Source organism: Halococcus sp. PRR34, from assembly GCF_028617175.1.
Classification (GTDB): domain Archaea; phylum Halobacteriota; class Halobacteria; order Halobacteriales; family Halococcaceae; genus Halococcus; species Halococcus salifodinae.
Genome location: NZ_JAQJDA010000008.1, coordinates 1 through 57671, shown reverse-complemented (window position 1 = coordinate 57671; position 57671 = coordinate 1). Strand labels below are relative to the sequence as shown.

The 57671-nt window shown below is 57.4% G+C and carries 61 protein-coding genes and 1 pseudogene (1 of these 62 running past the window's edge); 53 read left to right on the top strand and 9 right to left on the bottom strand.

Annotation, left to right across the window (positions count from 1 at the left end; translation table 11 throughout):
* From PHA81_RS11455 to PHA81_RS11240, 44 genes are all read left to right on the top strand, one after another.
* Positions 1 to 2528, top strand: partial view of a DEAD/DEAH box helicase gene (locus PHA81_RS11455; RefSeq protein WP_273836950.1) — the 3' portion only. Its footprint begins 457 nt before the window's first position; only the last 2528 of its 2985 coding nucleotides appear in the window; the start codon falls outside the window, past its left edge; it ends in the stop codon at positions 2526 to 2528.
* Between the two features lie 58 nt (positions 2529 to 2586).
* Positions 2587 to 2931, top strand: a complete 345-nt coding sequence (locus PHA81_RS11450) for a hypothetical protein (RefSeq protein ID WP_005040478.1) — start codon at positions 2587 to 2589, stop codon at positions 2929 to 2931.
* Positions 2931 to 3197 (top strand): hypothetical protein, encoded by a 267-nt coding sequence (locus PHA81_RS11445; RefSeq protein ID WP_005040482.1) that lies wholly within the window; start codon positions 2931 to 2933, stop codon positions 3195 to 3197. Before PHA81_RS11450 ends, PHA81_RS11445 begins: the two co-directional genes overlap by 1 nt.
* A gap of 103 nt (positions 3198 to 3300) precedes the next feature.
* Positions 3301 to 3609 carry a non-histone chromosomal MC1 family protein gene (locus PHA81_RS11440; protein ID WP_005040484.1) on the top strand — a complete coding sequence of 103 codons (309 nt, stop codon included), beginning with the start codon at positions 3301 to 3303 and terminating at the stop codon, positions 3607 to 3609.
* A gap of 107 nt (positions 3610 to 3716) precedes the next feature.
* The gene (locus PHA81_RS11435; RefSeq protein ID WP_005040487.1) at positions 3717 to 4160 is read left to right on the top strand and encodes a hypothetical protein; all 444 of its coding nucleotides are present in this window, start codon (positions 3717 to 3719) and stop codon (positions 4158 to 4160) included.
* On the top strand, positions 4157 to 4525 hold the full coding sequence (locus tag PHA81_RS11430) for a hypothetical protein (RefSeq protein WP_273836865.1): 369 nt from the start codon (positions 4157 to 4159) through the stop codon (positions 4523 to 4525). Before PHA81_RS11435 ends, PHA81_RS11430 begins: the two co-directional genes overlap by 4 nt.
* Positions 4522 to 6225 (top strand): DNA cytosine methyltransferase, encoded by a 1704-nt coding sequence (locus tag PHA81_RS11425; protein WP_273836863.1) that lies wholly within the window; start codon positions 4522 to 4524, stop codon positions 6223 to 6225. Before PHA81_RS11430 ends, PHA81_RS11425 begins: the two co-directional genes overlap by 4 nt.
* An 830-nt stretch (positions 6226 to 7055) precedes the next feature.
* On the top strand, positions 7056 to 7787 hold the full coding sequence (locus PHA81_RS11420; RefSeq protein ID WP_273836949.1) for a DNA polymerase sliding clamp: 732 nt from the start codon (positions 7056 to 7058) through the stop codon (positions 7785 to 7787).
* Between the two features lie 9 nt (positions 7788 to 7796).
* Complete coding sequence (locus tag PHA81_RS11415) at positions 7797 to 8006, top strand: hypothetical protein (protein ID WP_005041254.1); 210 nt, start codon at positions 7797 to 7799, stop codon at positions 8004 to 8006.
* 50 nt (positions 8007 to 8056) lie between these two features.
* Positions 8057 to 8920, top strand: coding sequence for a hypothetical protein (locus PHA81_RS11410; RefSeq protein WP_273836861.1), 864 nt, complete (start codon positions 8057 to 8059; stop codon positions 8918 to 8920).
* Between the two features lie 40 nt (positions 8921 to 8960).
* Positions 8961 to 9299: a hypothetical protein gene (locus tag PHA81_RS11405; protein WP_005040502.1), complete on the top strand. Its 339-nt coding sequence runs from the start codon at positions 8961 to 8963 to the stop codon at positions 9297 to 9299.
* 122 nt (positions 9300 to 9421) lie between these two features.
* On the top strand, positions 9422 to 9892 hold the full coding sequence (locus PHA81_RS11400) for a hypothetical protein (RefSeq protein ID WP_005040500.1): 471 nt from the start codon (positions 9422 to 9424) through the stop codon (positions 9890 to 9892).
* 283 nt (positions 9893 to 10175) lie between these two features.
* The gene (locus PHA81_RS11395) at positions 10176 to 10895 is read left to right on the top strand and encodes a hypothetical protein (protein WP_273836859.1); all 720 of its coding nucleotides are present in this window, start codon (positions 10176 to 10178) and stop codon (positions 10893 to 10895) included.
* A 68-nt stretch (positions 10896 to 10963) separates the two neighbouring features.
* Positions 10964 to 11413: a hypothetical protein gene (locus tag PHA81_RS11390; protein ID WP_273836858.1), complete on the top strand. Its 450-nt coding sequence runs from the start codon at positions 10964 to 10966 to the stop codon at positions 11411 to 11413.
* Positions 11414 to 11477: 64 nt separating this feature from the next.
* Complete coding sequence (locus PHA81_RS11385) at positions 11478 to 11747, top strand: hypothetical protein (RefSeq protein WP_273836857.1); 270 nt, start codon at positions 11478 to 11480, stop codon at positions 11745 to 11747.
* Between the two features lie 18 nt (positions 11748 to 11765).
* The gene (locus PHA81_RS11380; RefSeq protein WP_273836856.1) at positions 11766 to 12626 is read left to right on the top strand and encodes a phage Gp37/Gp68 family protein; all 861 of its coding nucleotides are present in this window, start codon (positions 11766 to 11768) and stop codon (positions 12624 to 12626) included.
* A 184-nt stretch (positions 12627 to 12810) separates the two neighbouring features.
* A complete protein-coding gene (locus PHA81_RS11375; RefSeq protein ID WP_005046919.1) occupies positions 12811 to 13281 on the top strand; it encodes a hypothetical protein in 471 nt (156 codons plus the stop codon).
* Positions 13278 to 13667 carry a hypothetical protein gene (locus PHA81_RS11370; RefSeq protein ID WP_005046921.1) on the top strand — a complete coding sequence of 130 codons (390 nt, stop codon included), beginning with the start codon at positions 13278 to 13280 and terminating at the stop codon, positions 13665 to 13667. The genes PHA81_RS11375 and PHA81_RS11370 overlap by 4 nt, the downstream gene beginning before the upstream one ends.
* Positions 13668 to 13882: 215 nt before the next feature.
* Positions 13883 to 14386 carry a hypothetical protein gene (locus tag PHA81_RS11365; protein WP_273836855.1) on the top strand — a complete coding sequence of 168 codons (504 nt, stop codon included), beginning with the start codon at positions 13883 to 13885 and terminating at the stop codon, positions 14384 to 14386.
* 95 nt (positions 14387 to 14481) lie between these two features.
* Complete coding sequence (locus PHA81_RS11360; RefSeq protein WP_005046925.1) at positions 14482 to 14712, top strand: hypothetical protein; 231 nt, start codon at positions 14482 to 14484, stop codon at positions 14710 to 14712.
* A 90-nt stretch (positions 14713 to 14802) separates the two neighbouring features.
* Positions 14803 to 15231: a hypothetical protein gene (locus PHA81_RS11355; protein WP_005046927.1), complete on the top strand. Its 429-nt coding sequence runs from the start codon at positions 14803 to 14805 to the stop codon at positions 15229 to 15231.
* Positions 15232 to 15400: 169 nt separating this feature from the next.
* Positions 15401 to 16051 carry a response regulator receiver protein gene (locus tag PHA81_RS11350; protein ID WP_273836854.1) on the top strand — a complete coding sequence of 217 codons (651 nt, stop codon included), beginning with the start codon at positions 15401 to 15403 and terminating at the stop codon, positions 16049 to 16051.
* A gap of 313 nt (positions 16052 to 16364) precedes the next feature.
* Positions 16365 to 17330, top strand: coding sequence for a hypothetical protein (locus PHA81_RS11345; protein ID WP_049910557.1), 966 nt, complete (start codon positions 16365 to 16367; stop codon positions 17328 to 17330).
* A 12-nt stretch (positions 17331 to 17342) separates the two neighbouring features.
* A complete protein-coding gene (locus PHA81_RS11340; RefSeq protein ID WP_080510353.1) occupies positions 17343 to 17903 on the top strand; it encodes an NUDIX domain-containing protein in 561 nt (186 codons plus the stop codon).
* Between the two features lie 52 nt (positions 17904 to 17955).
* Positions 17956 to 18318, top strand: coding sequence for a hypothetical protein (locus PHA81_RS11335; RefSeq protein ID WP_005046936.1), 363 nt, complete (start codon positions 17956 to 17958; stop codon positions 18316 to 18318).
* Positions 18318 to 18737: a hypothetical protein gene (locus tag PHA81_RS11330; protein ID WP_273836853.1), complete on the top strand. Its 420-nt coding sequence runs from the start codon at positions 18318 to 18320 to the stop codon at positions 18735 to 18737. The genes PHA81_RS11335 and PHA81_RS11330 overlap by 1 nt, the downstream gene beginning before the upstream one ends.
* 83 nt (positions 18738 to 18820) lie before the next feature.
* Positions 18821 to 19168: a DUF6788 family protein gene (locus PHA81_RS11325; protein WP_005046941.1), complete on the top strand. Its 348-nt coding sequence runs from the start codon at positions 18821 to 18823 to the stop codon at positions 19166 to 19168.
* A gap of 419 nt (positions 19169 to 19587) precedes the next feature.
* Entirely contained in the window at positions 19588 to 19797 is a 210-nt protein-coding gene (locus tag PHA81_RS11320) for a hypothetical protein (RefSeq protein WP_049910552.1), read from the top strand.
* 13 nt (positions 19798 to 19810) lie between these two features.
* The gene (locus tag PHA81_RS11315; RefSeq protein WP_005046904.1) at positions 19811 to 20098 is read left to right on the top strand and encodes a hypothetical protein; all 288 of its coding nucleotides are present in this window, start codon (positions 19811 to 19813) and stop codon (positions 20096 to 20098) included.
* Between the two features lie 209 nt (positions 20099 to 20307).
* Positions 20308 to 20718, top strand: coding sequence for a hypothetical protein (locus PHA81_RS11310; RefSeq protein WP_005046899.1), 411 nt, complete (start codon positions 20308 to 20310; stop codon positions 20716 to 20718).
* A complete protein-coding gene (locus tag PHA81_RS11305) occupies positions 20718 to 21146 on the top strand; it encodes a hypothetical protein (RefSeq protein ID WP_005046898.1) in 429 nt (142 codons plus the stop codon). Before PHA81_RS11310 ends, PHA81_RS11305 begins: the two co-directional genes overlap by 1 nt.
* On the top strand, positions 21143 to 21349 hold the full coding sequence (locus PHA81_RS11300; RefSeq protein ID WP_005046897.1) for a hypothetical protein: 207 nt from the start codon (positions 21143 to 21145) through the stop codon (positions 21347 to 21349). Before PHA81_RS11305 ends, PHA81_RS11300 begins: the two co-directional genes overlap by 4 nt.
* Positions 21346 to 21603, top strand: a complete 258-nt coding sequence (locus PHA81_RS11295) for a hypothetical protein (protein WP_005046896.1) — start codon at positions 21346 to 21348, stop codon at positions 21601 to 21603. The genes PHA81_RS11300 and PHA81_RS11295 overlap by 4 nt, the downstream gene beginning before the upstream one ends.
* Entirely contained in the window at positions 21600 to 21935 is a 336-nt protein-coding gene (locus PHA81_RS11290; protein ID WP_005046895.1) for a hypothetical protein, read from the top strand. Before PHA81_RS11295 ends, PHA81_RS11290 begins: the two co-directional genes overlap by 4 nt.
* 69 nt (positions 21936 to 22004) lie before the next feature.
* On the top strand, positions 22005 to 22334 hold the full coding sequence (locus tag PHA81_RS11285; RefSeq protein WP_005046894.1) for a hypothetical protein: 330 nt from the start codon (positions 22005 to 22007) through the stop codon (positions 22332 to 22334).
* Between the two features lie 154 nt (positions 22335 to 22488).
* A complete protein-coding gene (locus tag PHA81_RS11280) occupies positions 22489 to 22785 on the top strand; it encodes a hypothetical protein (protein WP_005046893.1) in 297 nt (98 codons plus the stop codon).
* A complete protein-coding gene (locus PHA81_RS11275; RefSeq protein WP_005046890.1) occupies positions 22782 to 23501 on the top strand; it encodes a hypothetical protein in 720 nt (239 codons plus the stop codon). Before PHA81_RS11280 ends, PHA81_RS11275 begins: the two co-directional genes overlap by 4 nt.
* A 565-nt stretch (positions 23502 to 24066) precedes the next feature.
* Positions 24067 to 26103 (top strand): PGF-CTERM sorting domain-containing protein, encoded by a 2037-nt coding sequence (locus PHA81_RS11270; RefSeq protein WP_273836852.1) that lies wholly within the window; start codon positions 24067 to 24069, stop codon positions 26101 to 26103.
* Between the two features lie 108 nt (positions 26104 to 26211).
* Positions 26212 to 26874, top strand: coding sequence for a hypothetical protein (locus PHA81_RS11265; protein ID WP_152424557.1), 663 nt, complete (start codon positions 26212 to 26214; stop codon positions 26872 to 26874).
* Between the two features lie 30 nt (positions 26875 to 26904).
* On the top strand, positions 26905 to 27366 hold the full coding sequence (locus PHA81_RS11260; protein ID WP_152424556.1) for a hypothetical protein: 462 nt from the start codon (positions 26905 to 26907) through the stop codon (positions 27364 to 27366).
* Positions 27367 to 27456: 90 nt separating this feature from the next.
* A complete protein-coding gene (locus PHA81_RS11255; RefSeq protein WP_005046887.1) occupies positions 27457 to 28005 on the top strand; it encodes a PH domain-containing protein in 549 nt (182 codons plus the stop codon).
* 209 nt (positions 28006 to 28214) lie between these two features.
* A complete protein-coding gene (locus PHA81_RS11250; RefSeq protein ID WP_005046884.1) occupies positions 28215 to 28505 on the top strand; it encodes a hypothetical protein in 291 nt (96 codons plus the stop codon).
* Complete coding sequence (locus PHA81_RS11245; protein ID WP_005046882.1) at positions 28502 to 28981, top strand: PIN domain-containing protein; 480 nt, start codon at positions 28502 to 28504, stop codon at positions 28979 to 28981. Before PHA81_RS11250 ends, PHA81_RS11245 begins: the two co-directional genes overlap by 4 nt.
* A 268-nt stretch (positions 28982 to 29249) precedes the next feature.
* Complete coding sequence (locus tag PHA81_RS11240; RefSeq protein WP_005046875.1) at positions 29250 to 30560, top strand: IS200/IS605 family transposon protein TnpB; 1311 nt, start codon at positions 29250 to 29252, stop codon at positions 30558 to 30560.
* 210 nt (positions 30561 to 30770) lie between these two features.
* Here the strand turns inward: PHA81_RS11240 and PHA81_RS11235 are convergent, their stop codons facing one another.
* Both PHA81_RS11235 and PHA81_RS11230 read right to left on the bottom strand, forming a co-directional pair.
* The gene (locus PHA81_RS11235; RefSeq protein WP_273836848.1) at positions 30771 to 32561 is read right to left on the bottom strand and encodes an SWIM zinc finger family protein; all 1791 of its coding nucleotides are present in this window, start codon (positions 32559 to 32561) and stop codon (positions 30771 to 30773) included.
* A 44-nt stretch (positions 32562 to 32605) separates the two neighbouring features.
* Positions 32606 to 33169 carry a hypothetical protein gene (locus PHA81_RS11230; RefSeq protein WP_273836847.1) on the bottom strand — a complete coding sequence of 188 codons (564 nt, stop codon included), beginning with the start codon at positions 33167 to 33169 and terminating at the stop codon, positions 32606 to 32608.
* A 75-nt stretch (positions 33170 to 33244) separates the two neighbouring features.
* On the opposite strand from PHA81_RS11230, the gene PHA81_RS11225 reads away from it, so the two are divergent.
* Positions 33245 to 33709, top strand: coding sequence for a hypothetical protein (locus PHA81_RS11225; protein WP_273836846.1), 465 nt, complete (start codon positions 33245 to 33247; stop codon positions 33707 to 33709).
* Positions 33710 to 33716: 7 nt separating this feature from the next.
* Positions 33717 to 34070, top strand: coding sequence for a calcium-binding protein (locus PHA81_RS11220; RefSeq protein WP_273836845.1), 354 nt, complete (start codon positions 33717 to 33719; stop codon positions 34068 to 34070).
* Positions 34071 to 35487: 1417 nt separating this feature from the next.
* Here the strand turns inward: PHA81_RS11220 and PHA81_RS11215 are convergent.
* Both PHA81_RS11215 and PHA81_RS11210 read right to left on the bottom strand, forming a co-directional pair.
* Positions 35488 to 37899, bottom strand: a complete 2412-nt coding sequence (locus tag PHA81_RS11215) for an amino acid permease (RefSeq protein WP_273836844.1) — start codon at positions 37897 to 37899, stop codon at positions 35488 to 35490.
* Between the two features lie 47 nt (positions 37900 to 37946).
* Positions 37947 to 38528 carry a hypothetical protein gene (locus PHA81_RS11210; RefSeq protein ID WP_273836843.1) on the bottom strand — a complete coding sequence of 194 codons (582 nt, stop codon included), beginning with the start codon at positions 38526 to 38528 and terminating at the stop codon, positions 37947 to 37949.
* A 361-nt stretch (positions 38529 to 38889) separates the two neighbouring features.
* Between PHA81_RS11210 and PHA81_RS11205 the strand changes: the two genes are divergently transcribed.
* The 4 genes from PHA81_RS11205 to PHA81_RS11190 all read left to right on the top strand — a co-directional run bounded on the left by PHA81_RS11205 (position 38890) and on the right by PHA81_RS11190 (position 45811).
* Entirely contained in the window at positions 38890 to 39411 is a 522-nt protein-coding gene (locus PHA81_RS11205) for an integrase core domain-containing protein (protein WP_273836842.1), read from the top strand.
* A gap of 1418 nt (positions 39412 to 40829) precedes the next feature.
* The gene (locus PHA81_RS11200; protein ID WP_273836841.1) at positions 40830 to 42638 is read left to right on the top strand and encodes an ABC transporter ATP-binding protein; all 1809 of its coding nucleotides are present in this window, start codon (positions 40830 to 40832) and stop codon (positions 42636 to 42638) included.
* A gap of 496 nt (positions 42639 to 43134) precedes the next feature.
* Positions 43135 to 44193, top strand: coding sequence for a lysylphosphatidylglycerol synthase transmembrane domain-containing protein (locus PHA81_RS11195; protein ID WP_273836840.1), 1059 nt, complete (start codon positions 43135 to 43137; stop codon positions 44191 to 44193).
* A 73-nt stretch (positions 44194 to 44266) separates the two neighbouring features.
* Positions 44267 to 45811: an alkaline phosphatase family protein gene (locus PHA81_RS11190; RefSeq protein WP_273836838.1), complete on the top strand. Its 1545-nt coding sequence runs from the start codon at positions 44267 to 44269 to the stop codon at positions 45809 to 45811.
* A 435-nt stretch (positions 45812 to 46246) separates the two neighbouring features.
* On the opposite strand, the gene PHA81_RS11185 is transcribed toward PHA81_RS11190, so the two are convergent.
* Positions 46247 to 47734: a TrkH family potassium uptake protein gene (locus tag PHA81_RS11185; RefSeq protein WP_273836948.1), complete on the bottom strand. Its 1488-nt coding sequence runs from the start codon at positions 47732 to 47734 to the stop codon at positions 46247 to 46249.
* Between the two features lie 2 nt (positions 47735 to 47736).
* Positions 47737 to 49071, bottom strand: coding sequence for a Trk system potassium transporter TrkA (trkA, locus tag PHA81_RS11180; RefSeq protein ID WP_273836837.1), 1335 nt, complete (start codon positions 49069 to 49071; stop codon positions 47737 to 47739).
* A 301-nt stretch (positions 49072 to 49372) separates the two neighbouring features.
* On the opposite strand from trkA, the gene PHA81_RS11175 reads away from it, so the two are divergent.
* Positions 49373 to 50197 (top strand): CPBP family intramembrane glutamic endopeptidase, encoded by an 825-nt coding sequence (locus PHA81_RS11175; protein WP_273836834.1) that lies wholly within the window; start codon positions 49373 to 49375, stop codon positions 50195 to 50197.
* A 219-nt stretch (positions 50198 to 50416) separates the two neighbouring features.
* Here the strand turns inward: PHA81_RS11175 and PHA81_RS11170 are convergent.
* Positions 50417 to 51136, bottom strand: a pseudogene (locus PHA81_RS11170) (TrkA family potassium uptake protein); the annotation flags it as partial.
* A 102-nt stretch (positions 51137 to 51238) separates the two neighbouring features.
* Between PHA81_RS11170 and PHA81_RS11165 the strand changes: the two are divergent.
* The gene (locus PHA81_RS11165; protein ID WP_273836833.1) at positions 51239 to 52234 is read left to right on the top strand and encodes a transposase; all 996 of its coding nucleotides are present in this window, start codon (positions 51239 to 51241) and stop codon (positions 52232 to 52234) included.
* Positions 52235 to 52314: 80 nt separating this feature from the next.
* Here the strand turns inward: PHA81_RS11165 and PHA81_RS11160 are convergent, their stop codons facing one another.
* Positions 52315 to 52926 (bottom strand): cyclodeaminase/cyclohydrolase family protein, encoded by a 612-nt coding sequence (locus PHA81_RS11160; protein WP_273836832.1) that lies wholly within the window; start codon positions 52924 to 52926, stop codon positions 52315 to 52317.
* 1089 nt (positions 52927 to 54015) lie between these two features.
* Between PHA81_RS11160 and PHA81_RS11155 the strand changes: the two genes are divergently transcribed.
* Positions 54016 to 55323 (top strand): IS4 family transposase, encoded by a 1308-nt coding sequence (locus tag PHA81_RS11155; protein WP_273836831.1) that lies wholly within the window; start codon positions 54016 to 54018, stop codon positions 55321 to 55323.
* Between the two features lie 384 nt (positions 55324 to 55707).
* On the opposite strand, the gene PHA81_RS11150 is transcribed toward PHA81_RS11155, so the two are convergent.
* Positions 55708 to 57519: a formate/nitrite transporter family protein gene (locus PHA81_RS11150; RefSeq protein WP_273836830.1), complete on the bottom strand. Its 1812-nt coding sequence runs from the start codon at positions 57517 to 57519 to the stop codon at positions 55708 to 55710.
* Between the last annotated feature and the right edge of the window lie 152 nt (positions 57520 to 57671).

The window sequence follows — 57671 nt, the reverse complement described above, 5'->3', positions numbered from 1 at the left end:
GTCAACTCGATACCATCGTCATCGACGAGGTCCACGAGTATCGGGGTATCTTCGGCAGCCAGATCGCGCTGGTCATGCGCCGGCTCACCCGGATGTGCGAGCGGTACAACAGCAACCCACAGTTCATCTGCTGTTCGGCCACCATCGGCAATCCCGCCGAACACGCTGGAAACGTTACCGGCCAGTCCGCCGAGTCGTTTTCCGTCATCGACGAGGATACCAGCACCACCGGCGCGACTCACTGGCTGTTCTGGAACCCACCACCAGTCAAAGACGAGTCTCAATCGGGCACAGATACATCACACCCAGCACCGAGTGAGCGTGAACCCGAGCCACAGCCACCGACAATGACGTCGGACGGTGGCGAAGTGCTTCCAGCACCAGCGCCTCCTTCAACAGACATCGATACTTCATCTGACGCACAGTCGGCTCCAACTACCGACGACAGCGGCGAAGGCGAGACTGAGGCGTCAGTAGAGCCTGAATCTGGTGGAGAGCGCAAATCGAACCACGCCGAAGCCGTCCGGCTGTTCTGTGACCTCGTGACGCGGGGATATCAGACGCTCGTGTTCACACGGACGCGCCAGGGGGCCGAACGATGTGCCGAGTGGTCGGCAGCCGAACTCCACAAGCGCGGCAACCACGAGCCCGCCAACGCGATCACCGCCTATCAAGCCGCACTCAAACAGGACCGTCGCGAGGAGATCGAAGACGGCCTCCACGATGGGTCAATCCCGGGCGTCTGGTCGACGAGTGCGCTCGAACTTGGCGTCGACGTGGGTGGGCTCGATGTGGTGATCCTCGACAGGTATCCGGGCACGCGAATGCAGACCCACCAGCGTGCGGGACGAGCAGGTCGGGGTCGGGATGCGAGTCTCGTAACGCTCGTCGGCGGTCGCGACCAGCTCGACCAGTATCTGATGGGTCATCCCGACGTGTTCTTCGAGGGCAACCCCGAAGAGGCGGCGGTCAACCCCGCCAACGACCAGCTCATGCCCGACCACGTGCTCAGTGCCGCCCGAGAATCGTGGCTCTCGCCCGCTGATGAACAACACTTCGGCGAAAGGTTCCCAGAGTTCGTTACCCAACTCGAAAGCGAGGGGCTTCTCGAACGCCGGAACACGAACAAGGGCGTACGGTGGACCTACGCGGGTGACGGTAGTCCCCAACACGAGATGAGCATTCGGGCTATCGACGATCGCGAGATACAGATCCGTGATCGGCTTAATGAGACAGATCTCGCCAGCCTCTCGTATGACGACGCACTCCGGGATGTCCACCCCAATGCGATTTATCACCATCAGGGAGAGAAATACGAGGTGGTCGATCTCGATCTCGAGCGTGACATCGCGTTTCTCGAATCCACAGAGCTGTCCTACTACACGCAAGCACTCACCGACAAGGCAATCTCGGTCAACGAGATCCTCGATGAAACGACGCTCGCCACCCATTCCGGCGTCACGGTGGGGTTTGCGGATATCGAGTTCCGCGAGCAGGTCACAAAGTATCTCCGATGTACGCAGGGCAATGACGACGATGGTGAGTCCATTCCGTTGCCTGAACCACTGCCGCCGACCGAGCTCCGGACGCGAGCGCTGTATTTCACGATTCCGCCGGCCATTAAGCAGAACCTCAGAGCTGAGAGCGACGTCGACGACGGGTTCGAGGGAGCAATCCACGCGGTCGAGCACGCGATGATCTCACTGTTTCCGCTCGAATTCCTGTGTGATCGGCGCGATATTGGTGGGCTCTCGACACCGCTGCATCCTCAGACGGCCAAGAGTACGATCTTCATCTACGACGGGTATCCCGGTGGTGTCGGCCTTGCGCGTGGGGGTTTCGAGCGCGTCGAGGACCTCCTGCGAGAGACGCGGAGACTACTCGCTGACTGTCCCTGCGAAAGTGGGTGTCCGGCGTGTATCCAATCGCCGCACTGTGGCAACGCGAACGATCCGCTCGACAAGGGACTCGCACTCTCGCTGCTCGATTACTTGCTCGGTGACGCGACCATTGAACCGAACCACCACGAGACGGATGGAGTCGACAACGCGAGACAACAGGACCCCATTGAGAACAAACCCGAAGTCGAAGTCGAAACCGCCATCGATTCGGTAGCAACAAACGAGAATAGTGGCGGAACAGACGATATCGACCACTATCCAGCGACACCGGAAACGCCGGAAACGGACAAGAGAACTGTCGTCGCTGAACAAATCGCGACTCACTCACAAACCAATGTCGACACTGAGATAGTCGCTGAAACGCTTGCTAAGTTGGAAGGCTACGATATCGAGCCCGAAACAGCGAAACCACCACTCTTGGAGCTGTACGGTGTAGCCGGCCCATCAATCTACGATATCCCCGGCATCGGACCAGTTCGAGGTCATCACCTCTTCCGGGCTGGGTATCATACGCCCGAGGCGATTGCAGCGGCGTCATCTGGCGATCTGACTGACAATGTCCCCTACCTTACCGAGTGGGTCGCTTCCAAGATACAACCATCGGCCGAAGAATTCATTGACGATTAACAATAGATTGGTGCGGTGATGGTTTGTCTTCCCCATGGAGGCGTGGAGGAACGTACACATGCCATCCGCGACTTCCGCCGATAACGCTGGGACCGAGACCACAAGCAGTCAACGGACTGTTATTGGTGACCTCGCACGTGGAGCACTAGCCGAGACAGAGGCTGACGGCGAAACCGTGAAAATGACCGTGCTTCACGAACTCTATCGCCACCAGCCTGCCGTATCGCTCGAAGATGTCCTCGAACTCAACGTGCTGATTGCCGCTCCGGAACCAGGACCGCTCGAAGAGCGCGTTGCTGCAGTCCTCACGGAGGCGGTCGCACAGCACGACAGCTGGACGGACACCCCGCAAGCACCATCGGCCAGCGAGAGTACTTCTGTCCCGACTACGGAGGGTCACTGATGGACGCGCAGGCGAGAATCGGAACCGATGGCGGGACTGACGAGGACAGCGAGGATGCGGCCAGCGGGGAGCGCATTCTTGACGGTCTCCCACCAGAGAAATTGCTCGACACGAACGACGTGAGCCGAATTCGCGCCGGCATCCACTGTATGGGCTCCGTTGAGACGGTCAAGCAGTACGTTGCCTACGAAAACAGCAACGAACAACGCGACCACATTCTTCGACTGCTCCAACAGCGCGCGACAGAACTCCGCGAACAAACGTAGTCGCCTTTTGTCCATCACTGATGACCATCCCGGAGCTTCCTCCCTATTTCGTCGGTGCATTTATACACTTCCTGTCAGTACAACTGAGTGGAGTAGATATTCGATGGTTCGCCAAGACGGCAAACGGAACTTCGGTTTGCGTGAATCGGATGGCAGCGAATCCAGCGTGTTCTCAGGGAACTACCCACGGCAGGCAGCCATGAAAGCCGCTCGGCGGCTTACTCCTGCCTCGTCAGAGGCAGACGCCGACCAGCAGGAACTCCGCCTCCGTGAACGCGGCACCGACAAACTCCATGTGTACGAGGCGTGGGCGTGGGAGGAGGATGCGCCCGAGGACGGCCCCGAATGGCTCTCTGGGACCATCATCGAAGCCAACGTCGCAAAGCAGAGCATCGAACACCTCGACGAATAGTACTGGTTTCTGACCGCCGCACCAGAAGGAATTGCGGACAGAGTGGGGTGTCGGAGTTATCGCCAACTGTAATTTTTCATCCCTCAGGAGGGGTGGAGGCACAATCGATGAGTCACGACACGCGTCGCAAACCACCAGTTGAGGAACCTAGCCGACATCAGCATCCCGCCGCCGAAACCGTTGCACACCTCTCGAAAACTACCTACCAACAGCGGGTCGAGACGCTTGCCGAGCGGATACTGCCACGACTCGCGGACGATAGTGGGACGCTCCAGACGGTCAACTACGACAGAGTTCTCGGCCAGCTAAGAGTGATCGAGCGGATGAGTTTCGACAATCCGTTCTCGGTCCTGGAACACAGTGAGTACGAACTCGATGGGTTCGACTGGGAGCGGGTCAACAGCAAGCATCCGGTGCAGGGGCTTGCCGAGCAGGCACGTCGACTCGTCGCCGGTGACGTTCAAGCGCGACTGCTCGAACTGGTCGCCGCTGAAAACGAGACACATCGACCCAGCAGGTCGCGCTCCAACGGGGGCCAAGGCCAACGATGACGAAATACGAAATCTCCGACGATCACGTGTGGGCGGACGAACGGGAGCCAGAAACCGAAGATCGACCACCTGTGGCGGAGGTGGAAAGCCACGCGGTCGAGATCTTGCATCGCGGGCACGACCGGCCGGACGGCGAGCGGGACATCCGGTACCGGTACGTGGTCGAAAATGGTGAAGCCATCGGCATCCTCCGGTCGCACCGCCTCGCCGAGAGCAACCAGTTCGACCCGATGGGAGCAGCGACGCCGCAGGAAGTCCCCACTGTCGTGAAGGACATGCTCGCTCACGAGATGCGAGCCGACCACTGGACTGAGGTCGTCGACGTCGAACGAGCAAAGCGATTCACGGAGGCAGGCGATCAATGACCGACCGACGCCGTCGCGACGATACCGTTCGTGCAGTCGATCTGTTCTGTGGCGCTGGTGGTCTCTCGTGGGGGCTCGCACAAGCCTGCGAACACCTCGATCGCGACGTGGAACTCGCGGCAGTCAACCACTGGGAGCGCGCTATCGAAACCCACGAGCGCAACCACAGCTGGGCCGACCACTACCACGCGAAAGTCGAGGAACTCGACCCACGCTCCGTATTCGAGACCGAGCGCGTTGATATCCTGGTTGGTGGTCCCCAGTGTACCCACCACAGCAACGCCAGAGGTGGGCGGCCAGTCAACGAGCAGAAACGGGCGTCACCGTGGCATGTCCTTGATTGGCTGCAGAAGCTCTATGTCGACCATTTCATCATCGAGAACGTTCAGGAGTTCGAAAATAGGTCGCCGGTCGGGGCTGACGGCACACCGATGAAATCGAAGAAGGGCGAAACCTTCGACGCGTGGATCAATGCCCTCCACTCGCTCGGCTATAACGTCGATTGGCAGGTGTTGAACGCCGCTGACTACGGTGATGCGACGAGTCGGAAGCGACTGTTCGTCGTCGGTTCTCGACAAGGCAGCCCGAAGTGGCCCGACCCGACCCACAGCGAGAACGGGGAGACACCCGGAACAGAACCGTGGCGGCCAGCAGCGGAGATCATCGACTGGTCCGAGCGAGGCGAGAGCATCTGGGGCCGTGATCGCCCGCTCGTCCAGAATACGATGCAGCGAATCGCGGAGGGTATCCGCCGGCATAGCGACGATGCTATCGAGCCGTTCGCGAACGCCGTCGCAGAACTGGGGAAAGCCGACGTCGAGGCACTACAGGAAAACGCTGTCGAGATTACCGAGCCCGGTACGCTAGAGACTGCCGTTGGGCGGCATACTGACCCGTTCCTCGTGAAATACTCCGGAATCCCAACGGGAGAGGAAGGAACTACGTCAGTCGATACAACCACGGTCGACAGCCAGCAGTTCGGCCTCTGTAGTCCGTACCTGCTCGGTCAGCAGTCCCATGCACGGCCGAAGAACGTCAGCGAGGCACCCGTCCCAACCATCGCAACGCGAGGAGCGATCAGCATGGTCGAGCCCCGCGCACGCTCGTTCATACTGCCACGCAACGGTGCGTACCGTGGCCTCCACAGCAACGCTACCTACGAACCGGATGAGCGACCGCTGCACACGGTGACGGCGAAAAATCATGACGGACACTTGGTAACCCCATATCTCGTCCCGTACTACAGCGAGCGTGAAGGGCAGACACCACGAACGCACGACATCGCAGAGCCACTACCAACGGTGACGGCAACCGGTTCGGATCCATATCTCGCCCAGCCGTTCCTCGTTGAGTATTACGGGAATGGTGGCGCGCAGCCAGTCGGAGACCCAATACCGACTATCACCACGAAAGACAGATTCGCGTTGATCTGTCCTGAAGCCTTCCCGTGGGGGTTGGATATTCGCTTTCGGATGCTCCAACCACGTGAACTCGCGGCGGCGATGGGCTTCTCCAAGAACTACGAGATCGCCGGCAACAAGACCGAGACCACCAAGCAAATCGGGAACGCAGTCCCCGTGAACCTTGCCACAGCGCTGTGTGAACAGCTCCTCTCCAAGCGAGATCCAACGCTGTTCAGCTACACATCCGGTTCTGAGCAAGCACCTGCTGATGGAGGGGTCGGATCAGCCGATGACTAGCGATTCGATGAGCGGTGACTGCCGGACTGTCGAGAACTGGGGGCAGTGTGGCTGACTCTGCAACGACTGCGGCGAGGGACAAGCGCTCAACGGATTCCATTGAGTGAGCGCAATCGACACATGGTATGAAACGAGAGTAGAGAGCTTCACCAGCGTTTTTCTTCCCCAAGAGGGGTGCGCGGACGGATGAACACGCCCGCACGAGGATAATCATGACTGAAGGAGACACCAGCAGCTCGAACCCAGACGCACCAACTAACACTAACGACACGGCAACCGAGTCCGCTGGGGATACCAGTAACCACGGAGCCAGTAGCGCGCGCTCCAGTGCTGATAGCGACACCGACACGTCGGCGATGGCCCGTGCGCTCAAACACGAGCTCGAACAGAAGGGCATGACCGCCGAGGTCGAAGACGACGGTGAAACCGTCTCCGCCGAGAAGCTCGATCAGTCCTACCGCATCCAGCCCGATGGCACTGTCGAGGGCAACGGCGTTCTCAAAGACGGCATCGAAAACATCGTCGCCGATCTCGATCCCGTGCAGGATACGGAGACCGGGAATCCCGAGATCAACACAGACCCAGATACGGGAGATGATTCTGACGACAGCACTCCCAGTACCGACGAGAGCGAGGACGAGGACGAAAGCGAAGACGGGACCACTGCTTCGGAAAGCGACACGCCGACCACCCCTGCCGAAACCGATGACGCAACTGCTCCGGTCGAAGACGACACCGCGACCGAGCAGAACGAAGCAGCAAAAGAGGAGGTGAAAGATGAAGAAGCAGAGTCACTCCCCACGGGCAATGTTGGCCTATTCGAGGCATCGATCGAGGCCGGCTACATGCAGGAGGTCATCGACACGGCTCACGCAGTCGTCGACGAGTGTCGCGTCCACCTCGATACGGATGGGCTGGTCATTCGCGCGGTCGATCCGGCCAACGTGGCGATGGTCAACGAGCAGGTATCGGCTGATGCGTTCGAAGCCTACGAGACGGATTGTGGCGAAATCGGTATCAATCTCGAACGGCTGGACGAGGTGGTCGGTATCGCCGACAACGACGACGACCTCGTGCAGTTCGATCTCGATCCCAAAACCCGGAAGCTGGATGTGCAGGTCAACGCCGTCGAGTACACGCTCGCGTTGATCGATCCCGCGGCGATCCGAGCAGAACCCGACATTCCGGATCTCGACTTGCCCGCTGCAGTCTCCGTCGACGAAGCCGAGTTCAAGCGGGCGATTCGAGCCGCAGATATGGTCGCCGATCACATCACCCTCCAGGTCGACGAACACGAGGAGTGTTTCATCGCGAACGCCGAGGGTGACACCGACGATGTCGATCTCAAACTCGCTGGCGACGATCTCGAAGATGCCGACTGGGGGAGTGCGTATTCGCTGTTCAGTCTGGATTACCTGAAGGACCTACGTAAGCCGATTCCGACCGATACCGTCGTTCGGATGCGGCTCGGCGAAGAGTTCCCGGCCAAACTCACCTTCGAGTTGGCCGATGGTGCGGTGGATGTCGAGTTCATGCTCGCTCCACGAATCCAGAGCGACTGAACATAATCCATGTACGCCGCAATCGGCACACGCGACTCGAAATTCTCCTGTCCGACACTCGTCAACACCGAGATCGACACCTGCCACGACCTGTTTCGGACGGTGAGCGCCGCCGAGGAGTACATCGAAGAGCAGACTGGACTGAGCGCTGATGACGACGAGTGTCCACTCCGTGTGGTGGAAATCGTCGAGCCCGAAGACGAATCGACAATCGAGTGAGCGCACCGCTCGTCGATTTTTCTCCCCCATAGGGGTGGAGGGAACAACCAATGTCGACAGGAAGTCAGACCTACGACGACAGCAGCGCTCCCGCGTCGGTTCAGCCAGACGATGTGGATACAGATACGGCCGAAACGGAGTGTCCAACGCTCACGGCAGCGGTTTCAGTTGGGCGCGTGCAGCGCTTCCTCGATGCGATTCGGACGGTCAACGACGAGTTCCAGCTCGAAGTCACGCCAGACGGAATGATCGGTAACGTCGTCAACGACAGTCGAACGACGATGGGGAGCGTGCGTCTCGACGCGAGTGGGTGCGAGAGCTACCAAGCGACGGCCGGCAAGATCACTATCCAAACGAGTCGCCTGCGAGAGGTGACGCGCATGACCTCGAACCGCGACGTGATGCGCCTCACGCTCGATGGGGACAGCCAGACGCTCGATATCGAAGCGGACGGAGTGGAGTGTTCGCTCCAGATGAGCGACAGTGGCCAGATGCCTTCAGTCTCCGAGCTCGGTGAAGCGGACCATCCGTCGGTCTGTGTGCTCGAAGGTGGCGAGCTGAAGCGGATCATGAAAGCCGCCGGCCACGTCGCCACAGAAGTCGGCTTTCGTATCGAGCACACTTGCGAGCGCTTCGTCGCGGAAGCCGAGGGCGATAGCGACCGACTCGTTGCACCGCGCGAAGAAGACGATGTCGAAGAGTTGCTCGTCGGTGCCGTGCCAGTCGCGTCGACGTTCGATCTCGGCTATCTACGCCAGATCAGACGGCCGATCCACAAGCGGACCGAAGTCACGCTCGCGCTCGGGACGGACAGCCCCCTCCTGGTCGCGTTCGACATTGCCGATGGCGCAGGACACGTCGAGTACAGCATCGCGCCCGTCATCGCCACTGATGACGACGAGAGCGACGAGTGAATAGGCCGTCAAGATCCCCATATATCAATCTCTGAAAACTATGTCCGTCGATCAGAAACGCGAGAAAGTTGTCTCGCTGTTGCGAGCAATCGATCGCGAAGCCAAGGACGACTCGGCAGCCACGTTCCGTGCCGTCTCGCACAGCACGAAGTCAACCCGGCTCGGGATGCTCACGATCGAGCGCCTCTACGAGGTGCTGACCGACTACGACGACGCGAGTACGTGGGGCCAGACAGCCGACCAGCTCCGGGACCGGCTCCGGCTGGACGCACTCAATACCCACGATTATGGCGATCCATTTGACGGTCGGCCACTTCGGAGCGCGGAACTCACCGCGCTCATCGGTCAGCTCGAACAGTACCTGGAGGGCGAGTCGTAGCCCCAGATCAGACAGCCATCAGAACAGCCGTAGCAGGGGCATCTGGCGACCGGTATTGCTGAGCGCAGGTAGCATCGCCATCGAACCAATCGAAGTCATCATCAACCGAATCACGAGACATCATGGTACACAACGGAATCGCAGTCCCATCCACGAGCGAAATCGACGACCGAGAACAGTTCGCGACAATCATCGAGGCCGTCATCGAAACGGCGCAGAACATCGTCACGCACGAACGAGATCAACAGGACGGCCACAACCTCGGTGGAGAGGTCGACCTCTCACCGCTGTTCGATCTGGAAAACGACGATTCTCACACGCTTGCCGAACTGGCACGTATCCTCTCGTCGCTCGACCCCGAAGACGGGTGGCAACACGACGACTGGGAACCCGGCGATCCCTGTCCAGAGTGCGGTACCAACCGCATCAGCGTGATCGAACCTCGCGAGTACATCTACACCTACGACGAGCGGGGAGACGTCGTCCAGACCTCATACGGCGATGTCAGTGGTCCCGAGATGAACCACTACTGCAAGGAGTGCGATATTCTCCTTTCCGAACACCCCGCTACAGCGCTATTCTGGCTCGCGTAAGACAGTCAACGGCCCCGCTCAAGGCGCGGGGCTTGCCGGTGGACTCCTGCTCCGTCCGACACGAGGTCGGTAGGGGATGAACGCGAACGCTGGAAAGGTCTTGCAGTGCAATTGCTCCGCCGTTTTTCATCTCCATGAGGCACGAGAGGTCTGAAACCATGTCAAGCGAAGCGAACCAACTCCGCTGCCGGAGCTGCGGAGCCCAGACGAGCGAAGCAGATGGTGCAAAGATCGTGCGCGGCAAGCGTAGCCTCGGCGTCCGGGCGTACTGCCCAGAATGCCAATGAACGAGCACACTGATAGCGGACGAGACGAGTACCGGAGTACAGATTCGCCAAACGAGAACCCGGCAGTGGACGAACGCGCCCCCGGATGGGAGCTCCCGACAGACGATGAAGGAGGGCCGGACTACGAGGCTGCTATCGACCAGATCGGCCTCGAGTACGACCAGCTCTTCAACATAGACACCGACTACTATCGGTATCGCGGGCGTCGCGACGACTGCATCATGGTTGCTCCCCAGTCCGAGTATGCTGATCTCGTAGAGGATGCGCTCGCGATTCCATTCGTCTGGGCTGCCTACTGTGAGGGTCGTATCGGCCACGGAGCGCCGATAACAGGTTCCGGGATGGTCCGTGGTATCTCCAACGCATCTGGAGACTCCTTCATCAAGTTGCGGCCATCGGACTGGAACTCGGATAGTTCGTTCGTGCGGATCGGTCTCAATAGTGTGCCAGAACGCGGTGCGTTCTTCGTCGACTACAGCTACGGCGAGGACCTGCCGGCGCTCACACTTTATGACGCCACTGACCGCGAGCAGCCAGCCTACCAGTTCCTCTTGCCGACTCGTGAGCATCCCACGGTACAGATGGTCCGCGATCCCACGAGCCACCTGCTGGCAAAGCTTCCCACAGAACTCCGCAAGCGCATCGAGAGTGAACACGGCCATGAACACGAACATGAACGTGGAAGCCGAGACAAGGACGAGGGGCCAGACCAATGACGCTATCGTACAAACAAATAGGCCGCACCAGCCCCGCTGTGCGGCGCTCAAAGGGAGGACTGTGAAACATGGGACACCACTGCGACACATGCGGGCAGGAGTTCACCACTCTCACGAAAAAGCGGCTCCACGACTGTGCAGGAAGTCCCGCAGAGGTGCGTGATCTACCCGACGGTCTCGCGGATGGGTTGCCAGATCGGTTTCTCACGATGGACGAAGCCGCTGCGCTGGACGAGAGTGGAGTACAGCGGTTCTTCCCACTTCTCAGTCTCGGTGGCTTCAACACCTCTGGGAAGGTGATCGCTGGCTACGCAAAAACCACGGACGGACATCTCCTGCTTGCGTTCAACGGCGAGGACGACACCTGGTACGTAGTTGAGGAAAACAGCGATGCTGCCCTCTTTGAACGCGATGAGGACGATCTGATGTGGTACGTATGCAAACGGAGCGAAGCCGACGTAGGGGACGTGTACGGCTACGACTCAAGCGATCCTGACTATCCGCAGCTCGGCGCGTAACTCTCGTTTTTCTCCCCCGAGAGGGGTGCAAGCGGACGGATACCTGAAGCAACCAACGACAACCATGAGTTCGCATCAAATTAGAGCGGCGCACAACGGCCTCCACTGGACGATCGCTTTCGGCCCAGATGGAGCGGTCGTCGAAATCGACATCACGGTTGGAAACGACCTGTACACGCTATTCGAATGTACTTGCGGTGCCACATTCGAGGACAAAGACGAAGGGATCGCCCATCTGGAGGACATCGATAGCGACGAAAGCGGCGAAGAAGTCCGAGTATATCGCGAAGTCAAACCCCGTCCTGAAACGGCCGAGAGACGGGAGCAACGGTGAATCGGTGGAGGTCCAGCAATGCAGCCATCAGATATCGCGTGGACAGACTACACGTGGAATCCGACGCACGGGTGCTCGAAAGTCGAGCCACCTGATGGAGAGAGCGGCTGTACGAACTGCTACGCCGAACGACTCTCGCGACGGTACGACCACACAGAACACGAGTGGACGAACGAATATGCCGAAGAAAACGTCCAGACGAAACCCGAAAAACTCGACGAGCCAGCGTCGATCACGGCTTCCGCACCTGAAGACTGGTCAACTGCGGATCTTCCGGCAGGAAACCACCCATTGCGGGTGTTCGTGAACTCGATGAGTGATCTGTTCCACTCACAGGTTCCGGACGAGTTCGTCCAGAAAGTCTTCGCCTCGATGCGGAACTGTCCACACCACGTGTTCCAAATCCTGACGAAACGGCCGGGACGCGCTGCCCACATGCCGCTCGACTGGCCGCCGAACGTCTGGATCGGGACAAGTGTCGAGGACGACCGTGTGACCGAACGCATCGATCTGCTACGCGACTGTGACGCCGAGACGCTGTTCATCTCGTTCGAACCACTGATCGGACCGGTCGGAGAAGTCGATCTGGCGGGTATCGAGTGGGCGATCGTCGGTGGCGAGAGCGGTCCCGACGCAGATCGCCGAGAGATGAACCACGCGTGGGCACGAGCACTCCTCGAACAGTGCCGTCGCGACGATGTGCCCTTCTTCTTCAAGCAGTCGAGCGCTCGACGTCCAGAACAAGGAACTGCCCTGACAGTCTACGATCCCGAGTTCGACATATATGAACAGCGCGAGATACGAGAACTACCAGACATAGCCGAAGCAGTCGTCAACGCGCGGAAGCACACCCATGTCGATACAGAAACTGAGATGTGAATACTGTGGTGAATGGTTCGACGCCAACGAGACGGTGACCGTGGACATCCCGTCAGCGGGGCTGTTCCGGTGCCCCGAGTGCAGACGGTGGACCGAAGGAGTGGAGAAACGGTAGTCTCAGTATAGTTTTTCTTCCCCGAGAGCAGTGAGGGACAGCAACATCAGTTCTGTTCCGTGAACACCAATGGCAACACTACAAGCCGCCACCAGCTCGACGTGGAGTAGAGTCGATCCGGACGCCAAAAACCGAATCGAAGCAATCGCCGAGGAGTACGATTTCTGGGGCGCATTCGATGAACTCAACATCGACGTGAAGGAGAACTCCGATGGAGACACCATCATCAGTATCCACGGCTACGCATCGTTCGATCCGTCGAAACCCATTCATGATGAAGACGGGTCGGTCGTCGATCGCGAATACGGCCACGCCGAGGAGTTCCTCAAACGAATCGCGCCCCACCTCGAAGAGCAGCTCGTGATCGAGACAGTCGGCTACGAGAAGTGTCGCTTCCCGCTGCTTGCCGGCCAATGGAGCGTCTGGCCGGATGGCACCACTCAGTACGATTCGTTCGACCACAGCCCGGACAAGCCCGAGACGAGCGTGCAGGATGGCCAGTCGGACGACGCCGTCGAGTCCGGAGGCGTCGCCCAGTGAGCGAATCGACTGAGGCGGAGCGCCAGTTTTCGACCGGTATGGACGAGGCTCACGCGGCGGCCGCGGTAGCCAGCCATGAAGCGCCGGATCTCGATTTCCAGGGCGCTCTCGCTGCACTCCGCGAGGGCATCGATGGGTACGGCGACCGCATCCATGCAGGCGCGGCTGTCCTCCGAGCCACCGATGACCTCGACATCGAGACGGACCTGCTGACCCATCCGCGCGTCGAGCAGGCAGTGTGGCGATACGAGCATGATCCAGAGACGATCTGCCAGCAGATCGACCTCACCATCGAGCGCGAAGAGGCGACGGCCACCGTCGACGAGGTCGTTGCGGCGTTCCGCGTGGCTGCTGTCCGGCTCGACACTCCTATCGAAACCGATTGAGGGGAATGGTTAACAAACCTCCACTCCCCAAAGGATTCGACTACCCTACAGAGGTGAACGGGTGGATCCATGTACCGGAGTCAAACAAGAACGGCCACGTCTGGACTGGAGAGTCGGCACAGCGGTCGGTCGGTGTCTTCTCCGGCATCACCGACCGTGTCCGTGTCGCTGTCTTCGATGACCGTGTGAACGGATTCTGCAGCAAGATTCAGCCCGTGGAACGCTCGTTCGAAGTTGGCGAAACACAGGCTGAGGCGACGGCGTGGGGCGTCGAGCGCGCGGTCGCATGGATGGATCGTCACGCTCCAGATGAGTGGGACCACCCACACGTCGAAGAGGCGGTGTTCGATCCGCCGGTCGGATTCGTTCTCGATCGCTACTACCTGGAAGAGCGCGAGCACATCGTCTGCTACCGGCAGGAGAATGCCGAGAAAGCTGTCTGCATGGCGGGCGGACGAACCGCGGACAAAGAGCCGAGTCTGGAGACGCGAGCGTATCTCTACATCGAAGCGTGGCGCGGGAGCGGCAACGCGACGATCTCCCTCGCGCCGTGGCTGCGAGCGCACGACCACGAGAAGCACGAGGTCGTGGAACCGCCAGACGAGTGCGGGCTCGCCGTCGCCCTGAAACTGGCACGCGAGTGGGTCCGCGAGGAGGCCGGCCACACGCGGGACGCGCCCGAAGCTGGACAGAGCGGCCTCGAAACATGGTCAGAATGACCTGATTGGTGTACTCAGGTTCGATTTCTCCTGTTGAGAACCGACACTATCTCTATGGGGGTGAGCCAACGAATAACCACAACAGGAAGTGGCCTATGTCAGGAAATCCTCGCACGCCGCTGTCGGCCACAGCGAAGGAAGCTCTCGAAATCATCACGGATCCAATCCACGACCACGGGGGGAGGGGCTGTCCACAAGACGAAGTCCACCAGCTGTTGGCCAATCATGAAGCGTTCTCTCAGAAGCGGGCTGAGCGGGCGATCCACCAACTGCTGATGCGGGGTTACCTCTACGAAGTCGAGGGAAAGCTGTTCGTTACCCCCTGAACAGCCTCAAGCGGCACTCTTCTCCGAACAGCGAAGGCGATCATGATGCTCGATAGTTTGTCCTCCCCGGAGGGGTGGAGGATACTGACAATGGGCAACAACACAGTCAGCGACAGCACCGAAAAGACGACAACCGAAGAGCGAGTCACGATCACGCTCACCAATTATCCGATTCCAGTTGCCGAAGACGAGCGCGAAATCGGACTGGAGGCACTCGAAGACGCCATCAGCCAGCTCCTTGGCGTCAACATCGCATCGGCCGACATTACGGCGAGAGTCGGGCATCACTACGTCCAGATCGGCAACGACTGTCCGCGGTGTGGTGGCCTGCTCGAACTCCGCCAGTACACCTATTGCGACAATGGAGCCGTCGCAGAAGCTAACTGTGCCCACGCTCCCAAGTGTGAGTGGAGAGGCCGAGCCATCTATCGGATGATCGACCTTGAAAGCGGCCCCGTCGCGGATGTCGAGAGTGCCGTCGCCAACGGCGACATGACACCCTCGTATCACTCGTACTGACAAGGGTCGTTGACAGACTGGAATCACCGCATCACCCGAAATCATGCGGTTGAGACACGATCTTGCCCATGAACAACGGAAATGTGGTGTGTTCAGTCTGTTTCCGAATCGGGAATACAGGCCCACGACAGTGAACAAACATTCAAGTACCTGAGCAACAACTATCCAGTTGAAGACCAGACGATTCATGGACGGGACGACTACTGATAGCGAGAAAGTCGAACAGCTTACAGACATTTTCACCGATCTCACTGGTGCATCTTCCACCACCGAACGCCAACACGAAGATCGCTGGGCATCTGTCTCCGCGGACAACTCAGACGGTGACGAAACCATCCAGAGCATCATCCGCGAGATGATCGACGAGTACGGGATTCAGACCTCGCTCGACGAGGACGAACTCGTCACCCTCGTCCAGCAGTACCACGCTGGGAAGAGCGATACGCAGATCGCTCGTGCGCTCGGGTCGTCGAGCCGTGACAAGACGGTCGCTCGCGCCCGCATCAGTCTCCACCTCTTCCAGGAGACTGATTTCGACGCGCCGTTCGAGCTGTCGCGGCTACGCGAACTCCTCGATCAAGATACGCCGACCAGAGAGATCGCCGACACCCTCTCGGCGAGTAAGAGCACCGTTCGCGCCTACGCGCGTGTACTCACCGCTGAGACCGAAGCCGAACGAGCCGACCACGAGTACCAATCTCGGTTCGAGCAGATACTCACCGATACTGAGACGGACAGCGACGACACCGACCAGTTCAGCGAAACGGTGTCTCCGACCGCGTATGCGAGCGGTCTCGAAGATGCTGTTGGAAGCAGCTGATCAGCCAATAGCTTTATTAATATCTGGATATGTTTGTTGGATAGGGCAATAGCCCTACTGATGCCAAGCAGCGGATCGTTCCCTTCATCGAAACGGCACGGGAGTTGTTCCCCTTCGCCCTGCCGTATGTTTATTTGGCTGGTAGAGGAATGAGGTCACATCAATGGCAACTGAAGCGTTCAGAGCCCGCACGGACGACCGGCCTCCGCTCGCTCACCGAACCGACAGAATCGCCCTCCGGAACGAAACGAACACACCTGTCGTATACGTTGACGACGACCCACTGTTCTTCGCCGCGCCGGATGAAGAATCGATGAAACAATCGCCGCTGAAGCATGATATCGCCGATATTCGCCACCAGCACTACACCGTGGATGCAGACGATCTCGATGAGAGCGAGCGAATACTCCGAGAGATCGCCGATCAGTTCGATGCCGATACTGAGCAGAGATTCTACTACGGGATCGCGGGCGAACGAGCGCAGATTTGCGGGAATGGTCTTGAGGACTATTTTGAGGCGATAGCCAACTTCCGCACCACCTACAAAGACCTCGAAGAGCAGCTCGAACCTGCCGGAGAGTACCAACGAGACGGGTTTCCCCACCCACAGGAGTACATGAGCGTGAAGGCAGTCGGGCTCACGTATGTCGAGGGAGTGTGGCTGCGATTCACGACAAACCTCACTGAGAGTCCGGACGGGGAATACTACGGCTACACGACGCTATCGCTCACGATCGTCAAACAGCATGGCCCGCTCATGGCGAACTGGTTACAGGACCGACTTGACCATCCCGCGCTTGGCAGCCCCTCGTCAGTTGACCGGCAGAGCGTTCGGTCACAGGTGCATCTGCCGGTTGGCCCAGGACCACTCACCGATGTCAAACATCATCGTCTCATCGGCTTTCGCGGCCGTGACGAAACGGTTGAGTACATCTCCTGTGAGAATCCATACTACCGAGCAGAGCAGACAGCCCGCAGTGAGCAATACCACCGATTTAGAGACGCAGGTCTCCCTGACTGTGTGATTCCGCGACTCATTCAGATCGATCGCCTTCCACTCCGGCCGCGGGGCGGGTCCCACGGCATCGACGAAGACGTGTTCGTCGAGGGTGAGTTTAAAATCACGCAGTTCGGGTCAAACGCCAGGGGAGGAGGCGTCGCACTGTTTTCTGGCAAAACAAACCCGATACGAGAAGAGAAATACGCTAAGCGGGAAGCTGAACTGGCTGCGAGACGCGAGGAAGACAATCACGGGCTCCTCAACCGACTCACGCCCTGACACCGTCCTGGTATGTCAATACACACACCCAACTTCTGTCCCCGCTGCGGTACCGAACTGGAGCCAGACGAGTTCGATGGCGACACACGTGGCTACTGCTCGGTCTGCGAAACCCACGTATTTCACCTGCCGAGTCCAGCTGCGGGAGTAGTTGTTCTCGATGGCGACCGCGTGTTGTTGGTCCAACGAGATCGGCCACCGTTCGAGGGACAGTGGGAACTCCCCGCTGGCGTCATCGAGCACGGCGAGACGCCACGCGAGGCAGCAGCCAGAGAGCTCACCGAGGAGACCACACTCAATGTCACTTCGGATGCGCTCATACTCACCAAATCGGGAGGGCACGCTCTTGGAGCGACGAACGAGGAAGACGAAGAGGATGAGAATTCATCTGAGTCGGATGTGTTCGTCGTCGAGACCACCTTCGCAGTGAGTCGCAGCGAGACAACGGGCGAGCCGGCCGCTGGCGGGGGCGAACGCGCTGCGCGCTTTTGGCCGCTCGCAGAAATCCGCCCAGACCTTCGACCCGGCGAACACGAGCGAATTCGCCACTCGATACAGGCCCTCGACAGCTAAGACAGCCAGCAGACCCTGTTTTTCTGCGCCCGGAGCGGTGAGGCAGAAACAGATGAGCAAGCATTCAGATATCGGTATTCAGAGTCGATGGTTCACCATCGAGCTCACCATCTGCCAGTTCCGCGAGAGCTACTGGCCGGCAGCATACAGCGGTTCCAGCAGCGTGGATCTGTTCGTTCCACTTCCCGGAAACCGGACGTTGTGGGCCGCGGCGAGTTCACGGTGGCTCGCAGAACGACTTGGCATCGATCCGCTCGGCTCCGAAGCGCTCGCAAGCGTCGTGCCTGACCCGCCCCACAAATGCAAAGCAGAAGGGTGTGAATTCGAAACCGAGGACTACAGTGTCTTCCTCGCTCACGACGAACGCGAGCACGCTCCTGAAGCCAACCGTCACGCGGAACAGGAGGGTCGCTGATGGGAGTTCGTGGCCGATCGTCGGACGAGACAACCAAAACCTCATCTCGCATCAGAGAGGCGCTCGCAGACGCTCACGAAGAGTGGTCCATCGAGGTCGAAGAGGTTTCCGGGCGGGTGGTGATCGAAGCCGAGCGCAAGCAGTTTCATCCTAACGGCAGCAGTGCGGGAGCACTCGCGCTCGATCATCCGAAGAAAACCGGTTGGGAGGTCCTCGCACCGGGCAATCGGGATGTACGGTGGAAGGAGATGTACGACACCGGCGATGAAGCGGCTACCGCGCTTGCTGAGATCACGAACATCTTCGAAGCCCGCCGAACGATCAAGCACGAACGGCCTTCGGATTGGACGGTGCGCGCTTACTACAAAATCGAGACACTCCTGTTGGATAGTCTCAAGGACGACAACCAGACCATCTGATCGGAGCCAGGATGACTCGGCATCACTACCTTATGTAACAACAAGCATCCTTATGTAGGTCTAGATGTTACATAAGGTCAATCATGGCTTCAGAAGAGCCGCCGGCTGTCCCGGCTTCGCTACCGAAGTATCTCCGCAAGGGCCTCCCAAAGCAAGACCACGAATCGCTGCTGAAAATCCGCGAGTATATCGACGAACTCCTCGAATGGACCCAACAGCCGATCGACAACGACGAACTGCCGGACGCCGCCGATCCCGTCGACGAGGATGGGAGCAGTTCGAAGGGTGGGACCGTCGTGATGGAGAAAGTCACGTGTGGCGACGAAACCTGCAAGTGCATGAAGAAGGGCGAAAAGCACGGGCCGTACCAGTATCTCTACTACCGGAAGGCCGACGGGACGCTCACGTCCGAGTATATCGACAATCGGTGATTGCTCAGCGAACAATCCGTATCGGTCCCTCTACGAACCTTATGTAACAATACGGCAGGTGGAAGTGATGAAATGTTACACAAGGTGGCGAGAGACCACACCACTGCTTCCGGAGCAACTCGGGCTACACCCTCGTTTTTCTCTCCCGAGACAGGTGGAGGATTTCCACCATGGAAAGCCCGTCACAGCCCCCAACGAAGCAGGGCGTCGAGAACACAGACTTTCAGCAGCAGCCAGACACCCGGACGCTAGATCCAAGCGAACTCGCCACGAAATTCGGAGCAGTCTCCGAGCCGGAAAGCCCCGAAGAAGAATGTACAGCAGCACACCAAACGGGCGAGATGTTCGAAGGCGGCTACCGAGGGGATGGCCGATGAACGATCTCGTTTTTCTCGCCCAGAGGAGTGGAGGAATTCAACATGGGAAGCCTGTCCCGACACCGTGCGAAGCACCGTTTCAAGGAAGCTCTCGACCAGCGTCTCCCAGACAACCCCAGTCCGAGCGAGACGCATTCGGTCTACCGCGAGAGCATCAACGAACTCCTCGACATCGCCATCGACGTAGAAGAATTAGATGCCACCACCCGTCGTCTCGCAGCTGATCCCGACGCCATCGACTTCCCGAGCTGAGGAACTGATCACCATGCCCACAAAAGAAATCCTCGAATCCGAAACCGAAGCCGAACAGCACGATCTCTTCGCCCGTCTGACTCGACGGGAAGACGGCCGCTACGCCGTCGAGATCTCGCCGATGCTCCAGTCCGGTGGCCACGAAGACCAGTGGCACCTGGTCGGTGGGTCGGTCGGGTATGACGCGAGTGCTTTCGAGGCTGAGACCGACGCTCGCGACTACTTCGAAGACCTAACCAGCCTTTCTCACGAGGAGATGTGGGAGAAATACGGCGAGCGAAGGTTGTGGGCGAATCGGTAGCGATCCGACTTTCTGCTTTGCCTTATGTAACAGACGATGCTGCATAAGGGTACAAACGTTACATAAGGAACGAAACACCGCTGAACGCCACCGCAGCACTGGACATACCAGCACAACGACTCACTGTTTTTCTCCGTCGAGAGGAGTGAAGTGTCGACCGTATAGCACGCCAACAGACGACCGACTACCAACAGGAACCATCGACAGCCATGGGTACCAAACCGCAAGACTCCGTGTGGATCAGCCGCGAAACGGCCGAAACCACGCTCACTGAGTTGAACAACCTCCTCGACTACGCCGACGCCCAGATGGAAACCGGCGGTGTCAGAGCCGCCATGGACGACCTCTGGCACGCACTCGAAGACGACGATGATGAACCCCGAACGAGTGTGACGAGCAGCGGCGAATTCGACAAGCTCGCCATCGACGGCGTCGCGGATGGAGCGGTCGTCATCGACCACGGACGGTCGCCCCCACGAGCAATCATCACCACCGACGGCGGCGAGGTTCCGACGGACATCATTGAACTTCCAGCCGACAACGAGAGAAATACGGGAAAGAGCGAATCAGGCCCTGAAACAGTCGCTACCGACGGTCCGGCCAGTAGAGGTGGGAACTAATGCCGATCGTCGAAACCGAAGACCGCTACGACGGCGCGTTCGACGAACTCCAGTGTCCCGTGTGTGGCTCAGAGGACTGGACACATCTCGTTTTCCAAGGTGTGTTCTGTGCCGAGTGCAATACGCGCTGTCTCCTCCGCGACCCTGCCGGTGATCAAGGTTTCATCGTCAAGTTCGATAGCAAGTACACGTGGCTCACCGACGACGCCGAGATGATCCCTGAAACAGAGGAATACGGCGCTACCGCATCTGGCAAGTGGCTCGGAACTCCCAGTACTGGGTACGATCGCTACTGGTTCTCAGCCATGGCAGAACACCTCGACGACTACGACACCAACTGGAAGCCCGCGTGGGAACGAGAAGATGGCGGAAATGGCGAACCGAACTATCTCATCGAACTCCCGAGTAACGAGGTCGAAGCACGATGACAGACGCTTCTCAACGAGAGCACGGTCGCCGCCGGATCGAGCTGTCGCTCGTCCTCGAATTCGGCCCGGAGCAGTACCTTGGCACGGACGGTGAAGTGAACGAGGACATCATGCGCCGCGAAGCCCTCGATTACGCCGCCGAAGCAGCTCGAAACGGTGAATTCGACATCGAAATCTCGCTGATCGACGAGGTGGACGAATGACGTCAACCAACACGAAAGCGGCCCCAGACGCCGCCAAGCTCATCGAACAGCTCCTCGGTGGCGATCGGGATGTTCTCACGGACGCCGTCGGTGTCAGAGCGGTTGATGATCTCCAAGCAATCGAAGTGATCCACAGAGCAATCAACGGAGAGAATGTCATCATCCACTACAATCACTACACCGCCTACCAGTCGAATGGAGACGGATCAATGGATGAAATCGACATCTTCGCCACCGAAGCTACCGACCAATGAACGTCGAATACATCACTACAGACGGCGAGAGAGGCCGCTATACAGATGTGTCGTACTTCCATCAAGATCGCGACGGAGTCGGGTTCTTCAACGGTGCTGATCTCGGGTTCGTTCAGGAAGATACGTTCGTCACGTATGCTGGACCAGGCCACACCGGCGATGTTCCAGCGGCCGACGAAGAATCGATGGAAGACGTGATGGCCGAACTCCGAGCCAAAGAACACACCACCGACGGGATGCTGATCGTCGGCTCCGGTGCGCACTCTCCGGAGGAGTCATCAGAGAACGAGATGCAGGATGGTTCCTCCATCGAGAAACACCGAGACCAGTGACGGTCGGTCGGGCGGGACGAGACAATCGTCCTTGTTTTTCTTCCTCAAGAGGAGTGAGGAGATCCGACCATGGACGACACCATAGACAGCGACAGCACCGAGACGACTACCGATAACGAGAACGAACACGAACAAGAGCAAGACCATGACTGTCAGGAGCACCTCGAATACGTCGAGTACGAGCTAGTCGAAAACGGCTACGACGACATCTTCGTCTGTCCTATCTGCGAAGACGAGTACCGAATGGTGTACGTGCGGGCGTTCCTGCTCGACGGCGACGATTTCTCGCTCGTTGAAGAGTACACCGATAGTATCGAGAAGGAACTCAGACGGCTTCGCAACAACCAGGACGACGACACGGACGGAGACGGAGAAAGCACAGAACCAGCTGAAGCGTAGTTGATTCGCTTTGTCGGGTCCACAACCGCCACTTTCCAGTCCAATCATGAGCGAAACACAGACAGCAACAGCACCAGAGGCAGAGACAGAGGACCGAACAGAGTCAGAAGCCGATCCCGCTGCAGACACAGCCTCGATCCCACGAGAGCAGCAGATGGTATTCGGTGATGATGGCACGATCGAACCCGATGGTGATACCGTCGAAACCTCGCTCGAAGCCTTCGGCGCAGAGGTCGATCACAGCGAGGGGTCCGGGCGAGTCGCCAAACCGAGCGCGACCCAGTTCGGCGTTGACGACCGAGCGCAGGTTCCTCAGCGCCAGACCAACGAGGAGGGTGATCAGCGCTCGCTGTTCGCTGATGTCGAGAGCGATCAGCAGACACTCGGCGGGGAGGACGCCGCGAATCGATGTCTATTCGGAAACGGCGACGGCAGTGAGGACGACCAATGACCAGCGCGATCGATATCTTCGCACGAGCGTTCAATCGGATGCACAGGATCGACAATCCGCCAGTGGAGGGTGTTTGCGATTTCTGTTCTGGGCCGATCAGCGCTGGGGATCGTGTCGCAACCTACGTGAACGAGGCCGATCTCGGCGGATACGCTCAGCCGTATCCGGGAACGAAGCTGTACGCACACCGAACCTACTGCGAGGAGTGCAACCGCCACCACATCATCTATCCACACGAGGGAACGAGTGAGCTGTTGTTGGAAGCAACAGTACAAAAGGATGGAACCCACACGGACTGGGTGCTCCGGGAGTCCTCGCCAGACGATCACGGCGAACCGTGGGACGGTCACCGTGCGTTCGGGTTCGTTTTCGGTGCACTCTTCGACGGTCTGGCCGCCCGAGCGGCACTCCGCGAATGGACCGTCGGTCACGAGGATGTCGTCGATATGATTCGGCTTGGGGGTATCGACCTTCGCGAAGTGTTCGACGAGAACGGAGCGGTCATCGCGCCCGAGGAGAAACAACAGCGTATCCAACAGCAGGTTCTCGACCACCTCACAGGGGTGGGCCTCGAAAGTCACGACGACGCCTTCGACAGGCTACAAGACGAGGATCGGCCCGGCGCGTTCACCTGTCCGGAATGTGGCGCAGAAGCCGCGTACTGGGCAGGTGTCGAACACGACCCAGACTGTTCGTCGGGACCGGACGACGAGTAAACGTCTCCAAGACCATCGCCATGGCAGTCACCTGTAAGAACTGTGGCCAAGAGTGGGAACGCGATCCAGCGCTCGAAGTCGCGTGTCCAACCTGTACAGCCGATGTGGGCCAGAAATGTCAGCGTCCATCCGGACATCCCTGTCGTATCCATGCTGAACGCGACCGGCGTGTGCTCGAAGAGGTGTGTGACTACTCGATCTGTCCGGCCTCTGACGCCCCTGATCGTCCTGTTTGGAGTGCGGCCAACGAAGAAAACCACGGCGGAGAAACGCACCAAGCCACGCTTTTGTGATGCCCTATCGTCCGCTCTTCATCGATGATGGCGTGGATAGTGAGGATGTCGTTGAGGAATCTCGACCTGTCTTCCACTGAGCTGTAGCATTGTTTTGAGACCACTGGATAGTGACGTTTTGCGGTGTGATCGCCGCCACTGGTAGCGAAAGACGAATAGTTTATTAGACATTGGTTTGTGGATTATAACATGAACCAAGCTGCTACAACCATAGTTTCGATTCCATCAGATAGTACTCGACTAGGTGTCGTTATGCCCCTTGGGTGGAGTCGATGACAGCGCATTTCCGGTCGACAGCGATCTTCATTACCCTTCTGGTCGTACTGAGCACCGTCGTCGCCGGTGGGGGTGTGGTCGGCGCACAGACCTCAGAGGACGCGAACGGGACGAACGCCACGGCCGAGACGGGTGTCGATCTCCCACCGGCCGACGACGTCTACGTCGAAGACAACGGTGACGCCGTCCTCGCCTACGAGGAGGCGGCGAACGGCACGCAGGCGAACTACGGCCTGAACGTCAGCGAGGGGCTGTTCCACGCGCTCGTCGCGAGTGATGTCGAGGGCTCTGACGATCTCGCCGCCAACGTCACGGCGGTCATGACCGGCGAGAACGTCACCGGCAACGGGACGCTGGAGGCGGCCCGTCCCGAGACGCTCTCGAACCTCTCGGTGAACGCGACCGGCGTGCAGAATGACGAGAACGCGCGCTCGGACGTCTCCGCCGCGGCGACCGTCACCGGCGAGAACATCGCCCGTTCGGTGCCCATCGAGCGTGCGGGGATCACCGGCGACGTCACGACCACGGGCTCGACGTTCGACGCCGACCTCGCGGCGAACGCTCAGTTGACCCAACCGCTGGGGCAGCCCCAACATCAGTCCTACGAGATCACCGAGGGCAACGGCACGTACACGCTGAACGTCTCCCAGGAGCGGCCGGTTCTCGGGGCCTCCGCGTCACAGTGGGAAACCCGCGAGCAGGCCAAGCGGACGCTGGAGTCGCAGTACGTCGCGCTCGCCGAGTCGATGAACGGCTCGGCCGATCTCACGATCGACTCGTACTCGTTCACCCAGAGTGAGTCGGGTCGGTCGCAGCTCGACATCGAGTACTCGGTCACCTACCAGGGGATCGAACGTGCCGTTGCCGACCAGCTGGTGTCGTCGCTGACGTCGGCCGAAGACGTCGACCTCAACCGCTCGGAGGCGCGCAACGTCTCCCAGCGCCTCCGGAACCTCACAGTGAACGAGCTCTCGGTCCGGTACGACCAGCGTCAGGGTTCGATCGAGGCCGGGATGAGCGCCGACCTCGACAACTACGACGGAGCCGTGCTCGCGGCGCTCGACGTCGCGGAAGCGACCGACATGCAAGCGCTCAACGCGGGCACCATGGCGGGGATGAACACGGCCGGCGTCGGGTCGATGCCCGCAAACACGGAGACGACGCCGACCACGTCGAACGTGACGTCCTCGAACGCGACAGCCACGAACGCCGCAGCCACGAGCGCGGCGTCGTTCAACCAGAGCCTCGAACGCTTCCGCAAGCAGTTCGAGGCCCAGCAGGCCGCGAACCTCACGCGGACGAGTACGTTCACCGCGAACGTCACGAAGAACTCCCCGCAAGCGCTCAGCGTCGACCTCGACTCACAGTCCCGGACCGAGAACTGGGGAGCGTACGTCGGCGAGCTGGAAGACCGCGACATCGAGACCAGTGATCTCGAATACGAGCTCCACGCCGCCACTGAGGGCGAGCGTGTCAACGTAACCGCCGCAGTCTCGGTCTCGGGCGAGAACCTCCTCAAGCAGGCGACGAACCAGATGCTCAACAGCAGCACCGGCCCGCAAGCGGGCCAGACTCGCGAGTACGTCACGGCGTTCCGCGAGGCGGGCTTCCGGAAGGGCCAGATGGACGTCTCGGTCGAAGACGGCCGGATGCAGCTGGAGACCGGCGCGGCCTTCGAGAACATGACGGCGCTGCGCGACGCGCTCGTCACCCTGGAGGGCGGACAGAACGTCCAGAGCGTCGTCGGTCAGACCGAGAACGGGACGACGACCTCCTACGTCCGGGTCGAGGGAGCCGTCCCGGAGAACGCCTCGGAATCACAGGTCCGCGAACTCGGGTACGTGGGTGAGGACACGTCGGTTCACCTTCCGAATGCGTGGGATCGGACGATTCCCTCGACAAACACCAGCCAGGCCAACGAGTATCTCGGGCTGACGGGTGCGAGCTCCGGACTGACCGGTCCCGGCTTCGGGGTCGTCGTTGCGGTTATCGCGCTCCTCGCCGGCGCGCTGGTCGCAGTCAGACGGCGGTAACAGCGGAACCCCGACTTTCGCTGGTTCGTTCTCGCCACCGGACCGACCAACAGGCAGCAAATCCAGTCGGTTTTTCTGCCCTCGGAGGAACGAGGTGTTCTCAGAATCATGAGCACAGATGCATCTACTAACCACCGATCCAGTTTGCACTCCACGCTCGATCCGCGAACGCAACGCGCGATCGACGAAGCGATGACAGTCTTCGCTAGTGAACCGGGCACGTACCACATTGAATCCGCTTCCGGAGCGGTCTACATCGTACACCTTCCATCTGAAAGCGGCGATTCGGCTGGCAACGGCGTAGCAACATGCAGCTGTCCAGATCACGCGAATCAACCAGCGGAGAGGGGCTGCAAGCATCTGCGGCGTGTGAAACTCGATATTGCGTGCGGTGAACTCCCCCATCCAAATGACTGGCCGTCTGATGCGGCGCTCGCCGAGCGGGAGCCAGCACATCTAACCTACACATCGTCGGCGATAGCCCCGTCACTCGCGACTGACGGCGGACAAGCACTCGACACGAACCCGTCCAGCACTTCGATCAGTGCCAGTCCAGAAATCGCGGCTGAACAGCCGACAGTCACTGACAAAAGGCCAGATGAGATCGAACCCGATGCTCCTCACGATATCTGCCATCGAATCTCCGAGCGTATCAGAGAAATCGAATTCGAGATCGATCAGCGACGTGGCGAACTGAATGACTTGGAGACGGCGCTTTCTATCCTTGAGGACCTCGTGCCAGAGTTAGAGAGCAACGAGCAAAATAAATAGAATTAACAATCTTCGAACTAACTACATCATATGTCATCGATCGACCGAGGGCGGAAAGTTGATTTTGGCTACGGGGCGACCCCAGAGGATGCTCTTCTCGCTGTTCTTCAGCGCCAACCTGCATTTGACCCACATGACGCCGAGTATATCGGCGGTAGGCCTGACTTTATGGATGTTGACACAAAATATATCCATGAACATGATTGGTCAGAGTATGACTCTTCATCGAACTCCTCATTAGTACCCGATCAAGATGACGGGTCAATTGTCCAAATCAAACGACCCTACGACATAGGAGATCTCACTGATAAAATCCGCATAACTATCTCTAATATCTGGGCGGAAGTGAATTACCGTGAAGACGACCGAGCTAATGTAAAATTCCAATTTAGTGTTGACATTGATGAATCTCAATTGACAGGAGAACGACGTGTGACCGGGGAATTGGATAAAACTTGGAAATGTGAACGGATAAGTACAGAGCCGAAATAATTCTATCAGCCGAACTTCAAACTTGCACCGCCCTCGATCTATCTCACACAGAACATTTATTTATCATCGGAAAGCTACCGATACCATCCCATGGCTTCCGTCGAAACAGCTGACTGGCTCCACTTGACCAATGACGAAGAGGTGCTCTGGGATGGGCATCCCTCCCTCTATACAATCGGGTCGGATATCCTGTTCAGCCTCGTTCTCATCGTCGTTGGCATCGGACTCACCGCTGCGTTCCTGATCCCGCTGGACTGGGTACCCGAAGCGCTCGCTCAAGAGTGGGCATTGCTTCCGCTCATTTTCGTCGCGGCTGGCATCGTGTTCTTCGCTATCCAGTACGGAATGCTCAGACGAACCCACTACGTGATCACAACTGAAGAGGTGTATCGAAAAGAGGGGCTGATCAGTCAGGATGTTCTCAAAATTCGCCACGATCGGATTCAGAATACCACCTGCAGCCAGTCAGCACTCGAACGGCTCTTCTCGTTCGGCGATATCACGATCTACACAGCTGGCTCGGATGATCTCGAGATACTTCTTACGAATGTATCACAACCGCAGGTCGTGAGCGAGGTACTTACCGAGGCGTTTGACAACGCCAATAGTGATGAGCCAGCAGACCCACAGCCACTTTGAGGGGTGTGCTAGGACATAACAGTGGTTGCTAGTACGACCGATTTATTCACGATATCCCGTGGAAGAAACCCGTCAAGACAATCGTTACACGGCCAACCGTGAATAACAAAACCGTACTAGCAACTACTGATAAGAGAGGACTGTCGCCACGTTCTCAGTCTTCACGACACATTTTTGTATATACATGACTATACACCAAGTGAACGAGTATGAGCACTGATCGAAAAGAGGAGATGATCACCATCCGGCTCGATCAGGACCTCAAAGCAAAGATGGACGAACGCGAGGAGATCAACTGGAGCGGTGTTGCGCGAAAGGCCATCCGAACCACTATTGAGGACCTGGAGACGATGGATGAGATTGCATCACAAAATCAACTGACTGAGGAAGAAGCCCAGGAAATCGCCGAACAGATCACGGAAGCCGCAAACAAGCGAGCACAAACCGCCCACGAAAAAGACGAGAACGAGACGAGTACTCACCGAGTAACGGACGGATGAATGACGACTACGTCCCATACCCTGAAACGATCGTTATTGACGCCAATACGATCATTTCGGCGACGTTGACCCCAGGGATTACGCGCGAAATGCTCCTCACAACCGAGGATGAACTCTATTCGCCCGCATTTATTCGCGAGGAGATTGCGACCCATCGCTCAGTGCTCAGAGACAAATCTGGTCTCTCTGATGCAGCGCTCGACACGCTTCTCGACACGCTGTTCACGGCAATCGAGATTCTTTCGGAAGATCGCACAAACCGGTCTCGGGAGACAGCAGAACAGACAATGGAGGCCATCGATCCCAAGGATACGCTCTATGTCGCTGCCGCGCTCGAACTCAATGCAGCAATCTGGAGCGGAGACCCCGATCTCCACGATCAGACACTCACACCCGCTCTCACAACGGAGGCAATTGTTGCTCGAGTCCGTCAGGCACAACGAGAGACCGATAGCGAATGCACCCGAGACGAGTGACTCGTAATCGAGCGGAAGCCCATCCTCTTCAGGGATGGGTCCAAGCGGTAGGCTCTGCCGAAGGACTGCCGGCTATTGCTATGCTGGGGTCTCAACATTATCGAGACCGACACGCAAGAGCGTTTCATAGGCCTCGGTCAACGTCACATCGTTCGCTTCGGCGTAATCTTTCACAGCGCCATGCGTCTCGTATGAAAGGTCGATGTTCGGTCTCATACTCTGGACCACAGGACTTAACAGACGTAAGGACGTATAGTAGTTGTGGGCAATGAAGCGGACCAATACGTTCGAGGTAGTTCCGATGTCCGACGCGGACGAGGAGCTACTTCGCCGCGTAATGGACGCTTCGGCGTCGCTGTGGAACGAACTCACCTACGAGCGCCGCCAACAGTTCTTCGACGGCGACTCGGTATGGAACACCGAGGACTACCGCAAGCGGTACGTCGGTGTTCTCGGCTCCGCATCGGCCCAGCAGACGATTCGAAAGAACGACCAAGCGTGGAAGGGGTTCTTCGATTCAGACGAACCCGACGAGGGGCTTCCGGGCTACTGGGGCAACGAGGAAGACGGACGCAAGCTTCGCTGGTTCGGTCGGAACGACCAGTACACGATTCAGTGGGGAAAGCGTTCGCGCCTCGAAATTCCGGTCGGCAAGGACCTGAAAGACGAGTACAGTCTTTCAGGCCGACTTCGCTTGGAAGTACGCGGCGAGCCACGGTGGGACGGCAAGCAGTGCCAGTTAGAACTACAGTACGACGAACAACCCGACCAATTCAGGGCCTATCAGCCGGTTGAGGTGACGGACACAGATTCTCACCCTCGACTCGGAACACCAGTAGCCGACGGGTCGGCTGCTCTGGATATCGGTGCGAACAACATCGTCGCCTGTACGACCACGACTGGCGAACAATTCCTGTACGCCGGACGTGACCTCTTCGACCGCTTCCGCGACACAACGCAGGAGATCGCCCGGCTTCAGTCGTTACTCGAAGACGGCCGATACAGCAGTCATCGGATACGACGACTGTACCGACGCCGGACCCGGCGACGGGACCATGCGATGGATGCGCTCGCTAGAGACCTCATCGAACGATTGCACAAAGAGGGCGTCGCAACCGTGTACGTCGGAGCGCTCACCGACATACTCGAAACGCATTGGTCGGTCGAAGCGAACGCGAAGACGCACAACTTCTGGGCATTCCGCGCGTTCATCGACCGGCTTGCCACGACCGCCGAAGAATACGGTCTCTCGGTCGAGGCACGGTCGGAAGCATGGACTTCGCAGGAATGTCCGCAGTGTGGTTCGACGGAGCGAACCACACGACACAAGGACACGCTGACCTGCGAGTGCGGCTTCGAGGGGCACGCGGACCTCGTAGCCTCCGAGACGTTCCTGAAGCGATACACGACGGTAGCACGGCCGATGGCACGGCCTGTATGCCTCAAGTGGGACAACCACGATTGGTTGGAGATATCACACTCTCATCGTCCCAACGAGGAGCATACGAACCCGCAAGTTGCCTCCGTGGGGGTCGGTAGCGATGCCAGACCCCCAGCGCGAGGAATCCCACGGCTTTAGCCGTGCGGAGGATGTCAATGTAGTCATGGTAGCTGAAAGAACACATCGTGCTTGGGATCACGACCAACCCGTGCTCGCAGGGCATTCGCGTTCAGAAACCGACTGGGGTGAGCCGTCTCGGGACACTGGTTCCTAGCATCACTGATCAGCGGTGCAAGTTCTGACGCGTATTTGATCGTGATCATACAGGATCAACAGAGACCTCGCACTTCAGAACTCCTCTAACAGTTCATCCAGCATCGGGCGCAACTTGTACTTGGGATAGTGGTTGTCCCGCATCGTTTCGACGTACTCACGCCATTCGTCAAGTTCATCGGCCGCCTGGGCCGCTGTTCCTGCTCGTCTGAGCCAGCGGACAGCCGTCCCATAGCTGTCATGCTGACCGTTCTCGATGATCGGTTCGGCCTGAGATTTACAGGTACTGATCGCCCAGTGTGGTCGCTCTTCTACGACAGCCTCGACGACCGGCTCGATCACGCTGGTCTGGGGGGTGCTCTCCGCGAGGGCGATGGCCTCGTCGTACTCTCCCTCGTGGAGGAACACTTCCACGGACCGGGCAGTAGTGCGATCGCGCGGATTCTGCGTGCGGAGGAATTCGAGCAGGTCAGGCCGAACGCTCTCCCAGTCGTCAGCGTGTTCTTCGATTGCCTGGTAGGCTCGCAGCGACGGACTCGCCTCGAACGCAGCGACAGCTGCCTCCAGCACGAGGTCACGGTCGCCAGCACTGGCTGCTCGGTCGCGCAGCCACTCTGCGAGCGTATCCTTCCGGAACTCCTCAAGTGTCAGGCCGTGTTGGGCTACCCGCAAGGCTGCCTGTGTCTGGTCGTGTGCGCGAAGCGTCTTGGCCACTTCGAGCACTCCACCCGGTGTCGACAACCGCTCGATAGCGTAGTCGACGGCCGCCTCGTTGCGTCCTTGCTGTACCAGCATCGTCGCGTACGCTTGGGGTTGCGCTGCCGCCTCAGCGAGGTTGAGATACTCCTCGATGCGATCCTCTCGTTCGAGGACAGTGAGGCGTGCCGTGACGATATCTTCGCCATACCAGGGTGTCTCATCACCCCAGAACGCTCCCTCGTCGAGGGTCCCTTCCATCGCCTGCTGGACTCGTTCGTCGTTCCACCCCTGTTCCGCCGCGTCTACCGCAGCCATGAATGTGGATTCACCCATGAAATGCCGGAACTGGTCATCCCACTCGGTGAGACGCTCCCTCCACTCATCCCGCTCACGTTCGGTTAACTTGGCCGTGAGAATGGCTTCGATAAACGTCTCGTTGAGGTCACCGAGAACCTCGTACACGCTGGGGATATCATGGGGAAGAAGGCCAGCCCACCTGTTGTCCGCGAGCTCATCGGTGATCGCTGCGAGAACGTCAAGCGCGGTGTCGCCGTCCTCGGTCTCGAGAGCCATCCGTGCCTGCTCAATCAACGCGTCGAGTTCCTTGGCCATGCGCTCTGCTTCAGCGTAGGCATCACTATGACCTCTCTGTCCGGGTTTTGGGAGCGCGTGGTTTGCCTGCCGCCGAATCGAGTCCAGATTCACCGACACCGATAAGGTGGTGTCTGTCTCGTCGTCAACAGTGGTGAGACGGGTTTCGACCCAGTCAGCCACTTCCGGACGCCTGTCGACGAGTTCGACGAGCAGATTCTGCAGAGTCTCCGGATTCGTGTCGGCGATCAGTTCCGAAATCGGTTGCTGGGTACTCACGCGATCAGGCTCACGGATGGATGTCAACAGTACAGCAACGCGATGCTTGCAGATCCCGCCGTGGTCGTACGGGCAGGAACAGTCGGTCCGAGCGACGCCAGCATCGTCGAACTCGATGGTCACCGTATAGGGCTGGTACTGACTCCCTTCGACGTCTGCTCGGAGTGTCTCACCGCGCCGAACCACGTCGCTGACTGCACCCCGCTCGTAGTAGGACTGTCCTCGGTCGTACGATTTAGATCTGGCCAGTTCCCGAACAGTCGCTTCCGTTAGGGTGGGCCACTGCTCGCCACTCATGCTCTTGGGAGATCGCTACGACAGACCCAGTATTATACTCTGTGTCAGTCCATGTTTGCTCGTCGCCGGAATGCCTCTCCGAGGACGGCGAGCATCTCTTCTATGTGATCCTCGGGCACGTCGTCAAACGTGGCTCGATACTTCTGTTCGGTGAGGGACAGTTGCTCGTCAAGCACTTCTTCCGGGTCTTCGGCGTCTCTGGCACGAGCGAGTGCCTGCTCCCACATGTCTTTGTTCGGAAATTGCTCGAATTCCGCGTCGACGAGCAACATAGGACTAAAATCGAACTCCCGCATGCGTTCGGCAACGTCCCATTCGTCGATCGTGAGATGGTAGGTGTACCGCTTGCGAATGTGCCACCGCGCGGGCGTCGGCATCCCCTTGCCGGTCATCGATGTCGACGGGAACGGCCCAGACGGATGGCGCTCGACACGGAAGCTGAACGACTCGTCGTCGATGGCCCACCAACTACCCCGGGATTTGATCTTCTCGATCGTCAGTCCCTCGGGAAGCGCGACATCGTTCCGTTCGAGAAATCGGATGGCGGCGTCACGATCAGCGAGATCCGGCAGATCCGCCTCGTCGAAATCGGGATCGAACTCTGCCATGTCGGTACTTTGTGTGAATGGACAAGACGGTACCGACGAACTCACAACCGTCCGTCCCGAAAAGAATGGAGGAAGATGACCACCTATCGGTTCCGTGTGAAGTCCGAATACGATCCGACCTCGCTGTGGCGTGACATCGCTGTCGGAGGAGACCGGACGCTCGACGAGTTTCAGACGGTGCTGAACCGCGCGGTGGGGCTCAACCAGGACCATCTCTGGTTTTTCGGGACCGATCAAGACTACTGGGATAGCGACAGTCAGTACAAGCGACCAGAGGAGATCGAACAGTCAGCCAGTGGGCTGCTGCGAGGCGGTGAGGAGTACGACGCTTCCGAGACGACAATCGGACAGATGGCTCGACAACTGGATCTGGACGAATGTGACCGTATCTGTTACCTGTTCGACTACGGCGACGAGTGGCGCTTTTACGCCATCCTCAAGGAGATCGATGAGACCGAATCTAGCGACAAAGCGCCTGAAGTCGTGAAAGAGAAAGGTGATCCCGTCGAGCAGTATCGCCTGGTAGACGAAGAATGGTAACCCGAGAATGACCGCAGACAGGGATGAAGAACGGGACGAACGCATCAGCATGGAGATCATCGTCGACACCTACGGTCCAGAAGAGCAAGCGATGGGCTGGCACGCCTACCTCGACGACACTCTGGAATTCCCGTTTGAAGCGCGCTGTCGTACCGAGCGAGAGGAATCACCGCTCAAGAAAGACGAAACCGTCCGCGTGGTTGGAATGCCCCGGACAGATCCGACGCTTCGCCAGCAATTCGTGACCATCGAGTGGAAGAACAGGAAACTCGGTGTGCCACTCAAGCAACTCGAACCGGTTGACGCCAGCAGTGACACCGAACAAGCGATCGGAGACTGGCACTACTGGCTTGAGCGCTGAGGGCCGCATCACCAGCGATACGCGGATCCGTTCAGCAACTTCTATTAAATCTGCCAGTTCTAACCCAACCACAAAGCCAGGTTTCTGCATCATCCATCACGTCGAATCGATGGGTCGAGATGTTGGGAGTAGTATTCAGCCACCCAACTCCTTCGCTGTCTATCGATCAACAGGGCATGCTCTCTCAATCGATGTTGCGACAGGGGGACTCTCGCGGCGAGCGCGTGGGGAACAATGAATTTCGTTGGCAGGGTTGTTGACGCTCTCGCAATCCCCTCGGTCGCCACCCGAGGACAGTGTCCCGCCAGCACCGCCGCACGCGCTCGCTGTCGCGGTCCGCTATGGATGAATCCGCTGGGATGGGTGTAAGACCTTTCGCTGCGCGCGCTGCTGACCACCCTCCAGCTCGCGTGTGAGGGGACTTTCGTGGCGAGCACGCCGGAACATGCATTTCGTCGGCGGAGTCCGGACAGTATCGATGGGCGCTACCCCTGATTGACTTCGCCAGCGCCGCCGACGCGCTCACTCTCACGGTCGCTTGTTCCGCATCACTGTCGAGCGGAAACGCGTCGGAACAATGGGTTTCGACGACGAGTTTGGTTATCGCGGTTCCCAGGATTACTCCAGGACGCATGCTCGTCAGCACCGTCGACGCGTCAACTGACGGTCCACAGCGTTACTATAGATAGGCTGCTGAACAGGGTAATTTTGCAGCTAATTCACGACCGGGAGATGGATTTTCGCGGCGAGCGCGCCGGAACATGCCGTTTCGATGGTGAGATTGTCGCCAACTTGGACAGCACTCCTCGTGCTACTGAGGACAGCGCCCACCAGCTCCGCCGACGCGCCCGCTTTCGCGGTCCATCAGACAGCCTCATTCTCTCGCTATAGCGGTTGTGAGAGGCTTGTTGAGACGTTCGCGGCAAGTACATCGGAACAAGTGGTTTCGGGAGCAGGGTATGACACGACGGGTAGTATTTCCTTGGAGCCACCAAGGACAGTGTCCGCTAGGCAAACGCCGACGGACTTCCTTTCACAGTCCTCATCGGGTGCTATCCGCCTCGCTGCGATAGATCTTCCGAGATCGTCGGCGATGCTATACAGTCATCCACACTCTCGATCGCGCGCTCCGCTGGGCAACGGGAGTGGGTGTCATCCTCGTCGCGGCATGGGTGATCGTCCTGTGAACGCCATTGAATTCGAGGATGCCGAATTCACCTACTTACCCGTCCTTAGAGAGCTAAGGACGAGTAAAAGAATGGACTGTCAAGCTGGAGATCAGCTTAGAGGCGAGAGAGTGAATATTTTCAGGATAGCGTCCCAGCGTGATTGGTGCGTTTACACCTCACTATCCGCATGTATCGATCGAGGTGAAGGGGAAAATCGGCCGCCGGCTGATCCTGAAGTCGTCGTTGAGCTACAGCCTGCCGAGCAGTCGCTGCAGCCGCGAGGTGAGGTCGAGATTTCGCCGGGTGAGGATGACCGTGCTCTCGGCTCTTTCCCCGACCCGTTCAGGTATCGCCCCGAAGACGATCTTCTGGAACAGGCCCTCACGAGTCGCTCCGATGACCGTGAGGTCGTGGTCGGCCGACCGGGTGGTGATTGCATCCACCACGTCATCGTTTTCAGCTATTGTTGCGTTGACGTCAGCTTCCTCGAACGCGGCGAGCGCGTCGTCGAGCACTGCTTCGGCTTCCTTACCGTTGTCGTCAGGCGCGACCACTCGGAACAGTTCGATCTGCGCGCCGGTCGCGCGGGCGATGGACCTGGCGATTTCGCCAGCATACTCCGCATGTGGGCCACCGGCGGTTGGCAACAGAATGGATTCGATCGTCTTCGGTGTATCGGACTCGATCCGTTCGACCAGCACGTCACAATCGGCCTCGGTGACTACGGTATCCACGACGCTCCCGAGTACGACCTCCCGCCGACGCGCTCGCCACCCACCCCAGCCAATCAACACGGCGTCACTGTTGTACTGCTCGACGGTGTTGAGGATCGCACGCTCGACCTGATGGCTGATGCGAATGGTCCCGCTAACTGGCACGTCCTCGCCGCCGTCGGTTAGTGTCATTGCGCGATTCAGTATCTCGCGCTTCTCGTCAGTATACTGCTGGCCTGCCGAGAGTGGGGTCTGGTCGGGCATGTCCACTACTGAAAGGACGAGTATCTCGCCATCCCGATCTCGCGCTATGTCGGCGGCGGTGGCCATGAGTTGATCGGCGTTATTGGGGTTGGCGATGGGGACGACGATTTGGAAGTCGCGTTCACGTCCCGAGGGATTGTGCTCGGCGACTGCCGTGGGAGTTTCGCGTTCGATCTCCTCTCTCGAGGGCGTACGTCCCTGCCACGCAAACCAGAAGGCGATACCGATTGCCTCTGCGATGAGACCGAGCGCTACAGTTCGCAACCCGAGACTCGCCACCAATCCGATATTCGCAATAACCGCGAATACTGGCACCCATGGCACTAGTGGAACCCTGAATCCCCGATCGAGATTGTCAAACTTCCGCCGGGAGAAGACGACTGCGATGTTGACGAGGGAGAACCCGGTGAGTAGGAGGACGTTCGCAACTCCGGTGACACTTTCGAGACCGAGGTGGAAATTGAATAGCGGAAGCTCGAACAGCAGGCCGAACAGCGGATGTGTCTCGCTGGCACCGGGTACTTCCCCGAAGAGGATGGTGAAAATCACGATGAACGTGAAAATGAATCCTCCGGTGAGCAACACCGACTTGTAGGGTGTGCCATACTCGGGATGGAGATCTTCAAACTGGTCAGGGAGGTGGTTACGGCGAGCCAACGCAAGTTTCACTCGCGACCCTGCTAGTACTGTGGCGTTCGCCGCCGACAGCATCGAGAACAGCGCACCAACGATGATAACGTAGAAACCAATGTTCCCGAGGTAGTACTGGGCAGCGTAGGCCATCGACACTTCGCCGTTGTTGGCGACGTACTGAGTCGGGGAAAGACCGCCGAGTTGGACGTTGCCCGCGAGGAAATTCAGGAACTGCTGGTCGTTAATGGCGATGACGATGACCAAGACCACGAGCGCGTAGAGAAAGGTGACGAATCCCATGCTGATGTAGATAGCACGCGGAATGGTCCGTCCGGGTTGCTTGATTTCATCGGCATTCGTCGCGATCGCCGAGAACCCGATGAAGGTGATGAATACTAACGCACTGGTTGCCCCGATTTCGACGACATTACCGATGTTCTGAGCGAACGATGTTGCTACCACATTCACCTGGAACGCTTGCAACCCGCCGTAGAGAAACAGGATGAGTAGGACGATTTTGGCGGCGGTCACGGCAATCTGGAATTGGCTCGACTCCTCGCTCCCCCGACCATTGATAAAGATGAGCAGACCAAGTACCGCGACGCCCGGCACCCAGTAAGGTATCCACTGAGGGATGCCGAAGACTGGATAGATAAACCTATAAAACCAATCAGAGAAGCTGGCGAGATAAAACGCCGCGCTCGCGGGATAGCCGACGATCATGGTCCAGCCCATGATATAGACGAGGTCGGTGTCGAACGTCTCTGCGACGTACATATAGCCCCCGCCGCTCTCTAAGTACACCGAGGAGAACTCGGCGTAGGCCGCTGCGGTAAGCGCCGCGACGAGTGCCGCGAGCACGAACGAGAGGATCGCCACTGTGCCGACGTTTGCGACAGCAAGACCCGAGAGAACGAAAATCCCGGCTGCGATCATTGTCCCGATGCCGATCGCTAATGCGCCCACGAGACCGATATTCCGATCAAGCTCTTCTTCAATTCCGTCTGGTCCAGAGCCAGGGGATTGCCCATCGGACGTGTTCCCACTCATTACCCACTCAATGCTCATTCCTCACAAAAAGGCCGGGCTTTCTGATATCAAACCAAAGCGACAACTTTGGGGAATGACACACGGAACGCACCTGCACCGAACCCAAATCCGATACAACTAGCGTAAATTACGATTTCTCGGTAATCATTATCGTAACCAGCAAAAGCAGTGAGAAAGAATAGAGCGCCGTTTAGAATACAGAGCAAAAAGCCGAGAGAAACAACGAGTAGATTGAATACTGGATCGGCTTGGAGCGATAGAAAGGTGTATGGTAGACGGAGTAGGCCAGTCACCATACCCAGAAAACCACCAGTGACGTAGAGTACGAATGTGGGTATAAAGAGCACTAATCCGTTGACCGCAAAACGGAACGAGACTTTTGCTGTCCGTTCCAGCCACGTCATAACCGCTGCGGCATACGATACAGACTGCATATTTGAAGTAATGAACCCCAATTGTATGCCACTTTCGTCAGTGTGCTGGAGTGGGGATATAGTAATCACTGTGCTAGCCTGGGGTGTAGTGTCCGCCAAAGATTTCGTCGGCTCTATCTGCCCGATGATCAACCAGATGAGATGAAACTTGCTCAGGATGACGCCACCCGTATCTGTCAGTGAGTTGTTGATCACGGCGTGGACACTGCCGTGGTTGCTAAGCAGTTCGAGGTTAGTCGGCGGCGTGTGCAGCAACTCGCCAAAGCGTACCGTAAAAGCGGTGAAATTCCACAATTGGAGACGCCAGGACGCAGACCCTACGTGGACTATCCTGACGACCTCGAAGACCGGATACTCGACCTACGCCAGCGCCTCTGCGCTGGCGCAGTCGTCATCGCGCACGTCTTCCGCGTTAGAGACGGCCTCTCGATCGCTAACAACCGCGTCCACGAGATTCTTCAGGAGCACGACCACGCGAGCGAGAATCCAACCAAGCAGGGCCGCAAGCGGCCGTGGGTGCGCTTCCGAGCATGGGAATGCGGCGGTGACGGTCCGCATGGACTGGTACCACAACGACCGCGGACAGCAGGTGCTGGCCGTCGAAAACGACGCCTCACGCCGCATCTTCGATATGATCGAGACCGACGCCAGTTCGGCGAGTCACGCCGTCGAACTCCTCGACAGCGTTGACGAGGAGTTCGACAGTCCGGTCCCGATCTTGGAGGTCATCACCGATCACGGATCGGAGTTCGTCAATCCTCGTCGAGATGATCGGCCGTGTCTCGATCACGAGTTCGAGCACTTTCTCCACGATAATGACATCGGCCACACGCTCTGCAAAGTCGGACGACCGCAGTCGAACGGGAAAATCGAGCGGTTCTTCCAGACCTACGAGAAACACCGCAAGCGGTTCGGAACTCTGGAGGAATTCCTCACCTTCTACAACGAGGAGCGCCCGCACATGAGCCTCAACTGGGGCAACTTAGAGACGCCAGCTGAGGCGTTCGAGCGGTTGATGCCATCGCCAACGACGGACATTGGCGACCTGCTCGCAACCGAGGTGACCGTTGATGGATGACCAACGAAATCTTTACCGGACAGCACACATGGAGTCAGCGCCGTAGTTAACGATGAATAAGTAGTACGGTCAGAATCAACGATACCGGTGACTATCGATTACATGTATCTGGTCGTTGAGCCACTTAATTGCCAGTTTGATAAAGATAATCCGGATCGATATGTTCAAAACTCCGAAACGGATCATTCTTTCCAACTGTACCGATCTCCACAGAGGGCGTGAACCGTGTCAAATCGCCATCTACGCTCAACCGTAGAAATGCAGAGTAAAGTGACCACCGCAGTCGGCCAGTGGGTTTATGATGTTACTCTATTTAATGGTGAAGCGGGGAAAGTTGGTCGTAGTTGATGCCACGCAACGGACCGGTTCTGGCTGTCTACGCAAACGCTAGAATTTTGTCACCCTGATTCTTCTTCTCAGGATAATGTCCTGTGGTTCGCTGCTCACTATCTTTAACTGGCTATGAATAGATTCATGATATATTCTCCGACATCGCATTCCAAAAATTGTCGAGGAGGCCTAGTGAAATAATTTTTATGGAATTAAAAAATAAAGGGTGGCTGTTGGTAGGTTTTTCATGGATAGCCCTCTTGTTAAGTGTGCTACCAACGTATTCCCCACTTGTGTACTCAAAATTGGTACAGGATATCTTCTCCGTAGCAATAGTGCTGTTTGTCCTAGGTGGGGTATACCTCATTGCGATATCTGAACAGAGTCAAAGATGAACTAGTACGCTCGCACCTATCGATCGATGTGAACGGTGTACGACTCTACTGCCGAAACTTGTTGATTTACTGGAGAAATACTGACGCCATTTTGTAAAGCAAGATTACATCCACTATCGGTTAAGTAAGTTTGGTATTTATTTGTGGAGAGTGGTAACAGAAGGCCTATGATTAACGTTGGTTGCTATGGGATCATGGTGTCTCTAAAACGACTTTATCGACGGTTCAGACAGAATTCACTGTTCTTTTCGGTCACGTATGAATGTCCTGCTTGTGGGGCCGAAGTCGATGAACGCCTAGAGTACTGTCAGGAGTGTGGCCGACAGTTGATGTAGGATTGATTAACTCTAAACCATTTATAGAATTTCATTGAATCCACAGAGGGCAACGAGATGGACCCTTAGAATCAGCTTACTGCAATGAGAAATCGAGGGAATTCATCTCACTGGTTTCGTCAGCGATGCCGCGAGCGAGGACAGGTTTGGTCCCCGCTCGCGATCAATTCGGGGTTATCTCTGCTCCTGTTGGAGGTTGCAGAATCTTCCCAGCGAGTGGCTGAATACAGCCGGAAATACGCACGATTCTAGCCCCAGTCCCTACGCCATCGTCGGGTTCAATAGAACCGCAGGAGTCCGGAATGAGTGAGTTTATACATCCTCCAGAGTGTAGTTCGTCACTCCAGTCCGCCCTACTATGCCAGATATCGATACAACGGATGTTTCGAGAAAAGAAAAGGCGAATGCGATAATCAGCGTTGCCAGGTACAATCCAAAGCTCACAATTGGAATTATTGGAATCAGCATCTTTGCTGCGATTTTGGAGGGCATTGGTTTGAGCTTCATTGTCCCAATCATCGAGCTAGTCCAATCTGGGGGTGATGGGGCTTCACAGTCCAGCGGTCTGGCGGGCGCATTCGCCACTACCTACCAGTTTTTGAACATACCACTCACGCTCGGAACGGCTGTCGCTGGCGTAGGACTCGTCATGACCGTCCGATATACGTCGAGCTTTTTCGTCGCGTGGTTTCGGGAAGCGCTCAGGACGTACTACATCCGGGATTTGCAGACCCGAGCGTTCGGTAGCGCACTTGACGCTCGGGTCTCATACTTCGATGAAGAGGGCTCCGACGACATTCTGAACGCGATCGTCACTCAGACGTTCTATGCGGGACGGGTCATCCAGCGTGGTATCCGGCTTATCGAACAGTCGTTTCTCACGCTCGCCTACGTCCTTATCGCGTTCGCGGTCTCTCCCATGCTCACAATCATTACTGGCATCATCCTCGGCGGTGTCACGTTCCTGTTGCGAAGCATCGTCGAGCCGGGATACGATATCGGGGACGAGGTCGCCGATGCGAACGAACGACGACAAGAGGCAGCACAGGCCGGAACCCAAGGGATTAGGGATATCCGCATCTTCGGGGTCGCCGACGAACTCTACAGCGATTTTCTCGGTGCCGTTAAGCAGTACACGCGGTCTCGTATTATACTGCGTCGTAACGAAGCCGCGATTCAAAATTTCTACAATCTGTCGGTCTCGGTTTCGGTATTCGTGCTAATTTATCTCTCGTTGACCTTCGCGGACCTTGCGCTGGGCTCGTTAGGTCTCTTTCTCTTCGCCATGTTTCGGCTCGGTCCGAGGGTGAGCACAGCTAATCAACTATTTTACCAGGTTGAAAACGACCTTCCGCACCTCGTTAGGACGGAGGGATTCATTGAGGAATTGGGCCGCCACGAGGAGCCAAACGAATCCAGTAAGACCGCGCCCGAAAGCGTCGAAACATTCACTTTCGACGACGTGTGGTTCTCCTACAATGACGAGGAAGACGTGCTTCGTGGCATCGACTTCGAAGTGGACAAAGGTGAGTTCGTGGCGTTCGTCGGTCAATCGGGAGCCGGGAAGTCCACCATCGTCTCGTTGCTCTCGCGGATGTACGAGCCGACGGACGGTTGGATTCGAGCGAACAGTACCCCCATCGATGAGATGGACATCGACGACTGGCGCGAGCACATCGCGGTCGTCCGACAGGACCCGTTCATCTTCGGCGACACGCTCAAATACAACCTCACAATCGCCGATCGAGAAGCCTCTCAAGAAGAAATCGAACGCGTCTGTGAAATCGCACGGGTTGACGAGTTCCTCGATGATCTGCCAAACGGCTACGAAACGCTTCTTGGCGACCAAGGCGTTCGTCTCTCCGGCGGACAAAAACAGCGAGTTGCGCTCGCGCGGGCGCTCCTCGAAGATGCTGACCTCCTGATTCTCGACGAGGCGACGAGTGATCTCGACTCGAATTTGGAGAAGGAAGTACAGAATGCTATCGAGACGATGGACCGCGAGTACATCATTGTCACCATCGCCCACCGACTTTCGACCGTAAAGAACGCGGACCGGATTTATACGATGGAAAACGGGGAAATATCCGAAGCGGGCGAACACGAGGAGTTGGTTAGCAATGAAGGGAAGTATGCGGAACTGTATGCGATTCAAGCCAGAGATTGATCATGTGATACGGAGGTCATACAACAGTTGGCATGGTTTCAACCTTCGGGCTAAGAGGCGTGCTCCCACCTGCACTGAACCTCAGTGATATTGGCCGTTCCTCAGACAGCGTTTCTCGGACTGTTGCTGTGCTGCGTGAAGAGTTCTATGACACCCCGTGTGTCGGTCCACTGGAATCCTACCGGGAGTTGCGGATTCGGCATGCCGGATCCACGGACGAGAACATACTTCCCGTTGGGCCCTGATCTGGCTTGTATGAATCGTTTTCCTATCGTTCTCTCCCGCAGATTTCGGACCTTTCCTTGTCGTCGGCACATGCCCCAATCGACGGCGACGCAGCAAATCACGCACGTTGGACGAATCAGAACGAGTCGACGCGATACGAATATGGAAACCACCTCCAGAAAGCATCGATGATGAGAGCACTCGTTGCTGACCTGTTGGATGCCGAGGGATTCCACTCATCTGCCAGTACTGATATCCTGCGTAATGCATAATGGCGCGCACGAAACGTATCGGGCTGAAACTGCTCCAATACTCACTCGTAGTTGGCACACTGGCATGGATCGTTACCCAAACCGAGTGGGATCGAACGATAGATCTGCTTGCTCGTGTTGATCTGCTAGTTCTCGCGGTCGTTCTGTGCGCTACCGGCTTAGAGTTCGTCTGTCGGTTTTCAATGTGGAACGCTCTACTGAATGGTCGTCGTCAAACCCACATTTTCACTGCTGCCCGTATCGAACTCGTTATCAAGTACGTCAACCACCTTCTCCCCTCACGGGTCGCTGGTCAATCGCTCGCGCCGCTTGCTATCTATCACTACACGGATCACGACTGGAGTGAAGCAGTCTCGATCGCCGGACTGAGTACGGGGTTACATACGATCCTCTACGGAGCAGTTGCCGTAGCCGGACTCGCGATCTTCGCGAATCAACTGTCTGGTGGGATCCTCATCGTCCTCGGCCTCTCAGCCGGACTGTACGTGGTGATTGGAGCCTTGGTACTCGCTGCGGGCCGGCGGCTAAATGTCATCTCAAGTCTCGCTATCACGGTGGGCCACGGGTTGCCGGACGTACCTATCATTGGCAAACGACTAGCCAGCCTGTCCAATCGTCTCCCGTCGTTTACGGCGAATGCCGCTGCCGTGTTTCAGGAACTATCGAGCAACCCGTGGCTCCTTTCAATCTACTTGCTCAGCTGGACCGGGACTCTGATGGTTTTTCCGGGTATCCGCGTCTGGCTCCTGTTGACAACACTTGGAAAAAGTTTCACACCAGCAGTATTGCTTCCGGTGGTTCTGGTAACCGCCTACAGTGTTACGCTGCTTCCGTTGACACCGGGCGGTATCGGCGTCGCTGAAGCTTCAGCGACGGTGGTTTTCGTTGCGCTAGGGATTCCTGAAGCAGTTGCCGTTCCGGTCGTGTTGCTCGACCGTTTTCTCGGGGTGTATTTGGCTGCCCTCCTTGGCTGGATCCCGATGCTGGAAGTTGATCTCGCTGAACTTTCCCTCGATCGGGACCAGTCCGCCGGAACACCGCCATCACCCGACGAATAGCCGTCGTTCATCGATGCCGCCGAAAGATTTGTGAAAGCAGAAATCATAAGCATCGCAGCCGGGTTCGAATTATATGACCCGAACGTTCGTCGTAGGGCTCGATGGAGCGAGCTGGCGGCTGCTTGATCCCTGGATTGAGGCAGGTGAGCTACCAAACCTCGCAGACATCCGATCCGAAAGTGCTTGGGCTGAGAGTCGCAGTTGTCTGCCGCCAGTAACCTTTCCGAACTGGAAGTGTTACTCGTCGGGGAAAGATCCCGGCAGCTTCGGAGTATTCTGGTTCGAGCGAGTCGATCTCGCCAACGATACCATTGTAACCGTTGATCGACAGGACTTCCAAACCGCAGAGCTGTGGGATTATCTCAACGACGCGGGCCACTCGACCGGCGTCGTCAACATGCCGACGATGTATCCTCCACGAGACCTCGATGGCTACCTCGTCTGTGGTGGTCCAAGTACTGTTGAGGGTGAGTATCGGTCGATCAGTTCTGGTTATACGTCCCCAACAGACCTTGCAGAGGATATAGAAAACCGATTTGACTACCAAGTCCACCCAGATCCGCTCCTGTCATCAAACAAAGAGCGTGGTGAGGAAGTTGAGGCGATTCTCTCGGTGCTCGAACAGCGCTTCGAGGTCGCACTCCATCTCTTCGAGGAGCAAAATCTTGATTTCATGCATGTGACCCTCTTCTATCTCAACGTCCTCCACCACTTTTTCTGGGACGACAAGCCAACCCTGCGGGCGTGGCGTCTTGTCGATGAATGGTTAGGGAAGCTCGTCGAGCTCGACAACACCAATCTGGTACTCGTCTCAGATCACGGGAGTGCGCCGACAACAACGGAGTTCTACATCAACGAATGGCTAGCCGCGAACGGCTATCAAGCCCGGCGACGAACCGTCGAGGACATCCTACGAACCATCGGTCTCGACCGAGAGACGGCCCTGGATCTCGCAAAGCGTGCTGGCGTTGTCGACCTCCTCGCGCGTACTGTTCCCGAACGGTTCCAGCAGATGGTCCCACAGCAGGCGGGCGCGAAACGCGGCCGGAAGCTCGATGCGATCGATCTCAGTCAGACAAAAGCGGTGGCGAGTTCGCAGGGACCTATCTACCTCAATCCTGTCTTCGATGTCGAGGAAATACGTGAGAATCTCATTGCCGACCTCCGGACAGTTACGGACGACGAGGGAGCGCTATTTACGTCGGTACACCGAGGCAAGGACATCTACACAGATCCCTACGTAGCAGACGGTCCCGATATCGTCATCGATCAGCGACCGGGTGTACATGTCAATGACGGCATTGGCGGCGGAACAATTCAGACTGAACCCGATCGCTGGGCCGCCGAAAACACGCCACACGGCATTTTCGTCGCTATCGGTCCCGATTTCAACTCTTCAGGAGAGATTGAACCGATCAACATTCTTGATATCGCGCCGACGTTACTGGCCAGCAACGGCGTTGACATACCAACTGATATGCATGGTGACGTACTCCCAATTCTTACAGCGGAACCCGCAATGGGTACCCGGGAACCAATTGTCGTAAACGATGACAGAACGGGCGTAGGTTCCGACCGTGTTGTGGACCGACTTGAACAGCTCGGGTATATGGAATAGCTGACCGGGAATCCACGCTTTCTGCCGTCTCCTGGTCAATTTTCTTTACGGAAGTGGAAATGACTGTGATCGAGTGTTAGAATATCATCGACTTTTTAGCGACAACGCCCTATTCAGTAGTTAGGTGTATCGTGATATGAGCCAGGCCGCGATATTTGATAGCTATTCTTTCAGATTGAAATTGATGACGGCGATATTTTTGGCTTTAGAATTTCTATTGGTAATATATGCTATTACTACACAAAGAGATGTAGGTGGATTTCTACTAATCGGGCTTTTTGCCTACTCTTTTATTGTTGCAGTGTACTCGCTGGTAGTCGCATTACGGTTACCGTGGTGATTTCGGTAGACATAAGGAAGAGTTCAATTTGTCAATACTCTCGGCAGTTCACTCGCCTATCTGTCCTTTCACGACTGGTCACGCTCATGCTGTACCTATGAACGCCAGAATGCGGGGGTGAATAGGACGAGAACAGGGATGATTTCGATACGTCCGATCCACATGAGGATGATCATTACTAGTTTCGTTGAAACAGGAAACACCTCATAAGTTCCGTAGGGACCAGCGAAGCCGAAGGCCGGTCCGATATTTAAAAAGGTTGAAGCCGCCGTACTCATTGCCTCGAACTCACTGATAGCGATCTCCGCCCTCGATGCGTCGACAAGGATAAATACAGTCAGCAGCCCGAAAACGAAGATGCTAATCAGTGTGTAGGCGTAGACGTCTCGGATCGAGTCTTCCTCCACTGGCTCCCCGGAGAGCCGCACGGGTGAGATAGCTTCTGGATGTATTGAGGTGAATAGATCACGTCGGAATGTCTTAACGACGACAAGCCAGCGCACAGTTTTAATCGAACAGGTCGTGGAACCAGCCATTCCTCCAATGAACATTCCACAAAAGAGAACATGGCGCGAAAGGACCGGCCAGGTGGCGAAATCTGTGGTTGCATAGCCGGTCGTCGTGATTATCGAGACTACCTGAAAGAGAGCATGCCGCAGAGTTGTGAGAGTTGAAAACCGATCGTTGAGCGCTAACGCCAAGGCGGTAAGGGCAGTCGCCACAAGGAGCACCCCGACATAAAATCGAAATTCCTCGCTGTCACGCAACCGCGAAACGTCGCCCTGCACGAGATAATATAACAAAACAAAGTTGACCGCACCGACAAACATGAAGAGGATGACGACCCACTGGACAGCTGATGAAAACGCGCCGATGCTCAGAGCCTCCGGCGAAAAACCGGCGGTCGAGACAGTCGTGAGCGCGTGAGCAACCGCGTTGTAGAAAGTCATCGCCGGGGCCAACCCCACTATCTGGAGCACAAGGAGGAAGACAACCATGAGAACGGTGAGGCCAACATACAGCCCTCCGAGGAGACGTGCAGTCTGGGCAATGCGTGGAGTGAGCTTTGTGACAGTTCTCGTCTGGGTTTCGGTCTCCATGAGCTGTGCGCCGCTAACTGCCAGTTCCGAAAGCAGCCCAACTGCGAGCAGCAGAATACCGAGTCCACCAAGCCACTGAAGTGCGCTCCGCCACAGTAAAATCGACTGCGAGTGGATGCTGAAGTCCCTGATGACGGTTGCCCCAGTTGTCGTAATCCCACTCATTGATTCAAAAAGGGCGTTGGTAGGCTGCGCGAGCGTTCCCTCACCCGCGAGCACGAATGGAATCATCCCGACGAGGGCAACCGAAAGCCAGGCGAGTGCCACCAACAAGAACGCCTCTCGTGGGCCGGGATCATCCCGTTCGAGGCGCTCGAAACCCAGCCCGATAATGAGAGTGATCGAAAGGGGAACAGCGAATGGAACAACCGGCTCGTGATAGATGAGCGCGATCGCAATAAGGACAGCGAGCGGAACAGTGAGCGCTTTCAGAAGGGTTCCAAGGAGGGCCAGACTCGTTCGCCAGTTTACTCCGAGTCGCACTCTCACACCTGTTCGGCGACAGTATCGATGTTAGCGGACTCCGCAAAAATGACAACGTGGTCGCCGGATTCGATTACAGTGTCGCCACGGGGCGTGATGAACGTCCCGTCGCGGTCGATTGCGCCGATGGTCACCCCAACTGGAAGGTCAGCCGTCGCATTGCGTATTGGGCGCTCGGTAAGTGTACTTTCAACGTCAACCTCGATTTCGAGCACTTCCGCGCGGTCATGGGCGACCATGGCGATGTTTGTGGCGCGACACTCGAGGGTGAAGCGGACGATCTCCTCAGCGGTCGCGTCACGGGGGTTGACTGCTACATCGATACCAACGGCCTCGAACAAATCACTGTATTCGCCGTTCTCTGTGATTGCGATGGTACGTTTGACACCAAGGCGCTTTGCGAGCAGCGAAACCAGCAGGTTTCTGTCGTCGCTGTTAAGCGCAGCGAACAGGATATCGGCCTCGTTGATGCGTTCACGCTCTAAGAAGTTACGGTCGGTCGGGTCATGGTTCATGACAGTCGTCTTCGGAAGAACTTCAGCAATTTCACGGGCGCGCGTTTTGTCGGGTTCGATGAGCCGAGGACGAAAACCGCGTTCTTCTAACAGTCGGGCACTCTGAACGGCTACTTCTCCACCGCCGATAATGACTACGGTTTTGTTCTCGCTAGCATCCTCGGGGGCTAACGCTGCGGCGAACCCGCGAACACTCTCGGGACTCCCGATCACAACCAACCGATCGTCTCCTTCGATAGTCGTTTTACCGTCGGGAATAATCAGATCTTCCTCACGGATGAGTGCCGCGAACGTCAATTCCTCGAATCGGTCGGCTTCAGCTACTGTCTGCCCGGCGAGAGGACTCGCTGTCGGGACGCGGAACTCAGCCATCAGCACACGCCCGCTGGCGAAAACAGCAACATCCCTGGTGGCTGGGAGACCAACGACATGGACGACCGTCTCGGCGATCAGGTGGTTCATACTTACCAAAAAGTCGACGCCAAAGGTACCCTCCGCACTTTGCCACGTTTCGAGGTAATCCACGTACCGGACTCGGGCAATGGTGAAGGCGTCGCTGACGGTTTTGGCCGTCCCGCACACAACGATATTTGTTTCATCGTTGTCAGTACTCGCAATGAGCAAGTCGGCTTGCTCGATGCCAGCCTCACGGAGTATTCCGAGGGAAGTTCCGTCGCCTTCGATAGCGAGCACATCGAGTGAGTTCGCGAGCGAGTCGACATGTTCCCCGTCAGTATCAATAATGGTGATATTGTGATCCCCATCGAGGGTTTCGGCGATCGAGGAACCGACTTGACCCGCACCGACAATGATTACCCGCATACTGATTCTACCTCATACCCTCACGTACGGTCGGTATGGTGATCATAAGTAAGGTTCTGTACGTACTCCTTTAGTAGTTCCTTCTTTCAAATGACAGATCCGATGGATTCATCACCGATTAGCGATTTTGGACGCTGTCACCCAAACCGCGTAGAGCTGTTTAAGTAGTGGCAAACCAACTAGTCGGCAAGAGATATAGTTGCATCCGTACATACACGAATGTTTCCGTCGTCTTCGGGTGCTCACATGGAACGAGCGAGAGCAGCGACTACGTTCATTTCCCCGGATATACGTGTTCTTGTTGCTCTACCTCGTCATCTTCGTCTCGATCCCAGTTTTCGTAGCGCCGACGGGCGACAGCCTTTTCCGTTCCGCTATGCTTCGCGTGCTTCTCGTTTGTTGTACAGGCGGATTGATGCTCGGGGCAGCAACCTACCTGGATAAGAGATCCATTAACGAGTTTGGACTCGAGATTGACCGCCGCTGGGTGATTGACGCGATCGTCGGACTCGCGATTGGTGGTGCAATCCCTGCCGTAGCAACGGTACTAGGATTCGCTGGCGGGTGGATGACTGTTGACGAACTGGGATATACTCCCACAGTTGCCTATCTCCAAGATGTTGGGTTGGCAGTTGTCATTACTATGGGTATTGCAATCGTCGAGGAACTTGTATTCCGAGGATATGTGCTTACGAACGCTCTCGAAGGGCTCAATCTTCACCGGATACCACAGCCGTCAACGATCGCTACTGCATGGGGTGCTTCCGCCCTCTTATTTGCAGTCTCGCATCCAGCACCGGCACTCATCAATGGCTTTCACTTCTTGAGTGCCGGACTCTTGCTTGGTCTCGCGTATCTCCTTTCAGGCCAAATTGGCCTTCCAATCGGCATTCATGCCGGCTTCAATTTCGTCTCCACATATGTCTTTCCGACAGCTGCTGACCCGTCAGTAGCCGTTCTCTCGTTGACCGTCCACGGCCCTTCCTGGCTCATCGGACGGACTGGTCTCATACAGACCGGACTCCAATTGCCGGCTGCACTTGTCATATTGGCATATATTTGGTGGAGGGCTGGAGATCTCGGTATTAGTCCAGCGATTGAGTCCAAGCTTCTGAACGAATCATAGGCGACGACGCTCAGCATCGACATGCTGTCCGGTCATACGGCGATCTCCCTCGTCATCGGCGCGTAGTTGCTCTACATGCGCCACGTGGTGCTCCGGAGTCTGCTTTCGCGGACCTTGACGATCGCTCGGGAGGCTACTCGACTGGGCGTTGCGCAGCTGGAGCAGGCCTACTGCTCATCGAAATTCGATCTGACCCGTGGTCCGATCGAACCTTGTGGCTCATTCATGGGGATGAAGGCGTTCGAGCGCGGCGTGGACAGCCTCCTTGCGTCCGAGGATCGTAACGTGATCACCGTGTTCGAACCTGAATTCGCCGTCGGGGATGCCAGTATCCCCATCACGACCCACTAATGCGATTAGCGACCCATCAGGCAATTCCGACCCGAGGTCGTCGACGCTCCGGCCGATCACGTCCTCGGCGGTGATTTCGATCTCCTGAACGTCGCCGTCACGGCCGATTTCGGTCATCCAGTTCGAGAGTGCGGGGCGCTCGATAGTGTTATCCATGGCCCATGCAGTCGCCAGCGACGACGAGATGGTCCGCACGCCCAGCTCCTCGAAGGCGTCGACGTTCTCGGGATTGTTTACCCGTGCGATGACTTGCTCGATATCGAAGGTGGTGCCCGCGAGCTGGGCCACTAACAAATTCACGTCATCGTCGCCGGTTGCCACTGCGAGAATCTTGGCGTTCTCCGCGCCCGCCGTTTGAAGTATGTCGATGTCGGTGCCATCGCCCACCCGGGCCGTGTGGCCATCACCACGGGCACGTTCGACCGCTGCTTGCTGGTTGTCAAGGATTACAACATCCTCTCCGCGGTCTTCGAGACGCACCGCAAGCGCCCGGCCAACCCGCCCGCCACCGATGATAAGAACCCGCATGGGAATGATGTCGAGACTTTCGGCGATATGTCTAGCGAATCCTCCTTCAAACACTACGGTAGACCCTGTTCGGTAATTGATCGCGGTTCGTGATCGTATCGCCGTCTGCTGATTCAGTAAACGGATGAGACGGCAAAAGTGGCCGGCAGTGGCGGTTTAAGTATGTCCTCTCAAACCGTCTCACCGGCCGATGTGTTGGATGACACGCCGGTTGCAAAGGTGCTGCGGTCGGCAAAGCGCCGCGTCATCGCGACGCTTGACCTCGATTTTCTCGACGAGTGGATGGACAATGGTCCTGGCCGCAATCCGAAGTATGACCGATCACAGATGCTCCGTGGACTGCTGCTCTGCACGGCTGAAGTGAAGTTCCAGTTCCGCGAGCTTGAGGAATGCTTCGACTCGATGATCGGGCGTCTCATCTGCGACTTCGGGGATGAGACGCCCGTCCTCAGCACTATCTGGGAGTGCTGGAACAGGCTCCGACCCTACATTCAGCGCGTCTTCGACCGAATCGTGCAGTTGCTCGATTCGGTCGGCCTCTATGGCGATCGCTTCGCGTTCGATTCAACGCATCTCCCGTGTGCGCGTACCGATCCTGACGGTGTATGGATGTGGGAATCAGCCGCCGAGGAGTGGGTCTACGGCTACGGATTGCTCGTCGCGGTCGACTGCGCCAGCGACCTCCCCGCTGGCGCAGTCGTGGTCCAGCGCAAACAGCACCCCGAAACTGCGACGCTCGAATGCTTCGAGCGTCTCGTCGAGAACACGGACGTCACGGTTGTTCTCGGTGATTCAGCGTTCGATACGCTGGAGTTTCACGACCGATGTGTAGACCGGCAGATCCTGCCGGTCTGCACGTACAACTCGCGGAACACGGCCGATCCCCTCGACATCGTGTTCCGAATCGAAGACACCGTCGAAGAACACGATGTCCATCTCGACCGCGATGCGCTCAGTGACGCGTTCGACGGCAGAATCGCCGTCGAACGCTTTTTCAGCACGTTCAAAGAGGACGACCGACGCCTCGACTTCCGGGTTCAGGGCCGCCGGCGGGTAGAAACACATGTCGGGTTGGTCCTGATCGACCGCCTTCTCACCGCACTGGCGAACCGTCTCGACGATCCAAGCGCCAACCTCCGGAAAACAAAGCCGTGGTAATTACCGAACAGGGTCCCTCTGAGTAGTAAAGCCATGTGGCCGATTAGCATAACCAACAGACTGTGAGTGAGGCAGATCAATCAACCAGCATGCTCAGCGTTTGTTTTTACCTGAGTCATCGCTTCATCGGCAGCCTTCCTGATGTCACCTGAGCGTTCCTCGATCTCCGTGACAGCAGCCACATCTTCGATCAGCTCCAAATTGCTCTGTACGATGAGTACTGATGCCTGAACGGCTGAGTGAGCAAGAAACGCACCGGTTCCACCGTCGGCAATGGTGTTTCGATTTCCCTTCGCCGTTACCACTCTTGCATGTTCGAGAACATTGAGACACCTCTCGGCTACCTCAAGTGGTACTTCAGTAGTGCGGTGTGACGCTTCCTGTATCAGTTCGGCGCGATCCTCTTCTCTCGGTATTTCGAACGCTGCCTGTAACTCATCGACTGCTATCGAATCCTCGTCTGCGAGCTCCAACAAACGAACCCGTTGTGTTTCGAGATCATCACGAATATCCACCATCTCCGGGCGTACCTCGGAGTAGTCCTCCTGTTCGATCGTATGGATACATACCATCTCGCAAAGAGCCGCCCCGGAAGCACCACTCATGGCGGCGACCGCACCACCGCTTGGAGTCACAGTGGTTGCCGCAACATCTTCAAGGAACTCATTGATGGTCTGATCGGCGAAGCTCATACTGGCCTTCCGGTAGTGCGGGTCAAGTATCTACTCTGTGACTTCGAAACACCAAAGACTTGGCCTCCCCGAATCCGCTCGGATCACCGAATGTAGGTTGTCTCAACCTACGATGTCGTCCGCAGAGAATCGTTGATGAATCTCGTATAAGACTTGAGATCCTGTTCTACCGCATTTCCTACGACGATTTCATCATTGTAACGGCACCAACGGAAGAGATATGTTGGAGTATAACAAACAACATGGTATGGGGTCCGTATCCAATAGCGGTACTGAGACACCCACTAAAAATCCATCTCGGGGATCCACCCTCATAGCGTGTCCAGAGTGTGGTACTACTAATGAGAAATTTTACACGTACTGTCAGGAGTGCATAACATCCTTACGGGACTCCTCACAGACACAGTATCTACATCTTCCACAGGTGCAATAATATGTGTGACTAGTACGAAACTGGAATCAGGCGGGTAGACCGCTTATGCACGGCCGGACTCAAAATCGATATCGGCAGCCTAAATTTCGCAGTGCGATGAGCATGATAATTATTGTCCAGAGATGTTCGTCTGGGATTGGCGGAAAAAAGTGTTCTTTAGCGATTATATCGTCCCGTATTTGCATAGTCACTCCGAATGAGTAGGGTAGTCTACTTTTTCAACAAATTCAGTACTCCCACAGGCGGCACATTCCTCAGGGGGAGCATAGGTGTGATCTTCTCGTTGGCCTCCAGTGACGAGTCCGGCATAGATGATATTACATCCTTCACAGACGTACTGTTTCGGCTGTTCTGGTACGTGTGCCATGATATGTCATAGCGGTTGGAGATATAAATGACTTGTCTGGACGCTTTTCTGTGTTACAGCGAAATACATTGATAGTGACAAAACGTTCTGATTTGCGGCCCTATTACGCTGCCGTATAGCGATTCAATAGAACCCGATTCATCTCAGTCTTTGGTGGTCTGGCTGTGTAATGTTGATGATTCTGTGTTAATGAGGCCGGAATCATCCGTCTTTAGCTAAGCGAAGAATCGCATGACTGCGGCTGCTATCGAAGTTGGTTCGTGAGTGGAATGAGGAGGGTCAGGTGTCCATGCCTTCGAAACCCTCCTCACGTCGGATTGAACAGCGACTCACTACGCTCTTTCCATCGATTGCACTCGAAGACCACGCCGAGACGGTCGGCGTGGTCGAACGCGACAGCAAGTTCCAGATTTCAGCGATGGTCTGGGCGTTCGTGTTCGGCTTCGCCGCTGGCGAGAGCCGATCACTCGCTGCCTTCCGCCGTGCTTACAACGCTACTGCCGACAAAACGCTCTCTCCTGGTGGCTTCTATCAGCGGCTGACACCGCTGTTCGCCGCATATCTCCGCGACCTCGTCGAGTTCGCGCTCGACGAGGTCGTCGTCCCACACACCGTCAACGACGAGTTCGACCGATTCAGAGACGTGATGGTCGCCGATGCGACTATCCTTCGGTTGCATCGATTTCTGCGCGAGGAGTATCAGGGACTCCGTGAGGAGCAGGCTGGAGCGAAGCTCCACCTGCTCCACAACGTCACTGACCGAACCATCGAGAAAATCTCCATCACCGGCGAACGCCCCCACGACAGCACCGAGCTCAGCACGGGTTCGTGGCTCGAAGGACGGTTACTGATCCTCGATTTGGCGTATTTCAAGTACCGCCGTTTCGCGCTGATCGACGAGAACGGCGGCTACTTCGTGAGTCGCCTCAAAACCAACACGAAGCCGGGGATAGTCGCAGAACTGCGCGAATGGCGCGGCCGCGCCATTCCGCTGGAAGGCGAGGAGGTCTTCGATATTGCGGAGGATCTCCACCGAAAGTACGTCGATGTGGAGGTCGAAGTGGAATTCAGACGTGGACCGTACGCGGGCACGCGCTCGTGGGATACGAAGCGGTTCCGCGTCGTCGGCGTCCGCAACGAGGACGCCGACGACTACCACTTCTACATCACGAATCTGCCGCGGGAGTGGTTCTTGCCCGCGGATATAGCGACGCTGTACCGCTGCAGGTGGGCGGTGGAATTACTGTTCCGCGAGCTGAAGACGCTGTACGACCTCGACGAGTTCGACACGAGCAATCCTGCAGTTGTGAAGATTTTGCTGTATGCGGCGGTGCTGACGCTGTTGGTGAATCGCGAGTTGCTGGATCTGGTGATCGAACACGCGGACGATGATGCGGTCTTCCCACCAGAACGCTGGGCGGCGACCTTTCGGTCGCATGCCCAGCAAATTCTCAAGCGACTCAGCGACTACCTTGGTTACTCGCCACCGCCGCTGTTAGACCGGATGGCTGCTGACGCACAGAAAATCCATCAGGAACGCCCAGTCCTTCAGGAGCGGTTCGCTACCGCCACTCAGTCAACCGCTGGAGTTAGCTAAAGACGAATGAGGCCGGAATAATGCAGCAGTCAGAGGGAGTGGAGGCTCACATCCTTCGTGAGGAACCTAACTACGAGGAAGGGGTGGTATTCGGTGTGTGCTTCGGCTCACAGTCGTTAGATTTGGCTGTTTCGATCCTGCTCCACCCACACTCTGGTTGTGGCTGATGTCGGCTAGCTCGACTTATCATCCACAGCCCAACATTCATTCTAGCTCAGTTCTACCTGTAGTAAATGGAAGGCACTCTCCGTCGTATTATCTCAAATTCATTCAGGGTAAAATGAAATGGTGTGAAATAGCGCCACCGCCCACGACCGGGGCGGTCACAGGGATATTCGGGCGTCAACCAGGTGGGTCGAGTTCGTCAGAACGTTCGCAACGGCGCTACCACCGACTGAGCAGGCGTTCGAGGACGGTTCGACCGCCCGGCCGTTCGGCGAGCAACACCGAGCACTCAACCTCGTCGATGACGTCGAAGTACAACGAATCGGCCACGAGCCTCGAGAGTAACCCCTCCTCGGTCGCGCCCACGAGCACCAGCGAGTGGTCAGTGGTTGCGCGGCCGATTGCACCTTCGACATCGCCGGAGTCATCGACCGTCAGCACGGCGTCAGTGAGGTCGTGGTCGGCAGCCCAGTCCGCGAGAAACTCCTCGCCCGCCTCGCGCTCGTCGGGACCGTCGACGACGTGGAGCAGCGTGAGTTCCGACCCAACCGACGAGCGGAGTGCTTGGGCGACTTCGGCGCTCAGGTCCGACGGCGGGCCGCCGGCAGTCGGGAGCAGAACCCGCGAGGCGTCGTGGCCGCGGTCTTTGAGCACGAGGACGTCGCTTGAGAGCTGGCTGGTCAACTCACCAATTGGACGGTCGGTACGGGCGGCTCCCCATGGCCGGTCGGCCCCCCAGCCCATCACCACGAGGTTCGCGTGCTCACGCTCGGCGGTATCGAAGATCTCCTCGAACGAACGATGGGAGACGATGGTCGAGGTTTCACAGGGAACGTCGTACGACTCCGCTGTCTCGCGCACGTGTTCCATGCGTTCGTCGGACTCGGCGACGATGCGTTCGTGCTGGTCGCGGTCGTAGCTCATCGACGCCTGCGGCGTCTGGACGATATGGACTGCGTGAACGGTTGCTGGCGCGCGCTCGCTGGCGAGGATGCACGCGAGTTCGACGACCCCGGACTCGGTGCGCGGGTTGCCGATTGGGACCAGTACCCGATAGGAGGTGTCGTCGGGCACGGCCTCCTCGCTGGTGTTGAGGATCGGGACGTACGAACGGCCGGCGAGACCGCCGAGCGCCCATTCTCGTATCGAGAGCTGGCGGTTCGCGCCCTCGAACCGGGCGGATTCGAGGCGGTGTTCGGTCGTCTGGAAGTAGTTGACGACGGTCACCAACACGATGCCGCCGAGGGTGTTGCCGAGCAGTACTGGAATAACGAACTGCGTCATTCCGACGATGAGACCGAGGTCGCCGGCGAAGACCACGTAGAGCATCTCGGTGAACGAGGTAACGACGTGAAACAGGTCGCCCAGCGGAATCGAGAGGAAGGCCAGATAAACAACGACGAGGCGTGAAATCGTATCGCGTGAGGCGTACTCAACCCAGACGACGCCCGCCACGATCAGGCCGGCGAAGATGGCTTTGAAGAACGTGCTCCACCACGGCGTCTCGACGCCATGCTCGCCGAGTTGTATCGCCGCGGCCGCCGCTTCCGGGGTGAACACGCCGCCCCACGCGAGCACCGCCGCGCCGACGGCACCACCGGCGAAGTTACCGGCGAGCACGATGAGCCAGTGGCGCAACAGCGTCGGGATGCTGGCCAACCGTTCGAGGGTCAGCGCAACAGGGGGAAGCGTGTTCTCCGTGTAGAGCTGATAACCGCCGATGATGATATAGATAAATCCGAGAGGATATAGCAACGCGCTCAGTACCGGATTGCCGTCGGTCGAGCCAGTCAACGAGGCAGTCAACAGAACAGTGATCGAGATCGCAAAGCCGGCGGCGAGACCGCTAAAGAACAGTTCACGTCTCCCGGAGGTGACCTCCTCGTCGGCGGCGGCGATGATGCGCTGGAAGACCTCGTCCGCAGAGAATCGGTCGCGAACGACCGCCCCGGCCGCCGGTACACCGCTTTCGGACCGATCAATGGCGTCACGAACCGCTCTCTCTGGGTCGGGGTCGTCCATGTCGGTCATTGCTGGAACCGTACTCGCAGTGGAACTAAGCGTTTGGTATTTGATGGAACCACAGACATCGCTCCTGAAGGCGGGTCGCTCTTGTGTAGCGTAGCGGAACCGAGTCACGGAGATTACGGCATCCCGCCGACAGCAGTCGTACATGACCAATG

Coding starts and splice junctions, on each gene's coding strand:
- PHA81_RS11450 (WP_005040478.1), top strand. CDS start 2,587: ATGCCATCCGCGACTTCCGCCGATAACGCTGGGACCGAGACCACAAGC.
- PHA81_RS11445 (WP_005040482.1), top strand. CDS start 2,931: ATGGACGCGCAGGCGAGAATCGGAACCGATGGCGGGACTGACGAGGAC.
- PHA81_RS11440 (WP_005040484.1), top strand. CDS start 3,301: ATGGTTCGCCAAGACGGCAAACGGAACTTCGGTTTGCGTGAATCGGAT.
- PHA81_RS11435 (WP_005040487.1), top strand. CDS start 3,717: ATGAGTCACGACACGCGTCGCAAACCACCAGTTGAGGAACCTAGCCGA.
- PHA81_RS11430 (WP_273836865.1), top strand. CDS start 4,157: ATGACGAAATACGAAATCTCCGACGATCACGTGTGGGCGGACGAACGG.
- PHA81_RS11425 (WP_273836863.1), top strand. CDS start 4,522: ATGACCGACCGACGCCGTCGCGACGATACCGTTCGTGCAGTCGATCTG.
- PHA81_RS11415 (WP_005041254.1), top strand. CDS start 7,797: ATGTACGCCGCAATCGGCACACGCGACTCGAAATTCTCCTGTCCGACA.
- PHA81_RS11410 (WP_273836861.1), top strand. CDS start 8,057: ATGTCGACAGGAAGTCAGACCTACGACGACAGCAGCGCTCCCGCGTCG.
- PHA81_RS11405 (WP_005040502.1), top strand. CDS start 8,961: ATGTCCGTCGATCAGAAACGCGAGAAAGTTGTCTCGCTGTTGCGAGCA.
- PHA81_RS11400 (WP_005040500.1), top strand. CDS start 9,422: ATGGTACACAACGGAATCGCAGTCCCATCCACGAGCGAAATCGACGAC.
- PHA81_RS11395 (WP_273836859.1), top strand. CDS start 10,176: ATGAACGAGCACACTGATAGCGGACGAGACGAGTACCGGAGTACAGAT.
- PHA81_RS11390 (WP_273836858.1), top strand. CDS start 10,964: ATGGGACACCACTGCGACACATGCGGGCAGGAGTTCACCACTCTCACG.
- PHA81_RS11385 (WP_273836857.1), top strand. CDS start 11,478: ATGAGTTCGCATCAAATTAGAGCGGCGCACAACGGCCTCCACTGGACG.
- PHA81_RS11380 (WP_273836856.1), top strand. CDS start 11,766: ATGCAGCCATCAGATATCGCGTGGACAGACTACACGTGGAATCCGACG.
- PHA81_RS11375 (WP_005046919.1), top strand. CDS start 12,811: ATGGCAACACTACAAGCCGCCACCAGCTCGACGTGGAGTAGAGTCGAT.
- PHA81_RS11360 (WP_005046925.1), top strand. CDS start 14,482: ATGTCAGGAAATCCTCGCACGCCGCTGTCGGCCACAGCGAAGGAAGCT.
- PHA81_RS11355 (WP_005046927.1), top strand. CDS start 14,803: ATGGGCAACAACACAGTCAGCGACAGCACCGAAAAGACGACAACCGAA.
- PHA81_RS11345 (WP_049910557.1), top strand. CDS start 16,365: ATGAAACAATCGCCGCTGAAGCATGATATCGCCGATATTCGCCACCAG.
- PHA81_RS11340 (WP_080510353.1), top strand. CDS start 17,343: ATGTCAATACACACACCCAACTTCTGTCCCCGCTGCGGTACCGAACTG.
- PHA81_RS11335 (WP_005046936.1), top strand. CDS start 17,956: ATGAGCAAGCATTCAGATATCGGTATTCAGAGTCGATGGTTCACCATC.
- PHA81_RS11330 (WP_273836853.1), top strand. CDS start 18,318: ATGGGAGTTCGTGGCCGATCGTCGGACGAGACAACCAAAACCTCATCT.
- PHA81_RS11325 (WP_005046941.1), top strand. CDS start 18,821: ATGGCTTCAGAAGAGCCGCCGGCTGTCCCGGCTTCGCTACCGAAGTAT.
- PHA81_RS11320 (WP_049910552.1), top strand. CDS start 19,588: ATGGGAAGCCTGTCCCGACACCGTGCGAAGCACCGTTTCAAGGAAGCT.
- PHA81_RS11315 (WP_005046904.1), top strand. CDS start 19,811: ATGCCCACAAAAGAAATCCTCGAATCCGAAACCGAAGCCGAACAGCAC.
- PHA81_RS11310 (WP_005046899.1), top strand. CDS start 20,308: ATGGGTACCAAACCGCAAGACTCCGTGTGGATCAGCCGCGAAACGGCC.
- PHA81_RS11305 (WP_005046898.1), top strand. CDS start 20,718: ATGCCGATCGTCGAAACCGAAGACCGCTACGACGGCGCGTTCGACGAA.
- PHA81_RS11300 (WP_005046897.1), top strand. CDS start 21,143: ATGACAGACGCTTCTCAACGAGAGCACGGTCGCCGCCGGATCGAGCTG.
- PHA81_RS11295 (WP_005046896.1), top strand. CDS start 21,346: ATGACGTCAACCAACACGAAAGCGGCCCCAGACGCCGCCAAGCTCATC.
- PHA81_RS11290 (WP_005046895.1), top strand. CDS start 21,600: ATGAACGTCGAATACATCACTACAGACGGCGAGAGAGGCCGCTATACA.
- PHA81_RS11285 (WP_005046894.1), top strand. CDS start 22,005: ATGGACGACACCATAGACAGCGACAGCACCGAGACGACTACCGATAAC.
- PHA81_RS11280 (WP_005046893.1), top strand. CDS start 22,489: ATGGTATTCGGTGATGATGGCACGATCGAACCCGATGGTGATACCGTC.
- PHA81_RS11275 (WP_005046890.1), top strand. CDS start 22,782: ATGACCAGCGCGATCGATATCTTCGCACGAGCGTTCAATCGGATGCAC.
- PHA81_RS11270 (WP_273836852.1), top strand. CDS start 24,067: ATGACAGCGCATTTCCGGTCGACAGCGATCTTCATTACCCTTCTGGTC.
- PHA81_RS11265 (WP_152424557.1), top strand. CDS start 26,212: ATGAGCACAGATGCATCTACTAACCACCGATCCAGTTTGCACTCCACG.
- PHA81_RS11260 (WP_152424556.1), top strand. CDS start 26,905: ATGTCATCGATCGACCGAGGGCGGAAAGTTGATTTTGGCTACGGGGCG.
- PHA81_RS11255 (WP_005046887.1), top strand. CDS start 27,457: ATGGCTTCCGTCGAAACAGCTGACTGGCTCCACTTGACCAATGACGAA.
- PHA81_RS11250 (WP_005046884.1), top strand. CDS start 28,215: ATGAGCACTGATCGAAAAGAGGAGATGATCACCATCCGGCTCGATCAG.
- PHA81_RS11245 (WP_005046882.1), top strand. CDS start 28,502: ATGAATGACGACTACGTCCCATACCCTGAAACGATCGTTATTGACGCC.
- PHA81_RS11240 (WP_005046875.1), top strand. CDS start 29,250: ATGAAGCGGACCAATACGTTCGAGGTAGTTCCGATGTCCGACGCGGAC.
- PHA81_RS11235 (WP_273836848.1), bottom strand. CDS start 32,561: ATGAGTGGCGAGCAGTGGCCCACCCTAACGGAAGCGACTGTTCGGGAA.
- PHA81_RS11230 (WP_273836847.1), bottom strand. CDS start 33,169: ATGGCAGAGTTCGATCCCGATTTCGACGAGGCGGATCTGCCGGATCTC.
- PHA81_RS11225 (WP_273836846.1), top strand. CDS start 33,245: ATGACCACCTATCGGTTCCGTGTGAAGTCCGAATACGATCCGACCTCG.
- PHA81_RS11220 (WP_273836845.1), top strand. CDS start 33,717: ATGACCGCAGACAGGGATGAAGAACGGGACGAACGCATCAGCATGGAG.
- PHA81_RS11215 (WP_273836844.1), bottom strand. CDS start 37,899: ATGAGTGGGAACACGTCCGATGGGCAATCCCCTGGCTCTGGACCAGAC.
- PHA81_RS11205 (WP_273836842.1), top strand. CDS start 38,890: ATGGACTGGTACCACAACGACCGCGGACAGCAGGTGCTGGCCGTCGAA.
- PHA81_RS11200 (WP_273836841.1), top strand. CDS start 40,830: ATGCCAGATATCGATACAACGGATGTTTCGAGAAAAGAAAAGGCGAAT.
- PHA81_RS11195 (WP_273836840.1), top strand. CDS start 43,135: ATGGCGCGCACGAAACGTATCGGGCTGAAACTGCTCCAATACTCACTC.
- PHA81_RS11190 (WP_273836838.1), top strand. CDS start 44,267: ATGACCCGAACGTTCGTCGTAGGGCTCGATGGAGCGAGCTGGCGGCTG.
- trkA (WP_273836837.1), bottom strand. CDS start 49,071: ATGCGGGTAATCATTGTCGGTGCGGGTCAAGTCGGTTCCTCGATCGCC.
- PHA81_RS11165 (WP_273836833.1), top strand. CDS start 51,239: ATGTCCTCTCAAACCGTCTCACCGGCCGATGTGTTGGATGACACGCCG.
- PHA81_RS11160 (WP_273836832.1), bottom strand. CDS start 52,926: ATGAGCTTCGCCGATCAGACCATCAATGAGTTCCTTGAAGATGTTGCG.
- PHA81_RS11155 (WP_273836831.1), top strand. CDS start 54,016: ATGCCTTCGAAACCCTCCTCACGTCGGATTGAACAGCGACTCACTACG.
- PHA81_RS11150 (WP_273836830.1), bottom strand. CDS start 57,519: ATGACCGACATGGACGACCCCGACCCAGAGAGAGCGGTTCGTGACGCC.